Here is a 57094-nt window from a genome sequence, read left to right on the forward strand (position 1 = left end):
CTGACCGCCGGAGCCAGCATCGATGAGCAGCATGTCCTTCCCGCCGCACGCGCTACACGACTACGCGCTGCTCGCTGACGGGGAGCGCGGCGCCCTGATCGGACCGGACGGCGCCATCAACTGGTTGTGCTCCCCCACTTGGCACGACGATGCTGTCTTCGCCTCCCTCATCGGCGGACGAGGCGTCTACGCGGTGACTCCGCGCGACCGCTGGGTTCCCGGTGGCTATTACGAGGAGGGCACCCTGATCTGGCGCAGTCGCTGGGTCACCACCAGCGGTGTCATCGAATGCCGGGAGGCGCTCGTCTTCCCCGGCGAGAAGGACCGCCTGATCCTGCTGCGGCAACTGCTCGCCGTCGACGCGACCGCTCATGTCCGGGTCGTGCTCGACCCGAGCGGCCACTACGGACGCGCCCCGCTCGGCCGCACGCGCCGTGACGATGACGGGGTCTGGCATCTGACCACCGGACGGCACCGACTGCGCTGGCAGGGTGCCGCGTCGGCAAGGGCCCACGGCGACGGCTTGGTCACAGATCTCGTGCTCAAGCCCGGCGAACGCCACGACCTCGTGCTGGAGTGCTCCAGCACATCGCTGCCGCGCACCCTGCCGCGAGCCGAGCAGGCCTGGGCCGTCACCGAACGGGCCTGGCGGCAAACTGTTCCATCGCTGGACCACACGATCGCCGTCAGCGACTCCCGGCGTGCCTATGCCCTGTTGCGCGGGCTGACCACCCACGGCGGCGGCATGGTGGCCGCGGCCACCACCAGCCTCCCCGAACGCGCCGAGACGGGCCGCAACTACGACTACCGGTATGTGTGGATCCGCGACCAGAGCTACGCCGGCCAGGCCGCGGCCGCCGCGAATGCCCCTGAACTCCTCGATGCGGCGGTCAGGTTCGTCGGTGAGCGGCTGCTGGCCGACGGGCCGCACCTCGCCCCTGCCTATACCGCGGACGGCGCGCCGGTACCCGGCCAGCAAGAGCTCGACCTACCCGGCTATCCCGGCGGCTTCAGCCGCACCGGCAACCACGTGAAGGAACAGTTCCAGCTCGACTGCTTTGGCGAGTCGTTGCTCCTCTTCGCGGCAGCCGAACGCCACAACCGGTTGGACGCAGACGGCTGGAAGGCCGCCGAGACCGCCGTGCGGGCCATCGCCGCACGGTGGCGGGAGCCGGACGCGGGGATCTGGGAGCTGGGCAACAGGTACTGGACTCACAGCCGACTCACCTGCGTTGCCGGGCTGCGCGCCCTGGCCGCCGCGGCACCCAACCGGCAACACGCCGACGCTTGCACCCGACTCGCGGACACGCTGTTCAACGAGACCGCGGCGAGTAGCGTGCACGCTTCCGGGCACTGGCAGCGCAGCCCGGACGACCCGGCAGTCGACGCGGCGCTGCTGCTGCCCGCTCTGCGCGGTGCGCCGCGCGCCGACGACCCACGCACTCGTGCCACCCTCGCCGCCTGCCGCGAGCACCTGGCCGACGAACACTTCGTCTACCGCTTCCGCCACGATGACCGGCCCCTCCAGGAAGCGGAAGGCGCTTTCCTGCTCTGCGGCTTCCTCATGGCCATGGCGGAACACCAGCAGGGCAACACGGTCGACGCCCACCGCTGGTTCGAACGCAACCGCGGCGCCTGCGGCGCGTCGGGACTGTACGCGGAAGAGTTCGACATCGCCCAGCGTCAACTGCGCGGCAACCTCCCCCAGGCCTTCGTACACGCCCTGCTGTTGGAGAGCGCTGCCCGGCTTGCCCGGGACCCCGGTGCGGACGGCGTCCTCCGCTGAACAAAAGCAGCCCATGTGCTCGGCCCTGGCTGAACCGTTCGATGAGGTCGGGCCTGGTGGCGGGGTCCCAGTGTGCCGGGGTGGTCAATGCCCAGCACGTCACGCTTGAGGTTTTGGTCGCTGAGCTGTGTGAGGACCCGGGGGCCGGGGCCATCGGTCACCGGCAGGGATCGCGTGGTGGCCAGTGAGCGACTGCACAGTCCCGGAACCGGCTTCAGCCACGACCTGGCCGATCTGCTCTTGGAAGACCTGCGCCGCGTCCTGCCCCGTCTGGACAAGCAGGGGGAGCCGCACCGCGACGAGGACAACGCCGGCGACTTCGCCCACGGCGCGGAGACGAAGAACCCCCGCCGCCCCGGCCGCCACTGACCACAAGACCCACGAACCGCCGACCCGGCACGATCCGTAAACGGGCCGACCGGCCCCTGGAGCAAGCCCGTGTGCCGCCTTTTCGGCCTCAGCAGCGCCCCCCGACGCACGCACGCCACCTTCTGGCTCCTCGACGCCCCCGACAGCCTCAGCCGGCAAAGCCACCGCGACCCCGACGGCACCGGCCTCGGCCACTTCACCGCCGACGGCGCCCCGCACGTCGACAAGGCGCCCATCACGGCCTACCGCGACCGCGCCTTCGCCAAGGAGGCACGGCGGGTGGAATCGGTGACGTTCGTCGCCCACGTGCGTTTCGCCTCCACCGGCGACCTCGACATGCGCAACACTCATCCCTTCGAACAGGACGGCCGGATCTTCGCCCACAACGGGGCCATCGAGGGCCTCGACAAGCTCGACGACCACCTGGGCGAGGGCCGTTCGCTGGTGAAGGCGGCACAGACTCCGAGCGCTTCTTCGCCCTGATCACCCGGGAGACCCGACGGCACGGCGGCGACGTCACCACGGGCATCCGGCAGGCCGCCCGCTGGATCGCCGCAAACCTGCCCGTCTACGCCATCAACCTGATCCTCACCACTCCCGAGGAACTGTGGGCACTGCGCTACCCCGACACCCACGACCTGTATGTCCTCGAGCGGTCGGCGGCCGGTCGGCACGGCGGTCGGCATCTCGACCACAGCGGCAGCCACGGCCGCATGCGCATCCACGCCGCCAGCCTCGCCGACCACCCCGCCGTCGTCGTGGCCAGCGAACGCATGGACGACAACCCCCATTGGCGCGATATGCAGCCCGGCGAACTCCTTCACGTCGGCCGTGACCGACCGCATCACCCGCCAGATCGTTATTGCCGATCCTCCGGCGCACCAACTCGCCCTCGACGACCTGCATCCCGACGCGGCCGCCTCCCAGAAAGCCGCTTGACGGCTGTCCAGCCAGAGAGGTGGCCGACCTGCTCCACGGGTTACGGGTCGACATGGCGCTCTGAGTCGGTATCAGAACGCGGTCGGGGCCACCGCATCGAGACCGCGAGACGCGACGAGTTGCGCGCTTCCGTCGGCCAGGCCGTAGCACAGCCCCACGACGGCGGCCTGCCCGGCGGCGACCTTGTCGGCGAGCACACGGGAGCGGTCCAGCAGCAGGTCGACGGTGTGCTTTACGTGCTCGGCGAGGATCTCCTCCGGCTCGACCCGGCCGGCGGCCCGCGCCGCCAGCACACTGGGCGTCACCCGCTCCACGACGTCCCGGACGTATCCGGCCGGTGTCATGCCGTTCTCCAACGCGGCGCACGCCGCGCCTACCGCGCCGCACGAGTCATGGCCGAGCACCACCACCAGCGGGCAGCCCAGCACGTCCACCCCGTACTCGATGCTGCCCAGTACCTCCGCACCCATGACGTGGCCCGCAGTGCGCACCACGAAGAGGTCACCCAGCCCGCGATCGAAGATGATCTCGGCAGCGAGCCGAGAGTCCGAACATCCGAACAGCACGGCGAAGGGCTGCTGGGCCGGTGCGATCTCAGCGCGGCGGGCCGCATTCTGGTTGGGGTGTTCAGGAGTGCCCGCGATGAAGCGCTGGTTACCGGCCAGCAGCAGCTCGAAGGCATCGCGAGGCGTCGAAGTCTTGGTCTCGGTCATGTCCGCAGCTTACGAGCCTGCACCAGCCGTGGCACCACCAGGATGGCCCCGCACGGCGGCAGCTGCCGGGGCGGACACACCAGGGAGGGTCTCCATAGACCGCGCTGGCGAGGCCGCCGATGCTCCGCGCTCGGCTGCGACCAGGAACTGCTGGAGGCGAGCGTATAGCGCGCCGCCCGCCACGGGCCGAGCAGCACCCGGGTCGATCCGCGTGGTCGGCAACGCCGGGCATGGAGAGTCTGGACGAGCTGCTGGGGCTTCCACTCCCGAGGGCGGAGTGGGACGGCGCCGCGTGGGTGGGGCTGACGCTTTTCGTCATGGCGGATGCGCGCCTGCACGGCATTCCCGCCACGATGCCCGGCCTCCCTACCGTCGCGGAGACCAATCTGCGGACATACATCCGGAGCCGTGATAGGCGCGACGGGATCTGGTTCCTGTCCATCGGGGTGGCCTTCCCCCCGATGCCGGCGGACCGCGCCATCGGTGCGCCGTACAACCCCGCCACCCTCACGGTCTCTGCGGACCTCGCGCTGGCGGGCGTACACGCGCCGACTCTGAATGCTCTGGGAGACGCCCGTCGAACACGAGCCGTGGCCGCTGGACCACGCCACTGCCGACGTACGACAGAGCGTCAGCCTGTCTGACCCGCAGCAGACCTGTGCTGGGCCAAAGCGCCGCAGGCCGCACAGGGCGGGCACGAGCGGATGAGCCCGGTGCTCAGCGGGACTTGAAGGTGGCCGGGCTCGTGGAGCAGGGCGGCGACTTCCTGGCGGGGTCAGGTGAGGCGCACGACGGTGGACTTGGCGGATGCGGTGGGTTCGCGTAGCCCAATCTGGGCCAGGATCGGCCGCCACACTCCGAGGACGACTCGTCCGACGGTGTCGGCGAGCAGGCCCTGTAGCGCAAACTCCGGGACTCACACGTCGTACGGCGCTCTTCTCGAAGAAGACTCGGGCCTTGGCCAGCAGCAACACGTAAATGCCACCCCTGCACGGAGACGTCCCGTACGAAAGGGGCCCGGCCGTGTTCGGCCGGGCCCCTTTCGCGGGCAGCGCGCTCCGGCACGCCGGGCTTCGTCTACCAGCGGTACCAGCGGCCCTTGCGCCCGCCGCTGTCGGCGGACCGGACGACGAAGCCCAGCAGCCACACGATGAGTACGATCACCGCGATCCACCACAGGGCCTTCAGGGCGAAGCCCGCGCCGAAGAGGATCAGAGCCAGAAGAAGAACCAGAAGCAGGGGAACCATTGTTATCAACCTCCTGGCCTTCGCATGCCCTTACTTCACCCCGACAAGCACACAAAATGTGCGTTTCTTTCAAGAAATCCAGGGCACGCGCACACCGCAGTCACGGCTGGGGTGCCGCCGGCCTGACCGAACGTCGGCGGTGGCGTGTCGGCGAACCGCTGCTGCTGTCGCCTTCACAGACGCATCTGCATCGGACCGCCCAGGACGGGTACCGCGCGTCCAGGGGCGGTTACTCGACGCTGGCGTTACTGGTGGGCCTGGACAATGCACTGATCCCCGTTCCCGGGCAGTCGATGAGTCGCCTGGGTGGCCGCCACCACCGCGGCAGAGGTGGCGTACCTGCTCGGACGCCGCCGCGGCACACACTGATCGACCGCTACCGACCTTCACCGCCCGCACCTGGCTCAAGCACCGCCACCAGCAAGCACGGGAACGCCCACCGGCATCCCGATGAGACGTCCCCGTGGCCAGACCCACGGTGGAGCCTGCGCACGCCACTGCCCGACCGGGGCGCGCGCCGGCGGCACGGCATCGGCGCGCGGGAGGCCGAGCACCATCTCGCTGGCTCACTGCGCGCGTTTCCGCCCGGCTACAGCCGCGAAATGCCGGCGCGGTTGTTCAGCCGGTGGTGAGCATGCCCTCGCGCAGGCGCGCCAGGCAGCGGGAGAGCAGACGGGATACGTGCATCTGAGACACGCCCAGGCGTTCGCCGATCTGAGCCTGAGTGAGTTCCTCGACGAAACGCATGTGGATGATCAGCCGGTCCCGTTCGTCCAGTTCCGCGATCAGCGGCGCCAGCGCGTGGAAGTCCTCCACCAGTTCCAGGGCCCTGTCCTCGGCGCCGATGAAGTCCTGCAACACGGCTTCACCGTCCTGGCTGCTGCTGATCGCGGCGTCCAGGGAGGCGGAGTTGTAGCCGTTGGAAGCAAGGCGCGCCTCGACGACCTCTTCCTCAGGCAGGCTCATCAGCTCCGCCAGTTCCTTGACCGTCGGATCACGGTCCAGGCGGCTGCGCAGCTCCTCGGTCGCGCGGGCGAGTTGGACACGGGCCTCCTGAAGCCGGCGGGGCACGTGCACGGCCCAGGTGGTGTCACGGAAGAACCGCTTGATCTCGCCGACGATGTAAGGGATGGCGAAGGAGGTGAACTCCGTCTCACGGGACAGCTCGAAGCGGTCGATCGCCTTGATCAAGCCGATCATGCCGACCTGGACGATGTCCTCCATCTCTTCCGCCCCGCGGCTGCGGAACCGGCCGGCCGCGAAGCGGACCAGGGACATGTTCATCTCGATCAGCGTGTTGCGCGCGTACTGGTAGTCAGCCGTCCCTTCCTCCAGCACCGACAGCTGGTCGAAGAAGACCTTCGACAGTTCGCGGGCGTCCTTGGGTGCCACCTGGGAAGGATCGGCAACCTCCGGCATCCCAGCGGCCTGAGGGTCCGCCTTCGTCGTGATCGTGAGCGCCATGCCCTGTCCCTCCCACATTCGATGCCCTACTCGTCGCCAGCCCGATACCGCTGACGCCAACGCGCGGATGCCCCCGTGAGTTGCGTCTATGCCTCTATGCAATCAGATCGGGGGCGTCTGCCGGGATTGGGGTCGTCGTGGCACCGCGCCGGAAGTCGATGATTCCAGTCGAACGGGCGGCTCATCGCGTGCTCAGTCGGTGTGGGCCACCACGGCATCGATGAGCGTGGACCAGAGTTCACGGGGGCGGTCGTGGCCCATGTCAGGGACCAGCAGGAGTCGGGCACCGGGCACCAGCTCGGCGGTGCGCCTGCCGCCGCTGGGGTCGATCAGCGTGTCGTCCAAGCCGTGGATCACCAGTGTCGGTACCCGCAGTTCACGGAGCGCGTCCGCGCGGGAACCGCTGAGGATCATCGCGCCGAGCTGTCGTGCGATCCCGGCGGGGCGGTAGGCGCGGTCGTAGCTCGCGGCGGCCAGTTCACGCAGCGCCGCGGCGTCGCCGTACCGCTTGGACGCCCACACCAGCTCCTTCTCGGCCGCAGCGATGTACCCCGCTCATGTCGACGGGGTGGTCGTCGAATTTGGTGGACAGCCCGCAGTCACGATTGTCGTACCGGATCACGTAGCGTCCGCGGTCGGCCAGCGCCCGGCAGAAGTCCTCGTGCCAGGCGAGCATCTGCGCGCCAAAACCCATCACGAGCAGGACCGGGGGGTCGCCGGGGTCGCCGAAGGCCTCATACGCGAGGGACACTCCGGGGGACACACCCATGATCGGCATGTCCGCAGACTGTCATGGCCGGCCATGGCGTGCACCCGGAATTTGGGCGCGTGAGGTGGGGCGAGTGCCGGCCCGGGTAGCCGGCATCTGCCGAGGGCCGGCCCCTGACCTGGCTCTGCCCTCCCCCTTCCCAGCTGGGGAATGCAGGTGTTCTTCGTCGGCCCTGATCAAGGGCCGACGAAGAACCCGAGAGGCTGTGTACCCAACCCCTCAACACGCCGAGTGCCCCCACATCACCATCCACACATGCTTCCGCGTGCGTGCACGGGAATCTCGCACCGCCCTGACCTCGGGAGAACCAGCTTGCGCGATCGGTGTGCCGACGGGGCTGAGGTGCCCGCGCGCCAGTCGGCGGGCCGACGGGCGGACACCCCCGGCACCAACTCGAACAGCTACTTCTTGGTGCAGACCAGGTGGGGCTTGACCCAGACCCGCTTGGACTTGCCGTGAGCAGTAACCGTCCGGTAGTGGCCCTTGACCTTGTGGCACTTCTTGCCGACGGTCGGCGCAGCGTGGCTCGTCGTCGTGGTCGACGGCGCCGCGGTGGCGGTGCCTGTCGCTACGGCCCCTGCCCCCGTGGCCAGCATCGCCGCCGTGAGCCCGGCGGCGAGACTGCGTGCGATTCGGCTCCTCATGAGCGACTCCTTTCCGATCGGCGCGCCCGGCCCGGGCCCCTCGGACGGCAGGCCCCGGCCAGGAAGCGCACCTTCGAGGGTCACCTCAGGCGCCCGAATGTGCATCTACAGGACGAAGTGTCACCCGTTCGGTGTACGTGCTCGTGCGTTGTGGTTGCTCCAGTGCGATTCTTACGGGCGTTTCGCGGCCTGGTCACCCTCGCCGCCCTCGCGGTCGGAGGCCGGCCACACATAGGGCAGATCGTCCGGCACGCCGGGGAATGCGGACCCGTAGGTGTCCCTGTCCTTGCGCACGAGCGCGGACTGGTGGCTGCGGTGGAAGGCCCGGTCTCCCAGCCACGGTGGCAGTTCCCCGGCGGCGGCGAGAGCGGCCTGGTCGCGCACCCCGGTGTGCGGGTGGACGGCGCCGTACCCGGCTACCAGGGAGGCCGCACAGCTGTCCTGGTGGCCGAGCTCGCGCCAGACCCGGCAAACCTCCAGGCCGTAGCGCACCAACGCCTCCTCGTACCCGCTCCACATGCGCACCGCCGGGTGTCGGCGCCAGCCATAGCCGGGAACGGTCAAGCCGCGCAGTACCTGTAGCGCCTCCACTCGCTGTTTGCCCAGGCGGCGGAGGTCGAGGAGCTGAGCCGACCGCCGGAAGTCGGGATCGGGCAGAAAGGTCTGCATGGGCCTCCAATGGGCACGTACCGGGAGCCCGCCGGCCTGCCCGGTGTCCGATCGGGGATGTATGCGCGGTTCCGCGGTCTCGTGGGCGGACGGTGGCGTCGCCTGGCCGGTTCTGTGCGGTTCAGCCGGAGGCCACGCAGGGAAAACCGGCACCGGCCCATCCCGTTCGGGCGGGGTTGGGTGCCCGGGTGGTGGCCGGCGCCCCCGTTGACGTACCCGTACGGGTCGGCGCTGCGGCAGCACTGGCGGTCGCCGCCGGCTGCACGTACCACGAGGAACAGTTCCGCATGAACGACCCTTCCTGTCACCCGGGTTCCCACCGAGCACCGCCCCGGCGCCCCGGCCGTACGCGTCGGCCCGGCGGAACTGCCTCGATCATTCCCTGGGCGCCGAGCAATTGTGCTACTCCAGCGGGGGGAACGCGGGCGCCCACCCCTACGGCGGAGCAGGGGAAGCTCCGCCGTACATGACCGTCGTCCCAGCCCCTCGCGTCCGTCCCGCGAACCGTGTCTCTACGGCGCCGGCGCCTCCGCGGTGACGACCAGTGCGGCCTGGTCGTCCTCGACCGTGTGGCCGCTCATGAAGGCGCGGACGTCCTCCGCCAAGCTCCGCACGATGTCGGTCGCGGTCGGGTGGAGCGGCGCGGTGGCCAGAGCACCGGCGAGTCGGGCGTCTCCGTACTGGTCCGTGCCAGCGGCCCTGCACTCGGTGATGCCATCGGTGTAGAGCACCAGGCTTTCGGTGGGCCGGAGGATGAAGCGGCTGGCGCCGAGCCGGGGCGGGATCCCGATGCCGAGCAGGCCGCCGGGTGCCTCGACGCGGTGCACCGCGCGGTCGGCGTCCAGCAGAAGGGGCAGTGTGTGGCCGGCTCGCACGAGGTCGACGGCGAGTCCGTCGGCGACCGGTGTGAGATGGCCGTAGGTGAGCGTCACGAAGCCGTTGTTCTGCTGGGCGTTGCGGTCGTTCAGGGCCCTGTCCACGGCCTTGACGATGCCGACGGGGTCCTCGACCAGCGGGGCGACGGCACGAGCGGTGTGGCGGACCAGGGCCGTGGTGGTGGCGGCCCTGGCACCACGCCCGCAGACGTCTCCGAGGATGAAGGCCCAGCTGCCGTTGCCTCGGGGGAAGACGTCGTAGAAGTCACCACCGATCTCGAGCCCCTCGCCGGCCGGATGATAGAGGGCGGCCAACTGTGCGCCGGGGATGTCGGGCAGGTCCGGTAGCAGCAACCCGCTCTGCAGGTCGCGGGCTATGGCGGCGCGCTGCGCGTACTGGCGTGCGTTGCGCGCGGCCGAAGCCGCGCGGCGGGCCACTTCCTCCGCCAGGGCAATCCGGTGGCCGTCGAAGGACATATCGCCCGTGGAGTAAAGGCTCAGTACGCCGAAGGGCCGCTGACGGTCCATCAGAGGAACACAGACGTATCCCGTGACACCCAGCTCCTGCCAGGGTCCCGGTCCGGCAGGGGTGCGGCGGGCCACCTCGGTGAGGCCGGAGGCGAGGACCCGTGCGACGGCGTCGCTCTCGGCGTCCCGGCGGGGGCTGTGGGAGGCGAGCAGGGCGTGGGCCCCGTCCGTCGGGGCGGCGGCTGCCACCCGACGCACCTGGCCGGCTTTCACGACGTCCACTGCGGCGAGCGGGGCCAGTGCCGGGACGGACAGGGCGGCCAGCCGTTGGAGTGTCTGTTGCTCGTCCAGCGGGCCGGCCAGGGCGGTGCTGGCGGTCAGCAGGAAGGCGAGGTCGTCGCGGGCCGCCTTCGCCCGGGCGTCGGCCGCCTGCCGGGCCTGTTCGGCGTGGTGCCGCTCGATGGCCAGGGCGGCGGTGCCGGCGAAGAGCTGGGCCAGTGCGAGGTCGGTGTCCTGGGGGGCGCGCGCATCACGGTGGTACATCGCGAACGTGCCCAGCAACCGCCCGTCGCGAGCGAGGATCGGCGTGGACCAGCATGCGGCCAGCCCGGCCCGGACGGCCAGGTCACGAAAGTCGTCCCACAGGGGGTCGGTGGTGATGTCGGTGACGATCACCTTCCGCCGCCGGTGGGCGGCTGTGCCGCACGAGCCGACGCCTTCACCGGTGGCGATGCCGTCGATGGCCTCGTTGTAGAAGCCGGGCAGGCTGGGAGCGGCGCCGTGGTGCAGGCGGCGGCCGTCTTCGTCGGCCAGCAGCACCGAGACGATGACGTCGGGACACAGGTCCTCGATCACCCGGCACATACCCTCCAGTACCTCGGGCAGGGGCGCCTGGCGGGCGATCTGCTCCAGCAGCGCGCGCTGCTCGGCGGCCAGTCGCCGCGCTTGTTTGACCTGGGTGGTCTCCACTCCGATCATCCGTACGCCGATGACGTTGCCGCCGACGTCGCGGCGGGCCTCGTAGGTGAAGTCGAAGTACGCCTCACGGGACTGCCCGGCGGCGCCGATGACGACGCGGGTGTCTCGGCCGACGTACCGCTCGCCCGACCGGTACACCTGGTCGAGCAGCCTGATGAAACCCTGGGCCGCGAGCTCCGGCATCAGCTCGCCCAGAGGCACGCCGGTACGTGTGCGCTGCCCGCCCCCGATCGCCGAGAAGAAGGCCGGATTCGCGGCCTCCAGCACGTGAGCCGCCCCCACCATGGACGCGAACAACGCGGGAGACGTCCCGAACAACAGCGACAGGTCCTCGTCCGTGTCCCGAACCGTCGGCGACAGGTGCGGCCCGCTCGATGGCCGCCGCTCGCGCTCAGCCCTCATTCTGTTCCTCCCCTCACCCCGTACAGGGGGTGGGCGGTCGCTTCCCCCGGCACTGGTCCATGCCTCCCCTGAGACTGTGTGCACCGGCCGAACAGGCCGAACAGGGTCGCCATCACGCACAACGAGCCCTGCCTCAATGGATCGGCGAGCAGCCTCCACCACACGGCGAATCCGGGTGAAGCAGCCTGCGCGATGTGTCCGTCACGGCTCACCGCTCAGTCCAGCGTCAGGTGCAGACGCACGGTCAGGCCCGAGGGCAGGGCGCGCATCTCAACCAGATCGCACAACTGGTACATCATCCAGACGCCGCGGCCACCAGCCGCGGACAGCGGATCGGGCCGACGCCGACCGACGAGCGCGTCCGTGAGCAGTCCTCGGTCCCTCACCTCCGCGATCAGGGTGTCGGCGCTGCGCCACAGCCGCAGCGTACCCTGTCCTCCCCCGTGCCGTACCGAATTGCCGGTGGCCTCGTTGATGGCCAGCAACCAGTCGGTGCGCCGGCGTGGGGACAGGCCGGCAGCCTGTGCCCATTGCCCGACGGCGCCACGAACATCGGCGAGGTCCTGCTCCGTGAAGCCTAGGACGAGTGGATCCGCCGGCTCCTCCATGGGCCGGTCGCAGTCCCGGCACACCGCCTGCGGGTCTTCGTAGTGCGGGTTGTGCCGGTAGCCGTTCGCGGCTCCGACGACAGGGTGCGTGCGGCGTGCCTCCGCCAGCACCCGCTCCGGCAGGGCGGTGTCGTAGGGGCAAAGGATCGTGGTGGAACGGCCGTTGAACGCCAAGTTGATCAGCGCCTCGTGACGCGTCGCCTCTCGTGCCTCTGCCTCGGTGCGCCCGACCCAGATGAGTTCCCCCACGATGGACGGGCGCCGCTCCGGGTGTCGGTCGGCGAAGTCCTGGAGCATCGACAGGGCGCGCCCCGGGTTGCGCCCGGCCTGCCGCATGTCGACGAAGGTGACGTCCTCGTCTCCAGCGCCGACGGCCTCCCGAAGAAGCTCCAGGCGTGGACCGGGAACGGCGACGAGTACAGGGCGTCCGCCGCCCGCCTCCGCGTGCACGAAATCGCCGACGCTCCGCAGGTATTCCTCTTCCGTGGAGTAGAAGAGGGCCGGGTGGTGGAGGGACGGATCGACCCCGCTCGCCTCCGTCGTCGGTGCGTACGTCGTCACTGGCCGGCCTCCTGCAGGCCGGCCCCCAGCTCGGGGAAGAGTTCCAGCATCCGGTGGAACGCGGGCGGCACCCCGACGAGGCGCACCGGCGTCCCGGACGGGCGCCGCCGCGCGGCGTGAGCGATCTCGGCCAGTGAGGCGATGTCGAGGTGGTCGAGGCCGGACAGGTCCAGAGTGATGTCCTTCGACGGGGACGCGGCGACAGCGGCTGACGCCGAGGCGGCCACGCGGCGGCTCTCGTAGCCCGCCGACCCGGACAGACGGAAGCCGGGACGACCGGCCAGAGGCACGACCGCCAGCCCGGACCGGGCGCGAGAGGAAGGCGCGGCTCCTGTCCGTGTCAGGTGTGCGCCCGCCAGCCGCTCGAGGGCTCCGGGTGCCAGCAGGCGACGGTCGTAGAAGCACCAGGCCGTCAGCGGCAACTGCTCGAAGACCTCGTGGTGGATACGCAACTCGTACTCCAGCAGCCGCTGCGCCCCGGCTATGCGCCGGACTCCCCAGGACATCTCGCCGATAACCCGCAAGTTCCCGTACCCCTGACCTATGGCGGCCTCGACGGCGCGGCGCCACACAGTGAACATGGCGTCCGGGTCGAAGCGGGCTCCCCTCAGATAGGTCTCGTCGGCGGTGGTCACAACGAGCTGCCCCCGCCGGACCGCGGCGCCGGCATCGACGCCCCGCTCGGCGAGTGCGCGCATCACTCGGCGGGGGTCGGTGCTGTCCGCGAAGTACTGCACCTGCTCACCCCTGTCGAAGCCCGCACGCACGAAGGGCACAAGATGGGCGAGCCACTCTTCGTCGGTGGAGTACTCGACCGCGACATGACGGTCCGCCGCGGCGTCGCCGTCGACCGACCCGCATACGTCCTGCGTCAATCTGCCCCTCCCTTCCCGCGCGCTCCAGCTACCCACCACGGGTGCGCATCACCCTATCGCGCGCCGCGGAAGCCCCGGTAAAGCCCTCGCTCCCACGGCGAACGGTCCTTCGGCGGGACGGTGCGGTGACCGTCGGCCGCCCCCGAGCGTTGCCGATGACGCCGACGTCCCTCCCTCACAGGCCGTGGACGGTCGCGAGGTCGGAGAGACCCGAGATCACCAGCACTGGAGCGAGCAGGGGCGTGGCCACGAGTTCGACCCGGTCGGCCCGGGCGAACAGCACGTTGAGGCCGGCACTGTCCAAGTACTCGACACCGGTGAGGTCGAGTATCACCGGGCCCGTGGTGGAGTCCAGCGCCTCGCAGAGGGCGTCGGTGTTGGTCATGTCGATCTCACCGACGGCTGTCAGCAGGGCGGTGCCGTCGGACCGCCGGCCTGTGGTGAGGGTGAGCGGAGTGGTCATCACGCGATCCTCGTCTGCATCTGGACGGTGGTTCCGGCGGCGCCGGACGTGACGGTGACGTGCTGCATCATGGCTTTCATCAAGGTCATGCCGCGGCCGCGGTGGGCGTTGGCCTCGGGCTGCGGGGTCTTCCACTGTCCGGTGTCGGCGATGACCAGGCGCAGGTCGTCCACGAACGCCTCGGCGCGCAGCCGGACCGGCTCGCCCGGTGCATCGCGATGGCCGTGTTCGATGGCATTGGCGCAGGCCTCGCCGGCCGCGACGAGCACGCTCTGCGCGGTCTGCGGCGGGAGCTGGCACCGCTCGAGCCAGCTGCGCAGAGCCTGCCGGACCGGTGCCAGCTGGGAGGACTCCGCGGGGAAGGTCATCTCCAGTGGGGCCGGGTGCCTGTAGAGCAACAGAGCGACGTCGTCGTCGTATCCGTTTTCGGGCGCCAATCGGGACATGACCTGGGTGGCGAGGTCATCGACGGCCGCGTCCCTGCCGTCCTGGACGGCTTCACCCGCCTGGTGGATACCCGCGCTCAGCGGACGCCGGCGGCGCTCGACGAGCCCGTCGGTGTACAGCAGCAGCGTGGCACGCGCCGGGATCGTGCACTCCCCCTCGGGGCGTGCCCGGCCGGGCCGCACGGCCAGGGGCAGGGACCGTCCGTCCTCGAGCAAGCGGGTGGTCCCGTCGTGGTGGGCGAGGATGCCCGGCGGGTGCCCGGCGCTGGAATAGGTCAGCCGGCCGGTCTCGGGGTCGAGTACGCCGCAGAAGACGGTCGTGCACAGCGCGCCGGGGATGCCGGCGGCGAACCGGTCGAGGGCCATGAGGGTCTGCGCCGGGCTGGCGTCCTGCAGGAGCAGGGCGCGGCAGGCACTGCGCAGCTGCCCCATCACGGTCGCCGCTTCCAGGCCGCGGCCGACGCAGTCCCCCACCACGATGCCGATCCGATCGTCGGGCAGCGCCACCGTGTCGTACCAGTCGCCGCCGACCTCCAGCGGTTGGGTGGCCGGTTCGTAGCGAACGGCGAAGCCATCGGGCAAGTGGGAGGGCCCGAGGATGGCGCGTTGCAGGGCGATCGCCGTCTCGCGCTGCTGGTCGATCTGGTGGACGCGGACAAGGGCCTGGGCCAGATGTCCGGCCAGCAGCGACAGCAGCAGCTGGTCCTCGTCGGTGAAGGGCCTGCTGGTGCCCAGGTCCACCCACAGCACCATGGGCCCGTCCGGGTGCTCCACGACGACTCCGGCACTGGTGTGATCGGTGACCGGGGTCAGCAGCGGCCGCTCGCGCAGGGCACGGAGCGCCTCGCGGCGGTCGGCGGACAGGTGCGGCCAGCGCAGCGAGGAGTCCGTGGCGGTCAGTTGCGGCTCCTCGGAGCGGCCGAAGACCACGGCGAGCACCTGCCGGGCCCGCCACAGGTCCTTCAGCTCGCCCAAGGCGCCGACGACGGCGTCGTGCAGGCTGGGGGCTTGGGAGACCCGGACGCTGAGCCCCGCAAGAGCGCTCTCCCGCTGGATGGCGTAGTGCTCGGCGGTGACATCCCGGAAGGTGCCGACCACTACACGGCGCCCGGTGTCGGGGTCCTCGGCGTGGTTGAAGGAGACGTCCACCCAGAGCCGACGACCGTCACGGTGGGTGACGGGGATGGTGTAACGGCCGTGCCCCTCCTCCAGGAGGTCGCCGAAGGCCCGGGCGACCTGTTCATGGCCTTCGGGGTCGGTATCGGCCTGCGGCCACCAGGGGTGGATCGGTGCGTAGGGCAGTTCCTCGGGACCGAAGCCGAGCATCTCGGTGAACGCCGAGTTGATCTCCACCACCGCGCCGTTCTCGTCGCAGACGAAGAACGCCTCTTGCAGGGAATCGACCAGTGCGGTGCGCCAGCGGGCGTGGTGGGTGCGCAGGCGGGACAGTTCCACGTTGGCCCGCACCCGTGCCAGCAGCTCCGCCGCCGCGAAGGGCTTGACGAGGTAGTCGTCCGCGCCGGCCTGCAACCCTTCGATGGAGGCCTCCTGTCCGGCTCTGGCGGACAGCAGCAGCACGGGCACGGCAGCGGTGCGCTGGTCGGCACGCAGCTCCCGCACCAGGGACAGGCCGTCGAGACGGGGCATCATGACATCGCTGATCACGAGCTCCGGAGCGGCTGCCCTGACGGCCCGCAGGGCTTCGTGCCCGTCGGTGACCGCCTCGACCTCGTAACCGGCGCCCCGCAGGATCCGGATGAGGTATTCGCGCATGTCGGCGTTGTCGTCAGCGATCAGCACCCGGGCGGCTACCGCGGGACCCTGTGTATAGGCCGTGTCGCTCGTCACCGGCGTCACAGATGGTTCCGCGCCGGGGACGTCCGAGGGGAGCCAGCGCAGCGCCTCCACGAGGTACGGCTCCGCGGTGGCCGAGGGGGCGGCGGTGGAGGCGACGGGTACCAGCGCGTCAGCGGGCAGGTGCTCCGTGCCGAAGGGCAGGCGGATCACGAAGCGGGTGCCCTCGCCCAGGGTGCTGTCGGCGCTGATCGTGCCGCCGTGGAGGCCGACGAGTTCCCGGACCAGGGCGAGACCGATGCCGCTGCCCTCGTTGGACCGGGAGCGGGCGGTCTCGATGCGCTGGAAGCGCTCGAACAGTCTGGGCATCTCCTCGGCGGCCACGCCGATACCGGTATCGGCTACCGTGACCACCGCCTGGCCATTCTCGGCTCGGACCGAGACGCGGATGGCTCCCTCGAAGGTGAACTTCAGCGCGTTGCTGAGCAGGTTGAGAACCACCTTCTCCCACATGCCGCGGTCGATGTGCACCGGCTCGTCCAGCGCGGGGCAGTCGACCTCGAACGCGAGACCGGCCTTGTCCACCGCAGAGCGGAACACACTGGCCAACTCGGCGGTGACCGCCGACAGGTCGACAGGTTCGTACCGGGCCTGCATCCGTCCCGCCTCGATGCGGGAGAAGTCCAGGAGGCTGTTCACGAGTTTGCCGAGCCGCAGGCTGTTCCGGCGGATGGACTCCAGTTCAGCGCGCACCAGGGGATCGCCCCCGTCGAACTGCGCGAGCAACTCCTCCACCGGCCCCATGATCAGGGTCAGCGGGGTGCGGAACTCGTGGCTGATGTTGGAGAAGAAGGTGGTCTTCGCCCGGTCCAGTTCCGCCAGTTCCTCGGCCCTCCGCTGCTGGGCCTGGTAACTGCGCGCGCTGGAAATGCCGGCCGCGATGTGCCCGGCGACCAGTTCGACGAAGCCGCGGTAGCTCGCGTCCAGGGGCCGGTAGCGGTTCACCCCGGCCACCAGGAACCCGTAGGGGGCAGTGCCCTGCTGGAGCAACGGCACGGCCAGTGCCTGGGCGGGGGGCTCGGGCCACGGCCCGGCGGGCAACGCGGTGAACGGGGCCCCTTCGAGGTCCAACAGCACGGACTCGCCGCGGGCCAAGGCGGCGGACGGCCAGGGAGCGTCCTCGGCTTCGGCGGACAGGGAGGCCGGCGCCGCCGGGTGTTCCGCCGTCAGCCCGGTGCAGGCAGCCAGCCGCACGGTGCCGTCCGGCTGGAAGAGATAGGTCAGCGTGAAGGGCAGGTCACTGGGGTTGTGCGTGAGTTGCTGACCGGCAAAGGCCAGCATCTCCTCCTCGGTCCGCACGACACTCGGGTCCGAACCCAGGTCCCGCAGTGTCGCCATGCGCCGTTCACCGATGACGCGCTCGGTCTCCTCGCTCACCACGCACAGCATCCCGACGACCGCGCCGGAGTCGTCCCGCAGCGGGCTGTAGGAAAAGGTGTGGTACGACTCTTCGGGATAGCCCGAGCGCTCCAGGAACAGCAGCAGTGCCTCGTCCCACGTGGCCTCGCCCGTTGCCAGTACGGTGTCGATGCGCGGGCCGATGTCCTCCCAGATCTCCGCCCAGACCTCGCTCGCCGGGCGGCCCAGCGCCCACGGGTACTTCTGCCCCAGGGTGTCACGGCGGTAGGCGGCGTTGCAGAAGAACGTCAGGTCCGGCCCCCAGGCCATCCACATGGGGAACCGTGACGACAGCAGGATGCTGACCGCCGTCTGCAGACTCTGCGGCCAGCCCTCGGGCGTTCCCAGCGTGGTCGAGGACCAGTCCACCGCGGCGAGATCCGCGCCGACCACGGCGTCGGCGGCGAACACATCGGCCGCCGCGTGCGACGGCCGGTGTCCATCTCCAGAACCTGCCACAGCGAACCCCTTCAACGATCCCGGCCGACTCCGGCCCATCTGCCGATCACACGTGCGCTGACGCCTTCCGTACCCCCCGGGGCGAGGCGTCGTTCCTGCGCGGGACCAACGCCCGGCGCGATCTTCCGATGGGCAGGGTGACCATTCCGTCCTCAGCGAAACGATCGCTACGTAGGATAGGCCCACCGGCCGGGGCATCCGCACCCGGCATGGTCGAAGAACTACTCAGGCGGGGGGCCGCAGGCTATGGCTTCGAGCGGGTCGGCGCGTCTCCTCGCCGTGCCGCCGGACGATGGTGGGCGACCGGACCCCCTGCCCAGGCATCAGGTCGCGCACGTCTCGTCCGGCTGCGCTCCCGACAGCATCGCCTTTCTTGCCGCCAGGATCGTCCGCACTCCGATGGCCTGCGTGACGATCGTGGACGCCGGCCGGGGACGCCTCGCCGGATCCCACGACCTGGCTGAGGGCACCGAGGCGGGCTGCCTGCCGGGGCTGCCGGACCGTGCCGGTCAGCCGGGTGCCTGCAACATGGACACCGATGCCGGTGAGCGTCCGGGCACCGTGAATGGGTCGGACATCCGTCCGCACACGCCCGGCACCGACCGGCTCGACGACCTGCGGGACTTGGCGGCGCTGGTAGCGGAGAAACTCAAGCTGCTCCTGTCTGCCCAGCGCACGGTAGCCGCCGAACGGGCACGGCGGTCCGATGTCGAGCGTGCTTTTTTCGAAGTGCGGGAACCGGCCGCCGGTGGCCTCGTCGCCTCACACTGGCCGGCGGCGGGCGCGCCCGGCCTTCGCCCCGCGCGCGGACCGAACCGTGGAACCGGGCTCCGTGATCGGCGGACAGCTCATCGACCTTCCGTAAAAGACGGCCTCGTCAAGGCTCGTGCACCCCACGGCGCCATACTCGACCAGGAGCGGCTCGCCCGACACCTCGCGCGCCGGGCGCGTCCTCTTCCGGCCGCCTGGACAGCCTCCTGTCCATCCCTGTACAGCCTGCATCACCCCACCAGGAGAACCGGTGACTGAGCCAACTCTGACCGTCGCACAGCAGCTTCACGAGGCCGGCGCCGTCGTACTGGAGGTGACCGGCGAACTCGATCACCACACCGCGCCCCGGCTCACCTGGGCGCTGGAGGACCTCACGCTCGCGCCCAGGACGCTCCTGGTGATCGACCTCTCCGGCGTCTCCTACTGCGATTCGACGGGCATCACCGTGCTCGTGACCGCCTTCCACCGTGCCGAGGCCGCCGGTGGCTCCCTCGGCCTGGCCGGGCTCAGTCCGGACCTCGGCCGCGTCTTCCGGACCGTGGGCCTGGACCAGGTGTTCACCTGTTACCCCACCGTAGGCGACGCCCTCGCCACGCTCCCCCGCTGACCGCTCCTCCCACCGCACGCATGACTGAGAGGACCAGCACGAAGACGCGGCGCGGGACGGGGCTGTTCCTGTGGTGTAAGACCTGCTGCCCGCCATGCCCCTGGCCTCTTGAGCCATCGAGGTGTGGCGAAGCGCGCAGGACGTGCGGTTCGACCTGTCGGCTTTCGGGCTGAGCGAGACAGCTCGGTGCACGGCCGCATGCGGGGGGCCGTGAGCGGTGCGCCATCGGCAGACGCCGCGGCGCAGGGGGCCGCCGATTTCTTTTTTCGACAGCCTGGTCGACGGGCCGACCGACGCGCCTGCCCCGCTAGGGCTCCGCGGCCTGCCCGCACCTGAGGACGCGGAGCACGAGGCGGTGGCGGTCGCGCGCCAACTGCGCCCTGGTTTCCAGCGCAAACAGACGTCCGCGACTTCCTGGTCAGCGTCGGCTCCCCGGCCGACACCATGACGACCAGCCACCCCGTTCGCCCCGCAGCCGCGGCCCGACGCCCCCATCCCCGGCCCGGAGGCCGACACGAGCGCCGCCGGGGTCGCCGCCGGTCGTGTCCGGCGGCCTGGTGCCGTCCGGCCCTACGCTGGGCCTGGCCTCGCGGCGCGGTCGCGGCTACGCGGCCGTGGCCGGTGCCACACCGCGCCCCAGTTGCTGGGGCACTTCTCCACCAGGGGATGCGGGAGGTGTCCCCCTGCTGGTCGTGGGTCTCACGCAGGTGGACTTCGCGACTCCAGTGCGTCGGGCGCCTTCGTCAGCATCCACCGCCGCTGTTCGGACGCGGGCCGCCGGTTCGCTCCGACCGGTGTCCAGTCCGGGTGAGGCGCACCTCCGGACTCACGCGCCCGGCGACCCTGCTGCCCCCGCACGCCGACCGGACCGGGAACATCCGGCAGACGGACCGGCCCGGTGATCGGGACACGGTCCGTCTGCTGTTGTCCGGTGTGCCGCAGGCTCAAGTGACCGCGCCTGCTGCCGTGCTGGACGGTGTCGGCGGCGACCTCGTCGGCGGCCGTACGCCGACCGCTTAGCCGCGTGACGGCGCGCGCCCGGCGTCCCGGCCGTGCCGGGTGGTGAACGCCGGCAGCGCGGCAGTGCGCCGGGACATCCATCCCGAAGGTTTGAGCCTGACCTGCGCGGAGCCGGGGCATCTAGCGGTTGCCGAAGGAGCGGCGTGAAGCGGGGTACCCGCCTGCGCGGGACAGCGTCAGCTTGTGGTGAGCATGCCTTCCCGCAGGCGGGCCAGGCAGCGGGACAGTAGGCGGGAGACGTGCATCTGGGAGACGCCGAGCCGTTCACCGATCTGGGCCTGCGTACGTTCTTCGACGAACCGCATGTGGATGATCTGCCGGTCGCGCTCGTCGAGGGCGGCGATCATCGGGGCCAGCGTGTGGAAGTCCTCCACCAGGGCGAGGGCCGCGTCGTCGAAGCCGATGAAGTCGGCCAGGGCGGTTTCGCTGTCGTCACTGGTGCTCAGGGCGGCGTCGAGGGAAGCGGCGTTGTAACCGTTGGAGGCGATGCGGGCTTCGACGACCTCCTCCTCGCTCAGGCTCATCAGCTCGGCGAGTTCCTTGACGCTGGGGGTGCGGCCCATGCGGCTGCGGAGTTCCTCGGTGGCCTGGGCGAGCTGGACGCGGGCTTCCTGGAGTCGGCGGGGCACGTGCACGGCCCAGGTGGTGTCACGGAAGAACCGCTTGATCTCACCGACGACGTAGGGGATGGCGAAGGAGGTGAACTCGACCTCGCGGGAGATTTCGAACCGGTCGATCGCCTTGATCAGGCCGATCATGCCGACCTGGACGATGTCCTCCATCTCCTCCGGCCCCCGGCTGCGGAACCGGCCGGCGGCGAACCGGACCAGGGACATGTTCATCTCGATCAGCGTGTTGCGCGCGTAGCTGTGCTCGGGCGTGCCCTCCTCCAGCGTGGCCAGCCGCTCGAAGAACAGCTTCGACAGCTCCCGGGCGTCCTTCGGAGCCATCTTGGCAGCGTCACCGATCTCCGGCAGCGCCGTCTGCGTACGCTCCTGGGTGCTGGTGGCCGTGATCGTCATCGGTGGTGCCCCTCCCGGCTCATGTCCGGGCTCATAGCCAACCCGGTGAAGCCGCGTCTACCCACGCCCTCACCCGCCATGTACGCGAGTTATCGATCCGTTACAGAAGCCGTCGGACGGGTGGTCGACTGCCCCGCCGCGTGGTTCGGGGCCGGCGGGGCGACGGGCGCGGCGGATCGACAGCCTGGCGGCCCTTGGGAGTCCCGCGGGCCGGCGGCCGGCTGCGCTCCGCCAGGCCCAGACCACGTCCCCGCGGCCCGCGCGCGGTTCGTCAGCTGCTCGTGCTCTGCAGTCGTGGCTGGTCGGAGCGGATCGCCTCGTCCTGGACCAACAAGGACAGGAGCGAGGCCACCGTGAGCCCGATTCCGGCCTCAGCGGGATGGCGCAGGATCTTGCCGGGGTCGATCCGATAGACGTTGCCACGCCCCTCGCGGGTATGGGAGAGGTAGCCGTCCTGCTCCAGATCGAAAATGATCTTGTGAACGGCCCGTTCGGTGAGTCGACAGTGGGCGGCGATGTCACGGATGCGCGCGTTCTGATTGTCCGCGATGGCTGCGAGCACGCGGGCGTGATTCGTCAGGAACGTCCATCCGGTATGAGGCTCGGGCACTTCATCCATGCCCAGAGTTTAACGAGTCGCCATTCATGCACGCACAAACATGCACTACATTTCATGCATTGATTGTCTTACGTGTGGGTCGCGGGAGAGCGGGCCCTGACACGCAGGTGAGGAGTGAGCTCATGCATGACCCCGGCTGCCGGGCTGTCGCCCTGTACTCATCGCGCGGTGCCCGCACAGGTGTGGAGATCCTCGGCGAACTCGACCTCGACTCCGGCCGCGGCATCCGCGGCAAGCTGCGCGAAGCACTCACCCGGTCAGCGCGCGGACTCGACCTGGACCTGAGCGGGCTCGAATTTTGTGACTGCGCCGGCCTGAGCGTCCTGATGGACCTGCGGCAGCAGGCGGCTCTGCAGGGCAAGACGGTGGTCGTCCGCGCTGTCAGCCCCATGGTCGACAGGCTGCTGGCCATCGTCGGAGCCCGGGAACTCTTCGCACCGGCCGCCGAGCCGAACCACCCGGCGTCAGCCGGCTTCGCCGCCGCCCCTGCGGTCGAGGCGTCCCCAAGCGCCGCACTGTCACGCAGCCGTACACACATGACATGGATGCCCCAGCCGTCGTGCGGGGCCGCCATCGACTGACGTGATGCCAGTGCCTTCCTGTCGGGCGTGGCGGCGCGGCTCAGCTCGGCCAGGCTCGCGAGACGGGCGGCGTCAGCACGGGGGACGGCGCGAGCCGTAACGGGCGCAGCGCACACACATGGTGGCCGCCGGACGGATTTCCAGCCGTTCGGGAGATATCGCTCCGCCGCAGCCTTCGCAGCTCCCGTACTGCCCACGCTCCACTCGTTCGAGCGCCCGGTCCAGTTCCTCCAGGTGCTCGCGTGCACGCGCCATCAGAGCGGCCACGTGGGCCCGCTCGAAGGCCGTGCTCCCTCCCTCGGGGTCGTGCTCGTCATCGATTGCGACCAACGCGTTCGCCGCCACGATCCCATCGAATTCGCGGCCGAGCGCGGCCACCCGCGCGAGGGTTTCCGCGCGATCGGCCGCGAGCCGCGCGCGGGGCGTCGCACCGCTGACAGCGTCAGGCATGGCATACGAGGATGGGTCGTCCATCTTCCGGAAACGCGGATCGCCGGTCCGGCAATTCCCCGGACCCACCCGGACGACGCTCGGCCGCCTACCTGCTCCGGCAGGGCGCACCCCGGCAAGCGGGCAGCAGCGACACCACGGCGGCTCAGGCGATCACCAAGGCGTCGGGCCGCGGGGCGAGCACGTTGACCAGGACAGTGGCCAGCTTGGTGCGCCCTTCCCCGGCCGGGGCCGGCCTCCGCAACAGCCCCGCAGGCAGGAGGTGCAGGGTTCCACTGCTGGGCCCGCGGGGCCGGTGCACCATACACTTACCCGGCGATGCGCACGGTAAGCCAGGCACCGTGCGCGGCCCCGCCGAGCGCCCTGCCTGCCGCACCACGTCACCGTTCAGCGGACGCCGTACCGGCGGCGGGGCGACGCGACGCCGGTACGGCGGTCAGTCGACGCGTCCCAGCCGGGGTCCGCCCCGGTCACGCAGTCGTCTGAGGAAGGCCAGGACGCCCGCGGAGCCGCCGGCCCAGGTGGCACTCGGCTGGGCGAGTCCGGTGTCCGGGAACACGGGCCGGGACCAGGTGCCGCCGCTGCGGCTCAGGATGAGCAGCGCGGTGGTCTCGGCCGCGTCCCGGAACTCCTCGGACCCGGACGCCTCCGCGACGTCCACCATCAGCTCACCCACGCCGGCCAGCCCGCAGCACTGCGTGACCAGCGGCATTCCCGGTGCCAGTGCGGCGCAGGCGCGCGCGGCCCGCTGTGCGAGCGCGAGGTACCCGGGATCGCCGAGGCGTTCCGCGGCCCGGACGAGTACGGTCCCGATGCCGGCCAGGCCCCGGCACCACGAAGCGTAGCGACGAGTCGCTCCCGGCCCGGTGGCCGCTGCGATGATGTCCGGCGTCAAGGCGGCCAGACGCGCGATGGCCTGCGCCGAGCGGCTGATCGCGTCCACGTCCCCGGTCACTCCGCCGTATTCGAGGAAGAACCAGGCGACACCCGCCTCGCCGTGGGCGATGCCCTCGCGGAGCGCGGCGCTGCCGACCGAGTCCGAACCGGCCGGAGTCAGCCGGGCGGTGCCCGACGCAAGCATCCGATCGCATTCAGCGGCGACGCCGAGGTGCCGGTCCGCGGCGTGTCGGTGACCGGAGCGCAGGGCGTGTCGGGCCAACAGCAACTGGCCGAGACCGATCCCTGCGGTGCCCGCGATCAGGTCCGCCTCCGGCGGTCCGCCGTCCGGTGCGCGGCCCGGCAGGGCCTCGAACCCGGACCGCACGTCGTCGTCCGTCCCCGTCCCCGCCGCCGACTGTGCCCGCGCGAGAAAGAGTTCGACTCCCGTGCGTCCCGTGTAGAAGCCGGGCGGGAGGTTCCTGGACTGTTCCGCTGTCCATCGCGCCAGCGCGGTGACGGCCGGACGCACGCGGGGCCGGTGGGTGTGGTGGAGGAGTTCCAGTCCGAGTCCCGAACTGCCGCCGTAGACGTCGATCGAGGTGGGGACGTTCAGCCGGGCGGCCCGTGCCGGGTCCAGGATCGCATGCGCTTCGTCGACGCAGAACGCGGTCGTGTGCTCGATGATCTCGTCCAGCAGGTCGTCATCGATCCGCGGCCGGGCAGGTCGGCGCGTGGCCCCGGCCGGGCTGCCGGTGCGCAGGCAGTCGGCAGCGGCGGCCCGTACGACCGGGTCGAAGCTCAGGAGGCCGGAGATCGACAACCGGATCTCCCGGTGGGCCCGACCGGGCAGTGCCCATGCGAGACAGGCCAGCGTCCGGTCCCGGTTGACCGCATGGTCGCTGTCGACGATCACCGGGTCCATGCCGGTGGCGGCGAAGTAGAGGGTCGCGCCGAGTGCATAGTGGTCGTCGGCGGGGGCGGCGGGGCCTGTCGCGTGCAGAACCGGCTCGCTGTATCCGGGGGTCGCCCCTCCCGGTCCGGCACCGTCCAGCTCGCTGATCCCGAAGTCGATCACGTGACAGCGCCCGGAGTCGTCGAGCACGACATTGTCGGGCTTGAGGTCGCGCACGACCACGTCCCGGTCGTGGATCGCGTCCAGGACGCTAAGGAGCCGGGAGGCGAGGACGGAGAGGGCGCGCTCCGGCCGGGTGCCGTCATTTCGGTAGGGACCGTTACGCAGGACCTCCCCGCGCAGGTCCCGGTCGCCGCAACCGCTCATCACCAGGTATTCGTCCGACTGGTGAGCGAAGTAGTCCAGTGCGCGGGGGACGCCCGCCACGCCGTCGAGGGCGGTGAGGACCGCACGCTCGTTGCGCAGCCGGTGCCGGGCGTCCATGCCGGCTTCGTCCTCGCCCACGAAGGCCCTCGCCTGTTTGACCACCACCGGCCGGCCCAGAGTGCGGTCGAGGGCGCGGTAGACGTTTCCCTGGGGTGCGCGCGCGATGCCTGCGGTGACCGCGTAGCGTCCGCCGCCGAGGTGGGGCTCGGACGGCTTGCCGCCGGGCCCGGAGCCGCTCGCGAAAGGGTCCTCGGCCCAAGGCGGGCACCGGTAGCGGCCGACGGCGAGGCCGTCGAACATCCGGCCGTCCGGGCCGGTCATGACGGATTCGAGCCGTCCGCTCCGGCCGGTCCGGTAGTCACCCGTGAAGGGGCCGTAGCGGTAGTAGACCGGTGCCCCCGGATCTACCCGCCGGTCGCTCAGGACCCGCGGGCCCTCCCGGTCGCGCAGTACGGCGACGAGCTCCCGGGCGATGTCGACCACCGTGCCGGCCGCGGGGTAGACGGTGATGGCCTTGCCGACGTTGCCGGCGCCCACCACCCCGGAGTTGAGACGGCGCAAGACCTCGGGGTCGCGGGCGAACTTCGCGTGGCAGACATGCCGGGACAGGACCGCCAGGACGAGCCCGGTCACGGTGTCGAGGTCGCCGGGGCGCGCCGAGACATGCAGTTTCCAGCCGTGCTCCATCGCCGGCATCCGCGGATCGTTCAGGTACGACCACGTTTCGTCGGACCAACCGCTGCGGCCGGCGATGGGGACGGCCACCGCTACGCGTTCAGGTCACAGGAAAAGCGGGTGGTGGCGGTCACCCAGGGGTCGGCGAGACACGCCGTGGGCTCGCGGTCACCGCGGTCGTCGTGCTCGAACACGATCGTCTCGTCGTCGATCTCCAGCGGACCCGCATCGCGGATTCCGTCGGTTTCCAGAAGATCCGGCACGGCTACGGGCATGTGACGCCTCCATGGTGTGTCGTGCGCTGAGGGGCAGGCAACGGCCGACGCGGGTCGGTGGATCCCGCCTGGCCAAGGACTCGCTGCACAAAGGTAAGGAGGGGCGCGCTCACTGACAAGGGGTCAGATCTCACAGCGGGGCCGGGTGGCCCGCGGGCATCGGGACAGGCCGGGCCATGCGGAAGGGGAACATCGGACTCCCCCTTCTCGGAGCAGCGCGCCCAGGCCACGAGCCCGGCGCCCGCGCCACTCCATGAACCGGAGAGCCGCCAACCCGCTCCGTCGTCGGCGGGAGCGGGGACGACGTGGCCGCCGGCCATGCGCCGCCTTCGCCCGGCACCGAACCGGACCGGTCACGCTCGCTGATGAGGCCAGGACGCGGAACGCTCGCGTCCGCGGCCCGCAACGCCCATTGCGGAACCTCCGGTCAGTCGTGGTTCCAGTGCTGGGCGCGGTGCCCCCTGGGCCGCGACGCCCCCGGCAGTGGGGCCGCTCCGGTCAGTGGTCGGCCGCGGCGACCACGCCCGATCGGATCGCGCTGACCGCGCCGGACCAGCGTTCGCCCGTGTTCCCCGAACCGCTGCGCCGCACGGTCTCCCGGCCGGAAGGTGCCCGTCAGGCCCGCCGTCCGCGGCCGGTCGGCGTCCGCCCCCACGCGGCCAGCGCTCTGAGGAGCGCGTTCCGTCCTCGGTCCGGCACCGTCCACAGAGTCTGGCCCCGCACGCCCCACTGCTCCAGCAGAGCGTTGGCCGCGAGGAAGCCGCTCGTGGCCGCCCGCTCCATGAGGGCCACTGGCAGCCCGGTGCGGACCAGGTCGCCGGCCACGACCACGCGTGGGTTCGGGGTCCGGACGGTAGGCCGGTCACGATAGCCGCCCACCGGGAACATCGGGCAGTCCTCATGCCATTCGTGACGGGCATCGAGGACGGTCGCCGGGCCGGTCTCGGGGTAGACGCGGTGCAGTTGGGCGAGGAGGCGCTTCTGTTCGACGTCCCGGGCAGCCGCGGGCGGTACGGCGTAGGCGTGCAGTTCGACGACGGAGCCTCCGGTACGCCCGCTCCAGCGGGCCGCCTCGTCCTCGTAGCGTTCCAGCACACTGATGTTGTCCAGAGTGCCGAAGCCGCTGGTACCGAGGAAGGCAGGTCGGTCGGGTGCGACCGGCCGGTCCAGCCACAGTCGGCTGACCAGGAAGGGCGGGGCGGTGGGCAGCCGCCCGATCCGCTCGCGCCAGGGCGCGTCCCCCAGTTGCCCGCACGAATCGACCAGTGAGCGCAGTCCCGCACTGTCCAGGGCGAGGACGACCCCGTCGAAGTGGCGCTCGTCCCGCTCGCAGGCGACCGCGAGGCCGCCGTCCGCTACGGGGGCGATGTGCTGGACGGACGTGCCGGTGCGGACCTCGGCGCGGTGCCGGGTCAGGTAGTCGGCGAGCGGCTCCCACAGGGCGGCGGGGAAGGAGGCACGGGGAACATCGAACAGCAGCCCTTCGGCGGAACCCAGGAAGTAGATGTGGAACATGAGCGCCATCTCGGCCGCCGACAGTTCCCGCGGGTCGGCGAAGAAGCTGCGGGAGAACACCTCGAAGGCAAGGTGCCGGGCGCTGTCCGGGAAGCGCACGGCGTCCAGGAAGTCATGGGCACTGGTGGCGTCCAGCCGGTCGTACACCTCCGGCACGCGCACGTCGAGGAGCGGCAGGGCCGCCAGGGGGTTCATGGCGCGCAGGTCCGTCGGCCGGAAGGAGGGGCTGAGCGCCACGAAGCCCACCGCGCTGAGCGGCGGGGTGCGCGGGACGTGCCGGAAACTGTCGCGCAGTCCGCCGGCGTGGAGCAGCGGGTAGTCCGCGAGGGGGGTGAGCCGCTCCAGGGCGGGGTCTGTCCGGCGCAGCAACCCGCGCAGGTTGTAGTACTGACGGAAGAACGCGTGGAACCCGCGGCTCATGATCGCTGGAGAGCCGTCGCGCAGCCTGGTCGGCCATCCACCGACCCGGCCGCCCAGGTAGGGCCGCCTCTCGTACACGGTGACGGCCACCCCGCGCTCGGCGAGCACGGTGGCGGCAGCCAGGCCGGCGATGCCCGCTCCGACGACCGCCACCGACGGTGGTTTTTCCCCGACCCGGGGGGCGCCGGGCGCTGCCGGCAGCATCCGGGCCTGCCGGTCGCGGCCCCGGCGTGCGAGGCCCTGGCGCGCGGCCCTCATCCCTCCTCCCCCGGTTCATGCGGCCGCCGCGCCACGAAGGTGTGGGCGATGCCTGTCTGCCAGCCCGGCAACGGCAGTACGCGCACGTGGTCGAATCCGGCCGTGTCGAGCCTGTGCGCGAAGCGCCCGGCGGTGTCGAACTCCACGACACTGCGCCACAGATACCGGTAGAGCAACCCGTCTCCCAGCAAGGTCGCCACAGGCTGCACGACACCCCGGCACACCAGCGTCCACACGGCACGGTCCACCTGCCGACCGCTGAGCGTGTACTCATGCACGCAGAGCCGGCCCCCCGGGCGCAACAGGTCACGCACGACGGCGAGTACGGCGTCGGCGTCGGTGACGTTGCGCAGGACATAGGCCGCGAACACGGCGTCGAAGGGACCGTTCACCCCGGCCTCGGTCAGGCGTTCGGCGGGCGCGTGCACAAAGGTCACCCCGTCCGCCCACGGCTTGGCCGCGGCCCGCCCGAGCATGCCGGCCGAGGCGTCGACGGCCGTGACCTCGGCGGCGGGAAGGAGGGACCGCAGCGCTGCGGTGGACGCCCCGGTGCCGCAGCCGAGGTCCAGCAGGCGCAACCCGTGCCCCCGTCCGGGCAGGCCGATCCGACGCACCGAGCGGCGCAGGTGGGCGTGGTAGCCGGGGTTGGCAGCCACGAGGGTGTCGTAGCTGCGGGAGGCGTGGTCGAAGGCGGCGGCGAGGTCCTCGTCGCGCAGCAGCGTCATGGATTCCTCCGTCGGGGGGGCGGGGAGCACGGGGCCGCCCCGGGCGTCGGCGAGGTGGCGGCAGGGGGCCTCGTCACTGCGGTCCCGGCAGGTCGAAGGGGCGGCGGGGCAGGCGGGGCAGCTCCAGGGCGGAGCGCAGCATCGGGCCCACGGGGGCGCGCATGCCGATGGCAAGGTCCTGGTGCAGGCGGGTCTCTCCGTCGAGGAAGCGCAGCAGTCGCGCCATGGGCACGCGGGCGAACAGGCGGCTGAACAGTTCCGGTCCGTCGGCCCGGCCGCTGTCCAGGGCGCGCAGCAGGACGGCGTCCATGACCCGGGAGCGCGCCGGGTGAGCCGTGGGGGGCATCGGGTGGCGACCGCGGCGCAGCGCCTCGGCGACGGCCCTGGTCTGGCGTTGCACCCCGGCGAAGGTGTATCCGGTGGCGGGCCGGGTCGCTCCGCCGGCGGCACCGATGCGGAAGACCCGGGCACCTGTCTGCCGGGGGATCGGCGCGTCGGTCATCGGGATGAGACCGGTTTCGGTGCCCAGGACGAGCCGGTCTCCGAGCCGCAGGACCTCGTCGGCATAGTGCCGTACGGCTGCCTCGTAGCGGTTGGCGGTGAGGGGGCGTTCGGAAAACTCGGTGTACTCCACCAGCGCCTCGCATGGACCCGTCGGCAGGACGTAGCCGAAGGACAGGCCGTGCTCTGGTTGCGGAGTGCGGAAGTCCATCAGCTCCACCGTGCCTGGGTCGAAGACGGGCCGGGCGGTACGCACGAACCAGCCATGGAAGTGCTGGAGCAGGGTGGTGCGGGCGGCCGGCAGGCTGCCCGGGGGGCGAGAGTCGAACACCCAGCGGGCACTCAGCACGTGCTCGCGTCCGCCGGGGTCCCTCAGGTGGACGTGAGCGCCACCGCGAACGTCCTCCACCGTCTCGACGGTCGCTTCGAGTCGCCGCACGTTGGGGCTGCGAGCCAGGTCACGACAGACGAGGCGCTCGAAGTCGTCGGAGCGGATCATGCGGTATCGCAACGGAGCGATGTCCCCCTCGACCGGGGTACCGGTACGCGGGCGCGTTCTGAGCCGCCGCCACTCGGCCCGCACCGCGGCATCGAACCGGCCGGGGGCGGCCGTCCAGTAGCACCAGGTCCGCGGCGGTGGCCGCAGCGGGCCGGGCGGGGCGTCCACCAGGACGACGGACGGTGTGCGCAGGCCGGGAACGCTCCCGGCGAGCCGGTGGGCCAGCGACAGCCCGGCGGCGCCCGCTCCCACGACGGCCACGTCCGTCTCCGGCACGATGTCTCCCTTCTCCGCCTTCTTGCGGTCCGTCCTGGGGCGACTGGCGACGACTGTGATCCATGGTGGACGGACCGCGACCGGCGGTCCGGGGAGCGGAGCGGTCCCACACCCGAATGCGTGAGCGTTCTCCCGGATTGTGCACCCCGGCGGACGCAGGTCGCCCCCCGTGGCGAGCGACTGAGCGCGAGTCAGGGCACGGTGGACGAGGGCCGTTGCCGGTGTTCCCACGCTCAGGCCGGGTGTTCGCGCATCCGACCGCGCCGGACGCGCCGAAGCAGACGGGTGACGAGGCTGACAGACACCGACACGACGGAGGGAAGCCGGATGCGTCCCACTCAGGCACACCGCGTGGCGAGCGCGTCGTTCTTCGCCGGTTCCGCCGAGGTGCGCGAGGCTGACGCAGATGTGCCCGGCGCTGTCGGCCGTTTACTCGACGAAGTGCTGGCGGAGCGCCTGCGCCGTGCCCGGTCGGCCGATCCCCTCTTCGCGGGGGAACTGGCCGAACGGGTGGCACGCTTCACTCTCAAGGGTGGCAAGCGCACACGTGCGCAGCTTGTGTGGTGGGCCGTGCGGGCGTGCGCCGGCCGCGATCCGGTGGCCGCGGCGGCCGCCCTGCGCATCGCAGGCGCCCTGGAACTGCTCCAGACGTGCGCGCTCGTCCACGACGACGTGATGGACCGGGCCGCCTTACGGCGTGGCGGCCCCGCGCTGCACGCGGACCTGGCCGAGAAGTACGCCGGGCGGGTGGGGGACGAGCGGGCCGGGCGGTTCGGGCAGTCGGCGGCGGTCCTCGCCGGGGATCTTGCACTTGCCTGGGCCGACGACCTGGTCGCGGCGACGCCGCTGACGCCCTGGGCAGCGATGGTGGTGCGACGGTTGTGGAGCGATATGCGCACGGAGATGGTCGCGGGCCAGTACCTGGACGTGCGGGGCCAGATCACGGCGGCGTGGTCGCTGCCCCGTGTCCGGCGCGCCGCCTGCCTGAAAAGCGCCCTGTACTCGGTGGGACGGCCCCTCGCCCTGGGGGCGGCCGCCGCGGGCGCCGACGACGTGACCGCGCGCCGGCTGGGTGACGCCGGCCGCTGTGTCGGCATGGCGTTCCAGCTGCGGGACGACGTGGACGACGTCTTCGGCGATCCGCGGGAGACCGGCAAGGCGAGCGGTGGCGACATCAGGGAGGGCAAGCCCACCTATCTTCTCGCGATCGCCCGCGCGCGGGCCGAGGCTGCCGGTGACGGGACCGCGCTGGCCGTCCTGGAGCGGTGGCTCGGCAACGCGGCACTCACCGAACGTGGCCTTGCGCAGGTGCGGGACGTGCTCGTCGAGACAGGCGCGCGCGACGCCGTGGAGAGCAGGATCCACCGGCTCACCGCGCGCGGGCTGCGGCACCTGGACCGTGCGGTGCTGGACGCGGAGGGCGCCGGGCCGCTGCGCGCTCTGCTGCTCGCGTCGGCCGGGGCGCGGCCGGACGGGGACACCGCACGCCCACGGCCAGCGCACAGCCCGTACGCGCACCCCGTCAGCAGCGGGACGGGGGGTGGCCGGTGACCCGCACCTTGCCCGGTCCCACGGACCACGTGGTCGTCGTCGGCGCCGGACTGGCCGGGCTGGCGGCGGCACTGCACCTGCTGGGCGCCGGGCGGCGGGTCACCGTCGTCGAGCGCGAGGAACTGCCGGGAGGCAGGGCCGGGCGCCTCGACCTGGCCGGTTACCGCATGGACACCGGGCCCACCGTGCTGACCATGCCCGAGCTGGCCGACGAGGCCTTCGCCGCCGTCGGTGAAAGCCTGCGCGAACGGGTCGACCTCCTCCCCCTGCACCCCGCCTACCGAGCCTGTTTCGCTGACGGCAGCACCCTCGACGTGCACACGGGCGCGGACGCGATGGCCGCCGAGGTGGAACGCTTCGCCGGGCCGGCCGAGGCGGCGGGTTACCGCCGGCTCCGCGACTGGCTCCAGCGCCTGTACCGGGCTCAGATGCGCCGATTCATCGACGCCAACTTCGACTCGCCCCTGAACCTGCTCAACGCCGACCTCGCCCGGCTGGCGGCGCTGGGCGGCTTCGGCCGGCTGGACGCCCGGATCGGCCGCTTCCTGAGCGACGAACGCCTGCGCCGGGTGTTCTCCTTCCAGGCCCTGTACGCGGGTGTACCCCCGGCGCGGGCGTTGGCCGCCTACGCGGTCATCGCCTACATGGACACCGTCGCAGGCGTGTACTTCCCCCGCGGCGGCATGCACGCGTTGCCACGGGCGATGGCGGAGGCGGCCACCGGAGCGGGCGCCGAGCTGTACTTCGGGCAGCGGGTGACCCGGCTGGAGCGGTCGGGCGAGCGGGTCACCGCCGTCGTCACCGACACCGCCCGCATCCCGTGCGACGCGGTCGTGCTCACCCCGGACCTGCCCGTCGTCTACCGCCTGCTCGGCCGCCGGCCGCGCAGACCGCTCAGGCTGCGACACTCGCCCTCCGCGGTCGTGCTGCACGTCGGCACAAACCGCACCTGGCCCCACCTCGCCCACCACACGATCTCGTTCGGTGCGGCATGGCACTCCACATTCGACGAACTCACCCGTGCCGGCGCTCTGATGAGCGATCCGTCACTGCTGATCACCCGGCCCACCGCCACGGACCCCGGCCTCGCTCCGCCGGGCCGCCACCTGCACTACGTTCTCGCCCCCTGCCCCAACACGGACATCGGCCCGGACACGGCGACCTGGTCCGATCTAGGACCGCGCTACCGGGACACGCTGCTACGGGAGTTGGAGCGCCGCGGACTGCACGGGCTCGAGGCCGCCATCGAGGCCCAATGCCTGGTCACGCCGGCCGACTGGCACGCCCTGGGGCACGCGGCCGGCACCCCCTTCTCCGCCGCCCACACCTTCTTGCAGACCGGGCCGTTCCGGCCGCGCAACCTGGTGCACGGCACGCGGAACGCGGTCCTGGCCGGCTGCGGCACCACACCCGGAGTCGGGGTGCCCACCGTACTGCTGTCCGGGAAGCTGGCCGCGGCCCGCGTCACGGGTCTCCCACTGCGTCGACGCACTCGCACGCGCCCCCCGGCGGCCCCCGCCCATGGTGGCCGGACGGGCGCCCCGGCCCCCACGGGTTGCCCGGTGCCGCCAAGGACCCCGGCCGCCCGCACGAGCGAAGGCGGGACGGGATGACCGATCGAGAACTGGCCGCGGCCGGCATCAGCGACCCGGGACTTCGCGCTGCCTACCGCCACTGCCGTGCCCTCAACGCCCGGCACGGCAGGACGTACTTCCTCGCCACGCGGCTGCTGCCCGTCGAACGCCGGCCCGCCGTGCACGCCCTGTACGGCTTCGCCCGCTGGGCCGACGACATCGTCGACTGCCTCGTTCCCGGATCCGATGCGCGGGCGGCGGCACTGGCGCGGCTCCAGGCGGAACTGGAAGAGGGGCTGCGACGGGGCGGCAGCGGCGAACCCGTGGTGCACGCACTCGCCGACACCGCCCGCCGCTACGCCATCGACCACGCCCATTTCCGGGACTTCATGGCCGCGATGCGCTCCGACCTGGTCGTGACGGCCTATCCCACCTACGCCGATCTGCGCGCGTACATGCACGGCTCCGCGGCGGTGATCGGGCTCGAGATGCTGCCGGTGCTGGGCACGGTGGTGCCGCGGGAGGAAGCCGCGCCGTACGCCGCGGCGCTCGGCGTCGCCTTCCAGCTCAGCAACTTCCTGCGGGACGTCGGAGAGGACCTGGACCGCGGGCGCGTCTACCTGCCCGTCGACCTGCTCGCCGCTCACGGCGTCGACCGGGAACTGCTGACCTGGAGCCGCGCGACGGGGCGTCCGGACCGCCGGATCACCGCCGCGCTCAGGGAGTTCGAGGCATTGACCCGCGGCGTGTACCGGTCAGCGGCCCCCGGCATCCAGCTTCTCGACCCGGTGGCGCGGCCCTGCATCCGTACCGCCGCCGCCCTGTACGGGGGCATCCTCGACGCCGTCGCCCGCGACGGCTACACCGTGCTGCACCGGCGGTCGGTGGTCGGACGGCGGCGCAGGGCGGTGGTTGCCGCAGACGGACTGGCACGGGTGGTGGCGGCCCGGCTGCGTGCCCGGAGTGGTCCCGTGTGCCGGCCGGCCGACGACACCCGCTCCCTGCCCGCGGGGGCGCTCGCGCCGACGGCGGCCGTCCGCTCCGCCGAGGAGATCGCGTGAACCGCCGTCGCCTGCCGCTGTCCCTGCGCCGCGCCGCCGTGCCCTGGGAACGCCAGCGACCCACCTGGCGCGAGGCACGGCCCGCGGTGATCGCCGGGGCGTTGAAGCGGGCGCAGGCCCGGCCATCCGGGAACTGGTACGTCGTCGGCGCCTCACGAGCTCTGCGCGGGGACGGCAAGCTCGCCATGAGCGTGGCAGGGCACGAGGTCGTGATCTGGCGAGGGCCGGACGGGCGCCCCATCGGCGGGCCCGGGATCTGCCCGCATCTTGGTGCTCCACTGCGGGACAGCCCGGTGCACTGCGGCAAGCTGGTGTGCCACTGGCACGGGCTGGTCCTCAACGGCGACCCGTACGCGGGCTGGTCTCCGCTGCCGGTGTACGACGACGGGGTATTGGTGTGGACCCGCCTGGACGCCGTGGGCGGCGAGGAGCCGTGGGACGCACCGCTCGTTCCGCGCCGGCCCGAGCCCGCGCGCGCCATGGCGGCCGTCTACACGGGGTGGGGTGTCTGCGAGCCCGAAGACGTGGTGGCCAACCGGCTCGACCCGTGGCACGGGGCATGGTTCCACCCCTACTCGTTCGTCGACCTGACAGTGGTGGATGCGCCCGGGGAGCAACTCGGCGCGGACGACGGCCCGGACGCCCTGACCGTCGACGTGTCCTTCAAGGCGGCTGGCCGGCTGGTCGTGCCGGTCCGCGCGGTCTTCACGGCACCCGGCCCGCGCACGGTCGTCATGAACATCACGCGGGGGGAGGGCGCCGGCTCCGTCGTGGAGAGCCATGCCACGCCGCTGGGCCCGGATGAAACCGGTCGGCCCCGCACCGCTGTCACCGAGGCGGTGGTCGCGGCCTCGGTCCGTCCGGGCTTCGCAGCCGTTCGCCGGTTCGCGCCACTGCTGCGTCCCCTGATGCGCGCCGCGGCCGGGCGGTTGTGGCGTGACGACCTGGCGTACGCCGAGCGCCGCTGGCATCTGCGTTCCACGGGTCGTTTCCCCGGCTGAACGGCACAGGGGCCGACGTCCAGGGGCGCGATCGACGCCGCGAGTCCGCGGGCGGCGTGACGGTGAACGGCCGTCCCGCCGAGCGGTGAGCGTCGTAGCAGGCGGCCGTTGCCGCTTCAGCCGTCCCGGTCTCTCGGCCGCCGGCCCACGCCGGCCTTGTGGCGGCGGGCCGGGGCGGCCAGGTCCCGCGCGATGCCCAGAAACGCCGACCGGTCCCGCTGAACTCCTGGCCATCGGGCCGACCGCGCGGCCGATCGCGGAAGCGCGACCGGTCGGCGCCAGTGCCTGACGGGCGCGATCAGGGCAGCGGCGTTCCGCCCGTGGCGTTGACGATCTCTCCGGTGATGTAGCTCGCCTGGGGAGAGGCGAGAAAGACGTAGGCCGGCGCCATCTCGGCCGGCTGGGCCGGTCGGCCCAACGGTGACTGCTTGCCGAACTCAGCGGTGTCCGGCATCGTCGCGGGAATCAGGGGTGTCCACACGGGGCCGGGAGCGACTGCGTTGACGCGGATGCCGCGTTCGGCCACCATCTGGGCCAGCCCGTGCGTGAAGGAGATGATCGCCGACTTCGTCATCGCGTAGTCCAAGAGGTGTGGGCTGGGCTGGAAGCCTTGGACAGACGTGGTGTTGATGACCGACCCGCCTCGCGGCATGTGCCCCAAAGCCCTACGGGTCAGCCAGAACATCCCGTACAGGTTGGTCTTCATCACACGGTCGAACTGCTCGGTGGTGATGGATTCGATCCCGTCGGGCTGCGCCATCTGGTAGGCAGCGTTGTTCACGAGGATGTCGACGCGCCCCATCTCGCTCACCGCCCGGTCCACCAGGGCATGGCACTGGCCCTCGTCCCTGATGTCGCAGGCGACGGCCACGGCCTTGCGGCCTGCGTCGCGGACGAGCCGGGCGGTCTCTTCCGCCTCGTCCGCCTCCTCGGCCAGGTGGGTGAAGACGACGTCCGAGCCCTCCCTCGCGAAGGCCAGGCACACGGCTCGTCCGATCCCCGAATCACCGCCGGTGACCAGTGCCGCCCGGTCCAGGAGAACTCCGTGGCCTTGGTAGGACTCCTCCCCGTGGTCCGGCCGCGGGTCCATCGCCTCGGTCGAGCCGGGATGGTTCTGCCCCTGGTCGGGGAGCGGTGCCTGGGGGTGGCGGGAGACCGGGTCGGGAAGGTCGGGAAAGTCGGGCGCTGGCACGGTGTTCTCCTGTCGGGTCGAGCGGACGGGGCGGTGTATCAGGTCGCCGGGTGCGGTGCTTCCTTGAGCCGGCGGGTGAGGTGGGCTGAGCTCGCCGCGAGCGTTTTCGTGGTGACGGCCGAAGAAAGGGAGAACCGACGTTGTTCAAGCCCTGGAAGATGTCGGAGCCGGCCCGTCTCTCCACGGCCGGCCCACTCGTCGCCCTCGCTCATCTCGGTCTCCGCACCGGGCTTCACGCTGTGGTCAGCGATCTGGCTGGCCTTGCCCGTCACCCCCGTGTTCAACGAGGGCGGCCATGGTCGCTACAGCCCGCAGCGGCGCGTGGTTACCGGGACTCATGATGAGCGGCTACCCGCGCAGCCAGGGCGTTATCGCCTGGGACTCGATTCATCCCCCGCCCGGTCGGTCGGTCGAACGTCACTTCATTCGGGCCCTCGGTGGACGCGGGTCGCGTTCACGCCACGGCGCGCGGTGTGACTGCTGAGCCGATCGGCGGTGACGCTCCGCGCCGATCCGGCGAGGGCGACCCGTCTGCCGGTCAAGTGGCCAGGAGCTTCGGGGGTCGCCGCTGATGAGCGAGGTGGCCCTCGACGTGACGGCGGGAGGCGGCCGTCGCTCGATGGCCGGGACGTGCGGGCCAAGTCAGAGGGACCGAGACCGGCTCGGCGTCGCGCACCCGCAGATGGCACGCGCCGGGACGCGGGGGATCGTGCACCGCTCCTCAGGTGGTCCCCCGACCGCCGCACCGGTGGTGGTCGTCGTCAGCGACTGGTGAAGCCTGGGACCGCCACCGTACGGGCGTCACTCCTGATGTGGGCGCGATATTTGACGACAGAACCTAGTGGTCGCGGCCGCCCCGCACAGTGCCACCGTCTCATCACCCGGGCCCCGACACCCGCTTCGGACACGCCGAGCGGATCACCGTCCCGATCGAGTTCGCCATGCAGCGGGACAACGAGCGCGACCCGCGCGGGAGCACCCTCTCGCTGTTCCTGGTCCACGGGGGGAACCCGTTCGTAGGCGCGTTTCGCGGCAGTGCGGAGGCCTTTGAGTGGCTCACAGAAAGCGTCGGATGGGAGTGATCGCGGCTTCCTTGACGCGTTGCAGCGCTGCCCGGCGTCTCCATCGATCGAGGTCGATCTCCGTGCTGCGCTCCAGGTCCGCGTCGTAGTCGCGGTCGAGCGACGCGGTGAACTCCTCGTCCAGGACGGCGAGCATGACCTCTTCGTCGTGGTCCATGGAGCGGCGGTTGAAATTGGTCGAGCCGATGAGGCAGGCGACCGAGTCCACGGTGATGATCTTGGCGTGCATCATGGTCGGTTGGTACTGGCGGATGTGTACACCGGCCCGCAGCAGGCGCGTGTAGTGGTGCTGGCCGGCGAGCTGACAGGCGCGCTGGTCGGTGTGCGGGCCCGGCAGCAGGATTTCGACCCGCACACCGCGACGGGCGGTCTCGCACAGCAGATCGATGAAGTAGGTGTCGGGCGCGAAGTATGCGGTGGCCAGCCGGAAGCGTTCCTCGGCGGAGGTGAGCATGACGCGGATGAGGGTCTGCATGTCCTGCCAGCCGATACTCGCGGAGCCCCGGACGACCTGCACCACCGCCGAGCCGACCTGCGGGTGCTCCGTGAAGCGGTCACGGTCGTCGAAGAGTTCGTCGTGGCACTCCGCCCAATTCTGCGCGAACGCCGCCGCGATGCCGTCCACGGCCGGACCGCGAACCTGGACATGGGTGTCGCGCCACTCGTCGGCGTTGCGGGCGTTGCCGCACCATTCCTCCGCGATGCCCACGCCGCCGGTGAAGGCGGTCTGCTCGTCGATGACGAGGGCCTTTCGGTGACAGCGGTGGTTCTGCTTGAACGGTGACAGCAACATGGGCTTGCGGAACCAGGCCACCTGCACTCCCGCGGCACTCATGAGGTCCAGCAGCCTCCGCTCGATCCTCTTCGCGCCGAACCCGTCGAGCAGCAGCCGCACCCGCACCCCAGCGCGGGCGCGGTCCGCCAGAGCGGCGGCGAAGTCATGCGCAACCTGCCCCCGCCAATACACGAAGGTCATCATGTCGATGGTGTGCCGAGCCGCGCGGATCGCACCGATCATGGCGGGGAAGATCTCATCACCGTTGCGCAGCGGCACGAGGTCGTTGCCTTCGGTGGCGGCTACGCCGATCAGTCGCTCCAGGCGGCGGCGCAAGCGCTGCTTTCGCGCCGCCGCGTCATATGTGGTCTCGCGGACAGCAGGTGCCGGTACACCGTCGAGTATCACGCCGCATTCCCCCAGTGGGACAGAGAGCCGATGCCGCGGGCTGTCTGACCAGCCCGAACGAGCGGATTCCCGGTCGGCACCGGCTTACTCCAGCCGGTTGCCGGGAGCCGGCCGGGCAACCGGGCTGTCGGCGGCCCGTCTGCCTCCGCACGCGATGCGTTGCCGAAGCTCTCAGCGTGTGCACGGTCTTCAGGTGTTGGAGCCGCCGTGGGTCCGGCGCTGTCCCGAACAGCTGCCGTGCCAGTCCAGCACCAGGGCGGTGGCATCGTCCGGGAGATGGTCGCCGCAGGCTTCCTGCACCGCCGTGGTGAGTGCTCGGACCAACTCGCGGGGGTGTGCGTCGCGGGTGTCGAGGACGAGGGAGGGCAGGTCGACCTCGGCGGCGCCGCGTTCCTGCATGCCGTCGGTGAGCAGCACCAGCCGGTCCCCCCGGTTCAGGTGGAGCCGCTGCACCTCGTACGTGACCGGGGCGAGTGCCCCGAACGGGAGGTTCGCCTTGAGAACCAGTTCTTCCACGCCGTCTCCGCGCAGCAGCAGCGGCCGGGGATGGCCGGCGTTGACCAGTTCGCAGGCGCCCGTCTCCAGCTCCACGCGCAGCAACTGGCCGGTGGTCATGCCGCGGGCGTTGTCGGTGATCGCCTGGTGGGCGGCGTACGCCTGGTCGAGCAGGCCGTGACCGGCGCGGCGGGCCCCGCGCAGAGCGTTGACGGTGAGTGTGGCCAGCAGCGCGGAGGCGGTGTCGTGTCCCATCGCGTCCGTGACCGACACGTGCAGGATGTTCTGGTCGAGGGCGTAGTCGTAGCTGTCTCCGCCGACGTCGTCGGCCGGCGCCAGGCCGCACGCCAGCGTGAACTGGGCCGCCTCGCAGCAGGGCGCCGTCGGCAGCAGCTGGTGCTGGATCTCCGCCGCCAGACTCATGGTGGTGGTGCGTCTGCCACAGTGGTAGAGATCGGTGAAACGGCGGTCGGTCACCACGATGTACGCCAGCGCGTGCGCTGCCTGCACCACCGCGTCGAGGACCGAGTCGTCCGCGTGCGGCACCACCATGTCCAGCACTCCGATGCAGTCACCGCGGTTGGTCACCGGTGTCACCAGCCGCCGGCCGCCCTCCCCGTCGTCCTCCTGGTGCAGACGCTGAGTACGCAGCACCCGTTCGTAGACGCTGCCTGCGAGCTCCACCCTCTCCACCTGGGCGCACGCCTCCCCCACCCGGCCGGCTCTGGGCAGCCGAACGGCTTCCTTTCCGAGGATGTCGACGAACAGGAACGAAACCTCTGTCGCCGAGAGCCGCTTCTCCAGATTCCGGGCCACCACGTCCACCGATTCCACCGGGGCGGCATCCTCAGCCGCCCTCAACACGTCGTCCAATCCCAAGCCTTCTTCACCGGCCACAGCCACCTCCCTGCTCTGCTCGGCTTCTGGTTCCCCCGCATCGCGTCTGGATTCGCCGGGCTCCTGTGACTTCCCACCAGGGCAGGTACGAGGTAGTACGGCCGTTGGCACGAGATCGCCCTGAATCCGATCGGCCGCGGTGAAGTGGGCGGAAGCGGACTGAGGCGTCCGCGTCATGACCTACGGCACCTGCCTGGAGGCGCAGCGTTCGCGCGCCGCGCCTTCCGCGCCGACTGGGGCGCGCAGCGCCCCATGGCCGCCGCTGGACCTCGGCGACACAGGCCCGGTTGAAGCTGTTCCGCGGCTACGGCTCTGAACGCCGCTCCCCGGCGCGGAGCGTCAGCTCGCGCCGCGGTCGAGCCCCGCGGTCGGAGCGTCCTGGGTGGAAGCGGCCCACAGGGACCGGACTTTGCCGAGGTGGCGCCGCATGCATGCCTGTGCTCCGCCACTGTCGCCGGCCAGCATCAGGTCGAGCAGTTCGAGGTGCTCCTCGGCCGACTCCACCAGGCGGCCGCTGGCGTCCAGAGCGGTCAGCCCGTACAGCCGCGAGCGCTTGCGGAGGTCGCCGACCACCTGGACCAGGTGCGCGTTGCCGGCGAGGCCGAGCAGGCCGAGGTGGAAGCGGCGGTCGGCCTCCAGGTAGGCGATCAGGTCGTGTCGCCGGGCGCCCTGGACTATCTCCTCGGCGAGCGGGCGCAGCGCCTCCAACTGCTCGGCGCGCGCGAGGTCCGTGACGCGCCCGATCGTGGGGACCTCGATCATCTCGCGGATCTCGGCGTACTCGTCGAGCTCGCGCTCGCTCGCCTCGGTGATCCGGAAGCCTTTGTTACGCACCGCCTCGACCAGGCCCTCCCTGGTCAGGTCGAGCATGGCCTCGCGCACCGGGGTGGCCGACACCCCGAGTTCGGCGGCCAGGGTGGGCGCGGAATAGACGACGCCGGGCCGCAGCTCGCCCGCGATGAGGGCGGCACGCAGCGCGTTGGCCACTTGGTCGCGCAGGTTCTCCCGAACGGGGATGACGCTGCGGGACGACAAATGACCCATGACCGTTCCTCCAGACCTACGCGGGCGTCACTATACAATGTCACGTTGTTCACTACGGGTCTGCTCGCCCTGTCCGCATGCTGAGCCCGGACAAGCATCCGCCAACTGACGGCGCCGCCAGCCTTGTGGGCGCTGCGCATCGCTCAGTAAAATGTCACACACTACAGAAGGGGTTCCTCGATGACCGCCACCACTGCGTCCGACCCCGACACCGCCTGGAACGCCGATCGCCCATGGCGCGGCATCATGGTCGCCACCGCGCTGCCCCTGGGCGACGACCTCGCCATCGACTACGACGCCTACGCCGAGCACGTCCGCTGGCTCCTCGACAACGGCTGCGACGGGGTCGTGCCCAACGGCTCCCTCGGCGAGTACCAGACCCTCACCGACGACGAGCGTGCCCGTGTGGTCCGCACCGCCGTCGAGGCCGCGGGGGACGGCGCGCGCGTGATGCCGGGCGTCTCCGCCTACGGCAGCACGGAGTCACGCCGCTTGGCCGAGGAGGCCGCCGAACAGGGCTGCGCGAGCGTCCTGTTGCTCCCGCCGAACGCCTACCGAGCCGACGAGCGGGCGGTGCGCGCCCACTACGCGGACGTCGCGCGGGCCGGGCTGCCCGTCGTGGCCTACAACAATCCCATCGACACCAAGGTCGATCTCGCCCCCGCGCTTCTCGCCCGACTCCACGGCGAAGGCAGCATCGTGGCCGTGAAGGAATTCAGCGGCGATGTGCGCAGGGCCTATGAGATCGCCGAAGTCGCGCCGGACCTCGACTTGTTGGCCGGCGCGGACGACGTCCTGCTCGAACTCGCCCTGGCGGGCGCGGTCGGCTGGATCGCCGGTTACCCGAACGCCTTCCCCGCCGCCTGTGCCGAGTTGTACCACTCCGCCGTCGACCGCCCCGACACCGCGCTCCCGCTCTACAAGTCCCTGCACCCGCTGCTGCGCTGGGACTCCAGGACCGAGTTCGTGCAGGCCATCAAGGTGTCCATGGACGTCGTCGGCCGCCGCGGCGGCCCCACTCGCCCACCGCGCATGCCGCTGTCCGCCGAGACGGAGAACTCGGTCCGCACGGCGACCGAGAAGGCCGTCGCCCGCGGCTTCCGCTGACCGGAACGGCTTCAAACGAAAGGGACGTTCATTGCGTACCCGTCACGTCTTCCACGCCGTCGACTCGCACACCGAAGGCATGCCCACCCGCGTGATCACCGGTGGTGTCGGGGTGATCCCCGGGGCCACCATGGCGGAGCGAAGGCTGCACTTCATCGAGCACATGGACCACCTGCGCACGCTCCTGATGTACGAGCCGCGCGGTCACGCCGCCATGAGCGGCGCGATCCTCCAGCCGCCGACCCGCCCCGACGCGGACTTCGGAGTGCTGTACATCGAGGTCTCCGGGGTGCTGCCGATGTGCGGACACGGCACCATCGGCGTGGCCACCGTCCTCGTGGAGACCGGCATGGTCCCCGTCGCCGAGACCACGACCGTCCGCCTCGACACCCCGGCCGGCCTCGTCACCGTGGAGGTCCACGTCGAGGACGGTGCGGCGAAGTCGGCTACGCTCACCAACGTCCCCGCCTACTGCGTCGGCCTCGACCGGAAAGTGGACGTACCGGGGTACGGGACGGTGACGTACGACCTCGCCTTCGGCGGGAACTTCTACGCCTTCGTCGAACTGAGCGCGCTGGGGCTGCCGTTCGATCGCGCGCGCAAGGACGACCTGCTCGCGGCCGGGCTGGCCATCATGGACGCGATCGACGCGTCACCGGACCGCCCCGTTCACCCGGAGCAGCCCGAGATCGCCGGGGTCAAGCACGTCTACTTCGCGGCCCCCGGCTCCGACGCGTACCGCTCCCGCCATGCCATGGCCATCAAACCGGGCTGGTTCGACCGCTCACCGTGCGGCACCGGTACGTCGGCACGCATGGCCCAGCTGCACGCCCGCGGCGCGCTGCCGCTGCACCGTGACTTCGTCAACGAGTCTTTCATCGGTACCGAGTTCGCCGGCCGTCTCGTCGCGGAGACCGAGGTCGGCGGGCTGCCCGCCGTCGTCCCCCGCGTCACCGGGCGCGCCTGGATCACGGGCACCGCCCAGTACTTCCTCGACCCGGACGATCCCTTCCCCGGTGGCTTCCTGCTGTGACCAGGGCCCTCGACTCGAACGCACGCCCGTGCCGCCCAGCCCCGCCGGTTCGCGGCCGGCGCGGCTGACCGATCGGCGGCGCCGGGTGCGGTCGCCGCTGCCGTGGAGGCCGCCGCCGTCGAACTGGCGGCCCGCGCCGTGGTCAGCGGGCCTACGGCGAGGCGCTTCCTGGCTCAGGCCGTGTCGTCCGGGACTCGGTCCGGGCCTCCGGCGAGTTCGCCCAGCCGGATGGGCTGGGCGATCGGCCGGTGGTGCGGGCCGGCCACCGGCAGGCCCTCGACCGGCCGGTCGAGGGGCTCGCCACGCAGCCGTGCGCTGAGCTCGGCGACCGTGGGGCCGCACACGCGGGCCTGGCACGGGCCGAGACCGGCGCGCGTCTCCAGCTTGGCGACCCTCGCGGCGGCACTGGCCACATGGGTGACGGCCCGGCAGAGCGACGCGTAGTCGGTCTCCTCGCAGCGGCAGACGACCGTCTCCGGCCGCAGCCATCCGGGCCAGGCCGCACCGATGGGGTGCGCTCGGGCCAGCCGCTCGGCGAAGGCCCTGCCCTGGTCCCGGCCGCGGCGCAGGCGGCGCAGGGCGGGGGACGCCGGATCGCCGCCGCCGGCCACCCACCCGGCGAGCGCCCCCTGAACCCGTGCGGCCGGGGCACCCGCGATGCCGGTGATCTCGCCGCAGGCGTACACGCCGGGACAGCTGGTGCGCTGGTCATCGTCGACGGCGACGAACTCGCCGGCCGGCGAACCGCGCAGCGCGCACCCGGCGGCCACCGGAAGCTCCAACTGCGGGCTGAAGCCGTGGGTGACGCACACCGCGTCGACCGCGATGGTGCGCTCAGTGCCCGGCACCACCGACCAGTCGCGCCGCAGTCGCGCGGTGACGACCTCCTCCACCCGGCCGTCCCCGCGCGCCTCGACCACGGCCCGGCCGGTTCGACAGGGCACCCGATGCCGTAGCAGTGCCGCCGTGTACTCCACGAGCTCGGCGGCCTTCCCGGCCTGCGCGGCCAGCTCCCAGGGGCGCCGTGACCAGCCTCGCGCCATGGTGGCCGTCGCGTTGGCCTCGAACACGGCCAGCACTCGGGAGCCGGCTTCCAGCAGCGACGCGGCCACCGGGAGCAGGAACGGTCCGGTGCCGGCGACCACCACCCGGTCCCCCACCACCACTCGTTCGCCCTTGGCCAGCGCCTGTGCCGCGCCGGCGGTGAACACACCGGGCAGGTCCCAGCCGGGGAACGGGAGCACCCGGTCGTGGGCGCCGACGGCGAGCACCAGCGCGTCGGGGTCGAGTTGGAGACGACGCCGGTCAGCGCCATCGGCCGGGCCGCGCAGCACGTGGACCCTCGGTGGTCCGGGTTCGTGCGGGGCCGGGCGTTCCAGCGCCCACACCGTGCTATCCGGCCACCAGGTGCAGCGTGGGTGCGCCAGCACCCGCCGACGGCGCCGGTCGAAGGCTCGCCAGCCATGCTGGAGCCGCTCCGGGCGGGCGGCGGCGTAGGCGGCCGGCAGCATGCGGTGGTACTGGCCGCCGGGCTGTTCCGCCGAGTCGATCAGTGTCACCTCGGCACCGGCGATCAGTGCGGTCTCCGCCGCGGCGAGACCTGCGGGGCCCGCGCCGACGACGATGACGTGAGGGGGCGTCACCTCTCCCCCGTTCCGGACTCTCGCACGGTCCCGGCCCCCGGTGCGCCGGGCTGCCGGGACTGAAGGGTCACCACGTCACCGTCACGTGCCCGGCGGCGGCAGGCGCGCACGTCGCGCTCGGCGCCCACGGTCACCAGACAGTCGAAGCAGACGCCGATTCCGCAGAACACCCCACGGGGGGCGCCGGAGACGCCGCGGCGCCAGCCAAGACGGCCGGCCGCGAGCATCACTCCCGCGATGCTCTGGCCGTCGATGCCCGGTACGGCCTCGCCGTCGACGGTGATCAGCAGCGGCCTCTCCCGCCGCCCGACCGCGTCGGCCTCGGCACGGACACGTCTCGGGCTCATGCCGTCTCCTCACTCGCGGGATGCGCTGTCGCGCCCAGTACGGCCGGGCGGTCCACGCGGAACGCGGTCACGTCGATCTCCGTCGGCAGATCCAGGATCAGGTTCCGCAACAGCCGGGCGGTGCCCACCGACAGACCGATGCCGGCGCCCTCGTGGCCCCCGGCGTGCCAAAGGCCGGGGAGGCGCGGGTCGGCGCCGATGATCGGCAGGTGGTCGGGTACGTAGGGCCGGAATCCTCCGTACGCGCGCATCACCGGGACGCCGGCCAGACCGGGGAAGAGCCGCAACGCCTTGGCGGCGATGCGGGACAGGACTTCGGGGCGCAGCCTGTCGTCGAAGCCGACCCGCCGGCGTGAGGAGCCGATGAGGACGCTGCCGCCACGGGTGGACTCCACCACCGCCGACGTCTGGAGTTCCCCGGTGCCGCTGCCGACCGCGCCCACGTAGTCGGCGTCATAGACCTTGTGGAAGACCGTCGGCGGCAGCGGCGTGGTCACCAGTACATCGCCGCGGCGGGGGCGGACGTCCACTGGTGCGCCGAGGCGGGCGGCCAGCTCGCCGGCCCACGGTCCCGCGGCGTTGACGAACATGTCCGCCTCGATGAGGCCGGCCGGAGTGCACACCCCGGTGAGCCGCCCCGCGCGTATGACGGCGCCGACCACCTCGCATCCCGTTCGCAGTTCCGCGCCGCTCCGCAACGCGTCCGTGAGCAGGGCCGCGGCCGCCGCGGCGGGCTGCACCTGGGCATCGTCGGGGTAATGCAGTGCCGCGGTGTGGTCGCGGGTGACCGACGGCTCGGCCGTGGCGAGCACGTCGGCGTCGAGGACCTCCGCGCGCACACCCGCGGCGCGCTGGGCGTCGGCGAACCGGGACAGCTCGACGGCCCCGGCATCCGTGGTCGCGACGACGATGCCCCCTTTGGGCTCCCACTCCACCGCGCGCACCGCGTGGGCGGACCTCTCGGCGATGCCGGCGAGCACCTGCGGCCACAGCCTCCGCGACAGCTGGGCGAGTTCCAGCTCCGGGCCGGGTCCCTTGTCGGAGACCAGTACGTTGCCCTCGCCGTGCGCGGTGGTGGCCTGGCCGGGGTCGCCGCGGTCGACGACGGTGACCTGGACGCCGGCCAGGGCCAGCTCCCGGGCGCAGGCGGCGCCCACGATCCCGGCGCCCAGCACCGCTACCCGCGTTCCGTTCACGGAACCCCCACTGTTCGCTATACCGAACGAACGGGAGGCTACGAGGCCCTGTCCGATGTGTCAACGGTCATGTCCGGCCGGACTGCCTGTCGGCGCCGCTCCGCGCTCGCCCCCGCTGCCGGACAGGGGGCGTCGAGCGCCGGGGCGGACAGATGCAGCCGCTGATCGGCTCGGTACTGCAACAGCAGCACCGAGCGCACCTCGCCGTCGAGCGCCGTGTAACTGTGCGTTAGCGCCGCGTCGAACCCCACGTAGTCGCCCGGACCCAACTCCACCTCGCGCCCGTCCACCCGCACGCCGAGCCTGCCGGCCTGCACGATGGTGTGCTCGGTGCCGACGTGCCCGAGGGATTCCTGTCGGCCACCGCCCCGCACCCGCTGGTCGTAGACCTCGAAGACGGCGTCGCCCGACTCGATCCGCCGCAGTGAGCGCAGATCGACCGCCTCGCCCCGCAGCACCTCCACCTCCTCGGCACGCGCCAGGACCAGTCCGTCGGAGGGCCGGGCGTCCAGCAGGTCGGAGATCGGCACCTCCAGCACGCGCGACAGGCTGAACACGGTCTCGATGGTGGGGTTGCCCGTGCCGGACTCCAACTGCGACAGCGTCGCCTTGCCGATCTTCGAACGCCGGGACAGCTCGGAGATCGACAACCCTCGCCGGGTCCTCGCACGCCTCAGGTTGGCGGCCAGCATGCCCCGGATCGAGCCCTCGGAGGCACTCACACTCTTCCCTCTTCTCCCCCACCTCCGTTCGCTATACCGTACGGAGTGGCGCTGGTTCGTTCGTTGTCCCGAACAGCTTCGGACATCGCGGCGCAGCACTGCAAGAAACCCGGCCGTGGCTCTCGCAGGGGGCGCGATGGAACTCGAACTCCGACACCTGCGGATTCTGTGCACGATCGCCGACACGCTGAGCCTGGGCCGGACGGCCACGGTCCTCGGGTGCTCGCAGCCGGCGGTCAGCAGCCAACTGAAGCGCATCGAGCGGCTGTTGGGCGCGGACCTGTTCGTCCGGGGCAGTTCGGGAGTGACACCGACGCGCTTCGGGGCCGAAGTCGTGGTGCGGGCGCGCGAGGTGGTGGCGCTGGCCGACGCGATCGGGCGGCGGTCCACCGCGGAACGGCTCAGGACCGACCGGGTGCTGCGGCTGGCCGCGACGAACACGCCCATTCTGCCGGGCCTTTTGCAACGGGCGCGCGCCGCCCTGCCGTCGCTGAGCACGCAGGTGAGCAGCGTCTACTCCTCGGCCGGGATCGTGGCTCTGGTCGAGGAAGGCCGACTGGATGTCGGCGTCGCGGTCGACTATCCGGGAAGCGAGTTGCGGCATTCGAAGGCCGTGGCGCGACGCGGAATCGTCACCGAGCCCAGTTTCGTCGCCCTGCCCGCCGGTCATCCGGCGAGCGCGCGGTGGGACGTGTCGCTGCGCGAGCTGGCAGATGACGCCTGGTTCCTGACGCCCGACGACGGTGCGGGCTGGCCCGGCGTCTGCTACGACGCGTTCCGGACCGCCGGCTTCACCCCCGCCACGGTGCACGAATTCCTCGGGGACCGGGACCAGTTGCAGCGGATGATCGCGGACGGGCTGGGTGTCTCCGTCGTCCAGGCGACGTGCCAGCCGAATCCGGGCGTGGTCGTCAAGCCGCTGGCCGGCACGCCCCTGTGGTGCCGCTACGTTTTGGTGTGGCATCGCGAGCGCGTGTCCGACGTGATGGCCGAGACGCTTTTCGGCGCCGCCCTGGCCGCCTACGAGGAACTCATCGGCCGTGCACCGCACTTCCAGGCGTGGGCCGCCGCCCGTCACTACCGCATCCCGCGTACGTAGGCCGCGGGATGCGAACGGCCGGCGCGCTGCCGAGACCGCGGCGCGTCGACCGGGGTCGACCGGGCCGCGGCCTCGGCTCAGTGCGTGTCGGTGACGGGCTCAATACGAGGTGGTGACGGTGACCCCCTCGAAGTCGGTCACCGCGTACAGGCTGATGTACCGGTACCCCGCCTCGGTGTTGGTGACGGTGATGCTCTCCGTGTTGCCGGAGTTGGTGGACCTCTTGGTGTAGGCGGTCGGGCCGGCCCATGTCACCGGGTCGTAGTAGAGGTCGGCGTTGCCGCTGCCGCCGCTGGTGGTGACCTTCAGGGTGGTGGTGCCGGCCGGCAGGTAGATCCAGAAGTAGTCGGTGTCCCCCGCCACCCCGGACTGGCCGGAGCGGTAGCAGTTTTGGCCCAGTGCCTGGGTGTTGGGATCGGTGCACGCCGTGGCCGAACCGCTGCCACTGTCACCGGCCAGGGTGTCGAGCCAGGCGTCGAAGTCGGCGTCGTAGCCGGTGCCGATGCTGTTGTAGACGGTGTAGGCACCCTGGTAGTCCCCGGTCCGCATCTTGGCCAGCATGGCCTGTATCCGGTCGGGGTGCTTCTCGGTCATGTACCGGACGGCCAGATAGCCCCACGGGTAGGTGCGCGTCTCGTCGTCGATGGCGTAGGTGTTCTGGAACAACTGGCTGAGCTTGTAGGTGTGTTTGGCGGCCTCGGCGATCGCGTCGTCGTCGGTGATGCCGCGGTAGGTGTAGGAGACGTACTCCGCCTGCCCTTCTATCCACCACACGTCCGGCACGGTGACCTGGGTGCCGAAGTCGCCCTTCATGTCGTAGATGGACTGCAGGACGTGGGCGAACTCGTGGTTGAGGTTCCACGCGTTGGCCGGGAAGCCGTTGTCGGTCGGCCACTGGTAGAGGATGGAGTAGGCGATGTTGTTAGGGTCGGTGGGCGTGCCGGTCATCGTCTCGCCGCCGTTGTCGGTGTCGTTCCCGAAGATCGCCCACGAGTAGGTCGCGTAGTCGGACTTGCTCCCGAAGACGACCATCTTCACGTCGAAGTACTCACCGGGTATCGGCGTGGTGGTCTTGACCTGGTCCTGGTAGAACTTCACCTCGTTCGTCAGGCTCGCGCAGACGGCGGTCTGTTCCGTCGCGGTGAGCGCCTGCGCCATGACGGTGAAGTCGGCACAGGGGTAGTCGATCGGCAGTGCGGCCGCGGTGAGTTGTTTCGCCAGATCGCAGACCCCGTAGTAGGAGCACTGGCCCGGATCGCCGGTGCTGGCCCGGTAGGCGACGTGCACCCACAGGTTGTCCGTGGCGCCGGTGATGGACGAGCCGTCCAGCAGACCCTTGATGAGCGGGCGGATCTTGCTCTGCAGGGCCGGGATCTGGATGAAGTTGGCGAGGTCGTTCCCCGCGTTGGAGTCGAGGACGTCGTTGCCGCCGCCGAGCAGGTCGCGGTGGTCGAGGGTGAAGTGGTAAAGGGTGTCGGCGATGCCGGGGTCGGCAGTGATCGCGCTGACGAAGTCCGGGAGCCACGGGCCGCGCCACAGCGGGGTGTAGATCGCGTTCAGTGCCCGGTCCATTTCGGGGACGGCGTCCCAGGTAGCGCTGTCGTAGGCGTCGAGGTACCGGGAGTAGACCTTCAGGTAGTCGGCCTGCGCCTGCGCGCTGTCGGAGAGGATGAACGCCTGTTCCAGCACGCCGCCGTTGCCCGCGCTGACGTCGTTGGCGTGGCCGCTGGCGAACAGCGTGTCCAGCCCCTTCTCGGTGGCGCCGCGCAGCGAGGAGTCGTAGGTGCCGACGTCCTGGGGGTCGCCGTACTGCACGTAGTAGCCGGCGCGCATGAAGTACATCAGTTCGTACAGGCCGCCGGAGTCGTCACCGGTGTAGGAGCCGGCCGCGCTCGTGACGCCGTTCGCCACCGCGAGCATCTGCGACTCGTTGAACACCGCGTGCGCGTCCGAACCGGTCAGGCTGAACAGCGGGTTGAGGCAGGAGTTCCAGTCCACTGTCTTGATGTACGACACCAGGTCGCTGCCGGACCGGCCCGCGAAGTCCGCCGTGGTGCACGCGGCACCGGTCGCGTTGAGCGCCGTGTGCCCGGACAGGTGCGGCTTGGACGGCTTGGCCGAACCCAGGGCGGCCGGCTCCCCGCGGAGCTTCGGGGGCAGCGGTTTCGCCTGCGTGGTGGGGGCTTGGGACTGGCCGGTCTGGGGTCCGGTCGGTGTGGCCTTTCCGTGCTGTCTGGCCGCCTGCACAACCGCGGAGGGTGCCGCGGCAGGCGACGGGACCGGTCCGGTGGCACCTGGGACCGCCGCGGCCTGGGCGGTCATCAGGCCCGCGACGAGCCCTCCGGCCGCCAGCCCGGCGGCCAGGATTCTGGGCAGGAGTGGTCGAGACTGCATCACGTCTCCAGTGGGGGGAGCGGAGGGGAGGCCGCCCGAGGAGGCGGGCAGCGGTATGTAACATTGCACTGACGTGAAGTCACGGGCAATACTCAAGGGCCCAGCACTGTCCCCGGCCGACCCATAACACCGGTGCGCGGGAGTGCCGGTGCGACAGGCCGCCCGCGCCCGACCGGAGCGAGAAGCCGACGACCAGGACGCGCTCGGCGCATCACACGCAACGGGGCCGTGTACGGCGGTTTCCTGGTGTCGGCCGGCAACGGCGGGGCCCCTCTCGGGGCCCTCTTCCGGCACGACGGCGGGTTCGCCACGGCCTGCGGGCACGGGAGCACGACGGCCCGGGCGCCTGGGCGGTCGCCTCGGCCCGGACTCCGGCGCCCGCCGACGGCCTGAACGACGCGGCGATCGACGTACCGTCCGGGCGCGTGACGGCGGGCATCAGGACCGGCAACGACCACCGTCGGCCGGACGTTCCGCGACGCGCTCAACGCCGCCCGCGCCACCGGGCATCCGCCCGGTCCGGGGCCTCTTCCGTTCCCCAGCGGTAGGGATTCGGCGGCGGGCACGTTCCCCGCGGCGACCGGAGCTGAATTGGCCGAACGCGGGCACTCGGAAGGCGTACGGCCGCTCGCCGAAGGAGGAGAAAGTGGAAGACGGGTCCTCGTTGAAGGCTGTGGGGTGGGCACGGACACTGCCCGTGAGCAGCGGGGTGAAGGCGGCCAGGGACTGGACACGGACGCATCTGGAGACGCTCGGCTGGACCCGGACGCAGCCGGAGCTGGTGGACTCGGTACTGCTGACCGTCTCCGAACTCGTCACCAACGCCCACCTCCACGCCCACAGCACGGCGCAGCTGATCCTCACCTGGGACGAGGGCTGCCTCCATGTGACCGTGCACGACGCCGATTCCAGGCTCCCCGAGCAACGGCGTCCCGACGCCGACTCTCCCGGAGGGCGCGGCCTGTTCCTGGTCGACGCCCTCGCGCATGAATGGAAGGTCCACCGCTGCCCTCGCGGCAAGGACGTCATCGCCTGCTTCCGGCCGCCGCGGTCCGCCGTCGAAGCGTGACCGCGGCGCCGGTGCACCCGGCCGCCACGTCGGGTGCACCGGACCGTCGTGTTACCTGCCTGTGACACCGAACGGACGATTCGAGGACCGGTGCCTGACAGGCTCGGGGCCGGCGCCGCTGTACCGCGCCGCTCGACCTTTCCACGTTCCTGGGGGGAATGTACTCATGACCACGCGTACGCGCACCGTCGCTGCCGCCATCGCCGTGGCCGCGACCGTCACCGGCACCGCGCTCCTGGGCGCCGTCGGAACCGCCTCGGCCGCCACCGGTGCCTCGCACGGCACCCTGACCGTCAGCAACGGCACCAAGTACGTGCTGATCGGCGGTCGCAAGGTGAACTTCGGGGTGCCGGTCCGGGACCTCGCCTGGTCGCCGGACGGAGCCAAGGCCGCCTTCGTCGACGGCTCGGGCAACCTGGACATCGCCCATCCCGACGGCAGCGGGCGCGTCGTCGTCGCCAAGAACCCCGGCAATCAGAACTGGTCCCACCCGACCTGGCAGGTGACCGCGAAGGACTCCCGGTACAACATCCCTGCCAAGGACAACCTCATCTTCGCGGCGCGCTCGGGCGGTGTGTCCCGGCTGAAGTACGTCTCCGCCAAGGCCGTCCACGGCACGCCCAAGACGCTGTCCCTCTTCGGCGACCCCGGCCCGGGCGGGCAGCTGCCGCAGACCGGCAACGTGTGGCCGAACGCCGCCGGCCACTACGGCACTTCGGTGTACGCCAACGACCACACCGGTTCCGTCTACATCCGTGACGACTATCTGCGCCAGCAGGGCACCAAGCTCGCCAAGGGCTCCGAGCCGGCGCTGTCCCCGAAGAACGAAGAGGAGATCGTCTTCGTACGCTCGGTCGCCGGTCACGACCACGTCCTCGTCGACGACCTGGCGCACGGCAGCCACGTCAAGGACCTCACCCCGCATGCCACGACCGACTACACCGAGCCGGCCTGGTCCCCCGACGGCAAGACCCTCGCGGTGCGCACCCCGTCGGGCACGGTGACCCTGCGGGCCGACGGCACCGGCCGCCCGGCCAAGGCCACTTCGACCACCGGCCTGGCGGCGTACCGCCCCTGACAGCGGACGACGAGAGGGCCGGGCAGGTCCGGGGCGCGTGGCGGGTCAGCGCGCGGTCCGGGCCAGCTCGGCCCGCAGTTCGTCCAAGTGCTCGTCGGCGGTGTCGTGCGGCAGGAACTCGACGACGTCGAGGAAGCGGAACAGCACCCGGCTGGCGGTGACGGCGTACTCGTACTCCGCGAACCCGACCACCGCGCCCATGCCGCCCCGCACGGCTCCCCGCACCACATGGGCGGTCATGTCGTCCGGCTCGGCCGCCGACATGCCGCGCCGGGCGTTGGGGCGGGCCAGGTAGGGACAGACCATCGAGGCGTACAGCATGCACGCGCGATGTCCCGGTCCTTCGAGGGTCGGCGCGAGATTGCGGTACGGCCGCCCGGCGGCCAGCGCCTCGCCGATCGCCGCGCTCTCCGCGGCGCCCACCACCCGCCACACCGGGCCCTGCGGCATGGCCCGGTCGCAGACCGAGCACCGGCGCTCGCGGGCGCAGGCGGCGCTGCGGTCGTAGTCGGTCAGTGCGAACTGGGGCTCGTCCGCCTCCCAGGGCGTGATCGCCGGCACGGGGTAGCCGCGCGCGTCACGGGGCCTGGCCTCGACCGACGCCGGCATGGGAACGCTCTCGAATCGCACAAGGTCATGCCTACCAGGTCGACGGCGCAGGGCCAAGAGCCGCCGAGAGCCGGAGCATCGCCCGGACATCCGCTCTCGGGAACACCGGCCAGGGCCGCTTGCCGCCGCCGAACGGTTGACACATGGGCATCAGTCCGTCCTCCTGGTGGTAGGCCTGACCGGTGTCCGGCAGCGACACGAGCGCGGCTTCCCGGTCACTCAGGCCACGATCAGGAGTGAGAATGCCCCCAAGCCCGGCGTCCTGGTCCTCACACGGTTCCCGGCGCCCTCCTCTGCGGGAACGCTGGCGCCGAACACTGAATGATCACACCGCGCCCGCCCAGCGTTCGCTCATGGCCGCCTGGCTCGGCTTCGGCTGCACCTTCGGCGCGGCACGGCTGATCACGCACGGCATCCGGGGCGGCTGGCTGCCTTGGGGCAACATCTCCAGCGGCAAGACACATCTGCACCACTACAACTTCGGCATCGTCACGCTCGCGGGTGTCGGACTGGTGGCGGTCCGCGGCGACGAGACCTTTGCCGGCCGCCCCGGAATCGGTGCCCTGTACGGTGCGGGTTCAGCGTTGATCGCCGACGAGTTCGCCCTGCTCCTCGACCTCAAGGACGTGTACTGGGCCAGGCAGGGGCGCATCAGCGTGGACGTCTCCCTGGGCATCCTCAGCGCGCTGGGTCTCTATCTGACCGCGGTCCCGTTCTGGCACGAGATCACCAAGGTCACCCGTGACCATCTCCAGGGGCGCTCCGGCTGAGTGCCGGGTGATACCGGCACTGGTGGGGCCTCCCGCGCCCGGCCGCATGCGGCCGGGCGCGGGAACGGTCGGTCAGGAAGGGACGGAGGCGTGATCGTGATCCGCGCTCCGGCCGGGCCCCGGCCAGCGGCGCAGGAGCTCGATCAGCGAAGGTCCGCCGCGGAAGCACCACAGGGCGATGACGGGGTCGCAGATGGCGCAGCCCATGGACGAGGTGTGGGCGAAGGGCAGGATGGGGCGGCCCTTGAGCAGGTGGACCACGTCCCAGGCGGTGTGCAGCAGCCAACCGATGCCGATGAAGGTCCAGGACTCCAGGCCTCGGTAGGCGATATAGGCCATGAGCGCGGTGAACGGCAGCTCCCACGGGCCGACCCCGCCTCCGCTCAGATAGGCGGCTCCGGCACCGGCCAGCATGATCGCGTTGAAGCGACGCCGGTGGGGTTCCTTGATCAAGGACATCAGCAGGCAGTAGGCGACGCCGACGATGATCGGCGATACGTACATCATGAGGGAATGACCTCCTTCGACTGGGCCCGGCCCTGATCGGCGCTGTCGGCCCGCCGCAGTGCGAGCAGCCCCCCGGCTCCCGGTACGAGGGCAAGGAACTTGGCGGCGGTCGGCGCTCCCTCCAGTCGCCAGGTCGCGAGTACGACGAACAGGTAGGCACAGCCGTGGGTGGGGCCCAACAGCGTGGAGAGGGCCTTGAGGTGGACGGTGAACAGGTTGGCCAACAGGGCGTTCAGGGAGACCAGTTCGGTGTGAGCCGCGATGCGCAGGTGGCGCGGAGGGCACAGGCGCACGGTCACACTCCCGTGGTGGAGCCGGGACGAGCGATCATCAGTACGGTGACGGTGACCCACAGCACGTTGAAGATGCCGGTGAACATGGCGAGTCGGCCCGCTGCCAGGGGGGTGCGCGCCGGCCGTGGCGCGGCGGGACTCGCCGTCTCGGTCAGGGCGCGGTCCTGAGCGGGCAGGATGAGCAGGACCAGGACACCGGCGGCCACCGCGGTCAGCAGGATCGAGGTGATCAGCCATGGGCTGCCGAGCACGCCGAGGCCGCCGGCCGTGGCGAAGCCGAAAAGCGGGACCGCGATGCCGATGCCGGCGTAGACCCGGCAGATGCGGTGCAGTGTCCGCAGGGTCGTCCGGGCGTCGCCGTCGCCGGAGTCGCCCAGAGCGCGGCGCAGCGCCGCGGGGAACATGCTCGCGGCGACGGTGACCGGGCCGATGGTGACGATGGCGGCCAGGACGTGCAGTGACAGGAGGAACTTGGTCACGCCTGGTACTCCCGGCCGGGCCGGCGCTCGCCGATGGCTTGCGAGAACGGAAGGCGGTCGGCCCTGGAGGGGATGCCTTGGTGGGGACGCGGGTCGGCTACGGCCTCGTGCAGGCTGCGGGCGCCTTTGACGCACATGCTGATGTTCTTCTTCCTGACTGGACAAGGGGTTGGCGAGCGGCTGGCCCGTGAAGGGCACCGGGCGGGGGAAGCCATCGAACTGGACGACCCGGACGTGCACGGATGTTCCTTCGGGGCCGGTTCCCTCGGACGCTCCGAAGTCAACCGGCTGCCACGGTGATCGCCCAGTGGCACTAGTGACATGTTTCAACGGGAAAATGCCAGCGCCTTCCATGGGGCCCGGAACCGCGGTGACATGAGGCGGTCCGGGCACCGGCCCGGACTCGTCTCGCCGGGGGGAGGTACGTTCTGGCCATGCACACCGTCGCCGTTCTCGCGTTGGACCAGGTGATCCCGTTCGACCTGTCCACCCCGATCGAGGTCTTCTCCCGGACCCGCCTGCCCGACGGCGGCCCCGGTTACCAGGTCCGCGTGTGCGCCGAGGACCCCGAGATCGACGCCGGAGCCTTCGTCGTACGTGCTCCCTGGGGCCTGGAGGGCCTGCGGGACGCGGAAACGATCTTCGTGCCCGGTGTCACCGATCCCACCGCTCCGCTCTCCCCCGCCGTACGTGACGCGCTGCGCTCGGCCGCCGCCGTCGGCACCCGGATCGCCTCCATCTGCGCGGGCACCTTCCCGCTGGCCGCCACCGGGCTCCTCGACGGGCTGCGCGCCACGACCCACTGGTGTGCGGCCGAGCTGCTGGCCGCCATGTACCCGGCCGTCGACGTCGACCCGGAGGTCCTCTACGTCGACAACGGCCAGTTCCTGACCTCGGCCGGCGCGGCCGCGGGCATGGACCTGTGCCTGCACATGATCCGCCGTGACTACGGCTCGGCCGTAGCCGCCGACGCCGCCCGACTGTCGGTGATGCCGCTCGAACGGGAGGGCGGGCAGGCGCAGTTCATCGCCTACGACCACGCGCCCACGCCGCACGGCTCCGAACTGGAGGCGCTGCTCGGCTGGTTGCGGGAGAATCTGGCCCGCGATCTGACTCTTGCCGACATCGCCGAGCGGGCGGGCACCAGCACCCGGACACTGATCCGGCATTTCAACGACCAGATCGGCACCACCCCGCTCCAGTGGCTCCACCGAGCCCGCATCCGCCAGGCACAGCACCTCCTCGAAA

49 protein-coding genes and 3 pseudogenes (1 of these 52 only partly in view) are annotated in these 57094 nt (G+C 71.3%); 19 read left to right on the forward strand and 33 right to left on the reverse strand.

Annotation, left to right across the window (positions count from 1 at the left end; translation table 11 throughout):
- Positions 1-22 precede the first annotated feature (22 nt).
- From ACE4Q9_RS00570 to ACE4Q9_RS00580, 3 genes and pseudogenes are all read left to right on the forward strand, one after another.
- Positions 23-1786, forward strand: a complete 1764-nt coding sequence (locus ACE4Q9_RS00570) for a glycoside hydrolase family 15 protein (RefSeq protein WP_397982186.1) — start codon at positions 23-25, stop codon at positions 1784-1786.
- A 210-nt stretch (positions 1787-1996) separates the two neighbouring features.
- Positions 1997-2155, forward strand: a pseudogene (locus tag ACE4Q9_RS00575) (glutamate decarboxylase); the annotation flags it as partial.
- 69 nt (positions 2156-2224) lie between these two features.
- Positions 2225-3094 (forward strand): annotated as a pseudogene (locus ACE4Q9_RS00580) (class II glutamine amidotransferase).
- A gap of 71 nt (positions 3095-3165) precedes the next feature.
- Here ACE4Q9_RS00580 and ACE4Q9_RS00585 read toward each other — a convergent pair.
- Positions 3166-3807 (reverse strand): carbonic anhydrase, encoded by a 642-nt coding sequence (locus ACE4Q9_RS00585; protein WP_397982187.1) that lies wholly within the window; start codon positions 3805-3807, stop codon positions 3166-3168.
- A 317-nt stretch (positions 3808-4124) separates the two neighbouring features.
- Here ACE4Q9_RS00585 and ACE4Q9_RS00590 point away from each other — a divergent pair, with 317 nt between their 5' ends.
- A complete protein-coding gene (locus tag ACE4Q9_RS00590; RefSeq protein ID WP_397987078.1) occupies positions 4125-4451 on the forward strand; it encodes a DUF2071 domain-containing protein in 327 nt (108 codons plus the stop codon).
- 433 nt (positions 4452-4884) lie between these two features.
- Here ACE4Q9_RS00590 and ACE4Q9_RS00595 read toward each other — a convergent pair whose 3' ends face one another.
- From ACE4Q9_RS00595 to ACE4Q9_RS00640, 10 genes and pseudogenes are all read right to left on the reverse strand, one after another.
- Positions 4885-5055 (reverse strand): hypothetical protein, encoded by a 171-nt coding sequence (locus ACE4Q9_RS00595; RefSeq protein ID WP_037661814.1) that lies wholly within the window; start codon positions 5053-5055, stop codon positions 4885-4887.
- 618 nt (positions 5056-5673) lie between these two features.
- Positions 5674-6519: an RNA polymerase sigma factor SigF gene (locus ACE4Q9_RS00600; RefSeq protein WP_397982188.1), complete on the reverse strand. Its 846-nt coding sequence runs from the start codon at positions 6517-6519 to the stop codon at positions 5674-5676.
- Positions 6520-6711: 192 nt separating this feature from the next.
- Positions 6712-7297 (reverse strand): annotated as a pseudogene (locus ACE4Q9_RS00605) (alpha/beta fold hydrolase).
- Positions 7298-7689: 392 nt separating this feature from the next.
- Positions 7690-7932 (reverse strand): hypothetical protein, encoded by a 243-nt coding sequence (locus ACE4Q9_RS00610; RefSeq protein WP_397982189.1) that lies wholly within the window; start codon positions 7930-7932, stop codon positions 7690-7692.
- 171 nt (positions 7933-8103) lie between these two features.
- Entirely contained in the window at positions 8104-8601 is a 498-nt protein-coding gene (locus tag ACE4Q9_RS00615; protein ID WP_397982190.1) for an MSMEG_6728 family protein, read from the reverse strand.
- Between the two features lie 512 nt (positions 8602-9113).
- Positions 9114-11324 (reverse strand): SpoIIE family protein phosphatase, encoded by a 2211-nt coding sequence (locus tag ACE4Q9_RS00620; protein WP_397982191.1) that lies wholly within the window; start codon positions 11322-11324, stop codon positions 9114-9116.
- Between the two features lie 215 nt (positions 11325-11539).
- Positions 11540-12493 carry an anti-sigma factor RsbA family regulatory protein gene (locus ACE4Q9_RS00625; RefSeq protein ID WP_397982192.1) on the reverse strand — a complete coding sequence of 318 codons (954 nt, stop codon included), beginning with the start codon at positions 12491-12493 and terminating at the stop codon, positions 11540-11542.
- Positions 12490-13368 (reverse strand): MEDS domain-containing protein, encoded by an 879-nt coding sequence (locus tag ACE4Q9_RS00630; protein WP_397982193.1) that lies wholly within the window; start codon positions 13366-13368, stop codon positions 12490-12492. Before ACE4Q9_RS00630 ends, ACE4Q9_RS00625 begins: the two co-directional genes overlap by 4 nt.
- A gap of 175 nt (positions 13369-13543) precedes the next feature.
- Positions 13544-13831: an STAS domain-containing protein gene (locus ACE4Q9_RS00635; protein ID WP_397982194.1), complete on the reverse strand. Its 288-nt coding sequence runs from the start codon at positions 13829-13831 to the stop codon at positions 13544-13546.
- On the reverse strand, positions 13831-17988 hold the full coding sequence (locus ACE4Q9_RS00640; RefSeq protein WP_397982195.1) for a SpoIIE family protein phosphatase: 4158 nt from the start codon (positions 17986-17988) through the stop codon (positions 13831-13833). The genes ACE4Q9_RS00635 and ACE4Q9_RS00640 overlap by 1 nt, the downstream gene beginning before the upstream one ends.
- 408 nt (positions 17989-18396) lie before the next feature.
- Here ACE4Q9_RS00640 and ACE4Q9_RS00645 point away from each other — a divergent pair, with 408 nt between their 5' ends.
- From ACE4Q9_RS00645 to ACE4Q9_RS00655, 3 genes are all read left to right on the forward strand, one after another.
- Positions 18397-19017 carry a hypothetical protein gene (locus ACE4Q9_RS00645; protein WP_397982196.1) on the forward strand — a complete coding sequence of 207 codons (621 nt, stop codon included), beginning with the start codon at positions 18397-18399 and terminating at the stop codon, positions 19015-19017.
- Positions 19010-19366 carry an STAS domain-containing protein gene (locus ACE4Q9_RS00650; protein ID WP_397982197.1) on the forward strand — a complete coding sequence of 119 codons (357 nt, stop codon included), beginning with the start codon at positions 19010-19012 and terminating at the stop codon, positions 19364-19366. The genes ACE4Q9_RS00645 and ACE4Q9_RS00650 overlap by 8 nt, the downstream gene beginning before the upstream one ends.
- Positions 19367-20173: 807 nt before the next feature.
- The gene (locus ACE4Q9_RS00655) at positions 20174-20386 is read left to right on the forward strand and encodes a hypothetical protein (protein ID WP_397982198.1); all 213 of its coding nucleotides are present in this window, start codon (positions 20174-20176) and stop codon (positions 20384-20386) included.
- 176 nt (positions 20387-20562) lie between these two features.
- On the opposite strand, the gene ACE4Q9_RS00660 is transcribed toward ACE4Q9_RS00655, so the two are convergent.
- On the reverse strand, positions 20563-21408 hold the full coding sequence (locus tag ACE4Q9_RS00660) for an RNA polymerase sigma factor SigF (RefSeq protein ID WP_397982199.1): 846 nt from the start codon (positions 21406-21408) through the stop codon (positions 20563-20565).
- Positions 21409-21679: 271 nt separating this feature from the next.
- A complete protein-coding gene (locus ACE4Q9_RS00665) occupies positions 21680-22027 on the reverse strand; it encodes a helix-turn-helix transcriptional regulator (protein ID WP_397982200.1) in 348 nt (115 codons plus the stop codon).
- Between the two features lie 122 nt (positions 22028-22149).
- Here ACE4Q9_RS00665 and ACE4Q9_RS00670 point away from each other — a divergent pair, with 122 nt between their 5' ends.
- Entirely contained in the window at positions 22150-22608 is a 459-nt protein-coding gene (locus tag ACE4Q9_RS00670; protein ID WP_397982201.1) for an STAS domain-containing protein, read from the forward strand.
- A gap of 72 nt (positions 22609-22680) precedes the next feature.
- Here the strand turns inward: ACE4Q9_RS00670 and ACE4Q9_RS00675 are convergent, their stop codons facing one another.
- The 6 genes from ACE4Q9_RS00675 to ACE4Q9_RS00700 all read right to left on the reverse strand — a co-directional run bounded on the left by ACE4Q9_RS00675 (position 22681) and on the right by ACE4Q9_RS00700 (position 30420).
- On the reverse strand, positions 22681-23058 hold the full coding sequence (locus ACE4Q9_RS00675) for a TraR/DksA family transcriptional regulator (RefSeq protein ID WP_397982202.1): 378 nt from the start codon (positions 23056-23058) through the stop codon (positions 22681-22683).
- Between the two features lie 436 nt (positions 23059-23494).
- Complete coding sequence (gene lanL, locus ACE4Q9_RS00680) at positions 23495-26041, reverse strand: class IV lanthionine synthetase LanL (RefSeq protein ID WP_397982203.1); 2547 nt, start codon at positions 26039-26041, stop codon at positions 23495-23497.
- A gap of 2 nt (positions 26042-26043) precedes the next feature.
- Positions 26044-26226 carry an SflA family class IV lanthipeptide gene (locus ACE4Q9_RS00685; protein WP_397982204.1) on the reverse strand — a complete coding sequence of 61 codons (183 nt, stop codon included), beginning with the start codon at positions 26224-26226 and terminating at the stop codon, positions 26044-26046.
- Positions 26227-26841: 615 nt separating this feature from the next.
- Positions 26842-28419, reverse strand: a complete 1578-nt coding sequence (locus tag ACE4Q9_RS00690) for an FAD-dependent oxidoreductase (RefSeq protein WP_397982205.1) — start codon at positions 28417-28419, stop codon at positions 26842-26844.
- Positions 28416-29144, reverse strand: a complete 729-nt coding sequence (locus ACE4Q9_RS00695; protein ID WP_397982206.1) for a class I SAM-dependent methyltransferase — start codon at positions 29142-29144, stop codon at positions 28416-28418. The genes ACE4Q9_RS00690 and ACE4Q9_RS00695 overlap by 4 nt, the downstream gene beginning before the upstream one ends.
- A 73-nt stretch (positions 29145-29217) precedes the next feature.
- Positions 29218-30420, reverse strand: coding sequence for a lycopene cyclase family protein (locus ACE4Q9_RS00700; RefSeq protein WP_397982207.1), 1203 nt, complete (start codon positions 30418-30420; stop codon positions 29218-29220).
- Positions 30421-30747: 327 nt separating this feature from the next.
- Here ACE4Q9_RS00700 and ACE4Q9_RS00705 point away from each other — a divergent pair, with 327 nt between their 5' ends.
- The 4 genes from ACE4Q9_RS00705 to ACE4Q9_RS00720 are packed head-to-tail and all read left to right on the forward strand — an operon-like array spanning position 30748 to position 35607.
- Positions 30748-31971, forward strand: a complete 1224-nt coding sequence (locus tag ACE4Q9_RS00705; protein WP_397982208.1) for a polyprenyl synthetase family protein — start codon at positions 30748-30750, stop codon at positions 31969-31971.
- Positions 31968-33584: a phytoene desaturase family protein gene (gene crtI, locus ACE4Q9_RS00710; RefSeq protein WP_397982209.1), complete on the forward strand. Its 1617-nt coding sequence runs from the start codon at positions 31968-31970 to the stop codon at positions 33582-33584. Before ACE4Q9_RS00705 ends, crtI begins: the two co-directional genes overlap by 4 nt.
- Positions 33581-34606, forward strand: coding sequence for a phytoene/squalene synthase family protein (locus ACE4Q9_RS00715; RefSeq protein ID WP_397982210.1), 1026 nt, complete (start codon positions 33581-33583; stop codon positions 34604-34606). Before crtI ends, ACE4Q9_RS00715 begins: the two co-directional genes overlap by 4 nt.
- Complete coding sequence (locus tag ACE4Q9_RS00720) at positions 34603-35607, forward strand: DUF5914 domain-containing protein (RefSeq protein ID WP_397982211.1); 1005 nt, start codon at positions 34603-34605, stop codon at positions 35605-35607. The genes ACE4Q9_RS00715 and ACE4Q9_RS00720 overlap by 4 nt, the downstream gene beginning before the upstream one ends.
- Positions 35608-35905: 298 nt before the next feature.
- On the opposite strand, the gene ACE4Q9_RS00725 is transcribed toward ACE4Q9_RS00720, so the two are convergent.
- The 4 genes from ACE4Q9_RS00725 to ACE4Q9_RS00740 form a co-directional block, all read right to left on the reverse strand.
- On the reverse strand, positions 35906-36799 hold the full coding sequence (locus tag ACE4Q9_RS00725) for an SDR family oxidoreductase (protein ID WP_397982212.1): 894 nt from the start codon (positions 36797-36799) through the stop codon (positions 35906-35908).
- Positions 36800-37855: 1056 nt separating this feature from the next.
- Positions 37856-39064, reverse strand: coding sequence for a phosphatidylserine/phosphatidylglycerophosphate/cardiolipin synthase family protein (locus ACE4Q9_RS00730; RefSeq protein WP_397982213.1), 1209 nt, complete (start codon positions 39062-39064; stop codon positions 37856-37858).
- Between the two features lie 189 nt (positions 39065-39253).
- Positions 39254-40393, reverse strand: a complete 1140-nt coding sequence (locus ACE4Q9_RS00735) for a PP2C family protein-serine/threonine phosphatase (RefSeq protein WP_397982214.1) — start codon at positions 40391-40393, stop codon at positions 39254-39256.
- A 402-nt stretch (positions 40394-40795) separates the two neighbouring features.
- Positions 40796-41500 (reverse strand): GntR family transcriptional regulator, encoded by a 705-nt coding sequence (locus ACE4Q9_RS00740; RefSeq protein WP_397982215.1) that lies wholly within the window; start codon positions 41498-41500, stop codon positions 40796-40798.
- 180 nt (positions 41501-41680) lie between these two features.
- On the opposite strand from ACE4Q9_RS00740, the gene ACE4Q9_RS00745 reads away from it, so the two are divergent.
- Together ACE4Q9_RS00745 and ACE4Q9_RS00750 are read left to right on the forward strand one after the other, a co-directional pair.
- Complete coding sequence (locus tag ACE4Q9_RS00745) at positions 41681-42607, forward strand: dihydrodipicolinate synthase family protein (protein ID WP_397982216.1); 927 nt, start codon at positions 41681-41683, stop codon at positions 42605-42607.
- Between the two features lie 31 nt (positions 42608-42638).
- Positions 42639-43640 carry a proline racemase family protein gene (locus ACE4Q9_RS00750; protein WP_397982217.1) on the forward strand — a complete coding sequence of 334 codons (1002 nt, stop codon included), beginning with the start codon at positions 42639-42641 and terminating at the stop codon, positions 43638-43640.
- A gap of 173 nt (positions 43641-43813) precedes the next feature.
- Here ACE4Q9_RS00750 and ACE4Q9_RS00755 read toward each other — a convergent pair whose 3' ends face one another.
- From ACE4Q9_RS00755 to ACE4Q9_RS00770, 4 genes are read right to left on the reverse strand one after another with little or no spacing between them, the layout of a single operon-like run.
- Positions 43814-45283, reverse strand: a complete 1470-nt coding sequence (locus ACE4Q9_RS00755; RefSeq protein WP_397982218.1) for an FAD-dependent oxidoreductase — start codon at positions 45281-45283, stop codon at positions 43814-43816.
- A complete protein-coding gene (locus tag ACE4Q9_RS00760; RefSeq protein WP_397982219.1) occupies positions 45280-45630 on the reverse strand; it encodes a (2Fe-2S)-binding protein in 351 nt (116 codons plus the stop codon). The genes ACE4Q9_RS00755 and ACE4Q9_RS00760 overlap by 4 nt, the downstream gene beginning before the upstream one ends.
- Positions 45627-46826 (reverse strand): NAD(P)/FAD-dependent oxidoreductase, encoded by a 1200-nt coding sequence (locus ACE4Q9_RS00765; RefSeq protein WP_397982220.1) that lies wholly within the window; start codon positions 46824-46826, stop codon positions 45627-45629. Before ACE4Q9_RS00765 ends, ACE4Q9_RS00760 begins: the two co-directional genes overlap by 4 nt.
- Positions 46827-46864: 38 nt before the next feature.
- The gene (locus ACE4Q9_RS00770) at positions 46865-47548 is read right to left on the reverse strand and encodes a helix-turn-helix domain-containing protein (RefSeq protein ID WP_397982221.1); all 684 of its coding nucleotides are present in this window, start codon (positions 47546-47548) and stop codon (positions 46865-46867) included.
- A gap of 136 nt (positions 47549-47684) precedes the next feature.
- Between ACE4Q9_RS00770 and ACE4Q9_RS00775 the strand changes: the two genes are divergently transcribed.
- A complete protein-coding gene (locus tag ACE4Q9_RS00775) occupies positions 47685-48647 on the forward strand; it encodes a LysR family transcriptional regulator (protein WP_397982222.1) in 963 nt (320 codons plus the stop codon).
- Positions 48648-48746: 99 nt separating this feature from the next.
- Here the strand turns inward: ACE4Q9_RS00775 and ACE4Q9_RS00780 are convergent, their stop codons facing one another.
- Positions 48747-51041, reverse strand: coding sequence for a collagenase (locus tag ACE4Q9_RS00780; RefSeq protein WP_397982223.1), 2295 nt, complete (start codon positions 51039-51041; stop codon positions 48747-48749).
- 646 nt (positions 51042-51687) lie between these two features.
- Here ACE4Q9_RS00780 and ACE4Q9_RS00785 point away from each other — a divergent pair.
- Together ACE4Q9_RS00785 and ACE4Q9_RS00790 are read left to right on the forward strand one after the other, a co-directional pair.
- A complete protein-coding gene (locus tag ACE4Q9_RS00785; RefSeq protein WP_397982224.1) occupies positions 51688-52110 on the forward strand; it encodes an ATP-binding protein in 423 nt (140 codons plus the stop codon).
- A 166-nt stretch (positions 52111-52276) separates the two neighbouring features.
- A complete protein-coding gene (locus ACE4Q9_RS00790; protein ID WP_397982225.1) occupies positions 52277-53188 on the forward strand; it encodes a hypothetical protein in 912 nt (303 codons plus the stop codon).
- Positions 53189-53233: 45 nt separating this feature from the next.
- On the opposite strand, the gene ACE4Q9_RS00795 is transcribed toward ACE4Q9_RS00790, so the two are convergent.
- Entirely contained in the window at positions 53234-53797 is a 564-nt protein-coding gene (locus tag ACE4Q9_RS00795) for a hypothetical protein (protein WP_397982226.1), read from the reverse strand.
- 353 nt (positions 53798-54150) lie between these two features.
- Between ACE4Q9_RS00795 and ACE4Q9_RS00800 the strand changes: the two genes are divergently transcribed.
- A complete protein-coding gene (locus tag ACE4Q9_RS00800; protein ID WP_397982227.1) occupies positions 54151-54567 on the forward strand; it encodes a hypothetical protein in 417 nt (138 codons plus the stop codon).
- A gap of 72 nt (positions 54568-54639) precedes the next feature.
- On the opposite strand, the gene ACE4Q9_RS00805 is transcribed toward ACE4Q9_RS00800, so the two are convergent.
- The 4 genes from ACE4Q9_RS00805 to ACE4Q9_RS00820 are packed head-to-tail and all read right to left on the reverse strand — an operon-like array spanning position 54640 to position 55983.
- A complete protein-coding gene (locus ACE4Q9_RS00805) occupies positions 54640-55074 on the reverse strand; it encodes a DUF6010 family protein (protein WP_397982228.1) in 435 nt (144 codons plus the stop codon).
- Positions 55071-55367 carry a DUF3817 domain-containing protein gene (locus tag ACE4Q9_RS00810; protein ID WP_397982229.1) on the reverse strand — a complete coding sequence of 99 codons (297 nt, stop codon included), beginning with the start codon at positions 55365-55367 and terminating at the stop codon, positions 55071-55073. Before ACE4Q9_RS00810 ends, ACE4Q9_RS00805 begins: the two co-directional genes overlap by 4 nt.
- A gap of 2 nt (positions 55368-55369) precedes the next feature.
- Positions 55370-55846 carry a DUF2269 family protein gene (locus ACE4Q9_RS00815; RefSeq protein WP_397982230.1) on the reverse strand — a complete coding sequence of 159 codons (477 nt, stop codon included), beginning with the start codon at positions 55844-55846 and terminating at the stop codon, positions 55370-55372.
- On the reverse strand, positions 55843-55983 hold the full coding sequence (locus ACE4Q9_RS00820) for a hypothetical protein (protein WP_397982231.1): 141 nt from the start codon (positions 55981-55983) through the stop codon (positions 55843-55845). The genes ACE4Q9_RS00815 and ACE4Q9_RS00820 overlap by 4 nt, the downstream gene beginning before the upstream one ends.
- A gap of 297 nt (positions 55984-56280) precedes the next feature.
- Between ACE4Q9_RS00820 and ACE4Q9_RS00825 the strand changes: the two genes are divergently transcribed.
- On the forward strand, positions 56281-57094 hold the 5' portion of the coding sequence (locus tag ACE4Q9_RS00825) for a GlxA family transcriptional regulator (RefSeq protein ID WP_397982232.1). It continues 125 nt past the right edge of the window; 814 of the gene's 939 nt are visible here — the first part of the coding sequence; its start codon is at positions 56281-56283; the stop codon falls past the right edge of the window.

It is taken from the genome of Streptomyces sp. AM6-12 (assembly GCF_044327085.1).
Taxonomy (GTDB): Bacteria; Actinomycetota; Actinomycetes; order Streptomycetales; family Streptomycetaceae; genus Streptomyces.

Coding starts and splice junctions, on each gene's coding strand:
- ACE4Q9_RS00570 (WP_397982186.1), top strand. CDS start 23: ATGAGCAGCATGTCCTTCCCGCCGCACGCGCTACACGACTACGCGCTG.
- ACE4Q9_RS00585 (WP_397982187.1), bottom strand. CDS start 3,807: ATGACCGAGACCAAGACTTCGACGCCTCGCGATGCCTTCGAGCTGCTG.
- ACE4Q9_RS00590 (WP_397987078.1), top strand. CDS start 4,125: ATGGCGGATGCGCGCCTGCACGGCATTCCCGCCACGATGCCCGGCCTC.
- ACE4Q9_RS00595 (WP_037661814.1), bottom strand. CDS start 5,055: ATGGTTCCCCTGCTTCTGGTTCTTCTTCTGGCTCTGATCCTCTTCGGC.
- ACE4Q9_RS00600 (WP_397982188.1), bottom strand. CDS start 6,519: ATGGCGCTCACGATCACGACGAAGGCGGACCCTCAGGCCGCTGGGATG.
- ACE4Q9_RS00610 (WP_397982189.1), bottom strand. CDS start 7,932: ATGAGGAGCCGAATCGCACGCAGTCTCGCCGCCGGGCTCACGGCGGCG.
- ACE4Q9_RS00615 (WP_397982190.1), bottom strand. CDS start 8,601: ATGCAGACCTTTCTGCCCGATCCCGACTTCCGGCGGTCGGCTCAGCTC.
- ACE4Q9_RS00620 (WP_397982191.1), bottom strand. CDS start 11,324: ATGAGGGCTGAGCGCGAGCGGCGGCCATCGAGCGGGCCGCACCTGTCG.
- ACE4Q9_RS00635 (WP_397982194.1), bottom strand. CDS start 13,831: ATGACCACTCCGCTCACCCTCACCACAGGCCGGCGGTCCGACGGCACC.
- ACE4Q9_RS00660 (WP_397982199.1), bottom strand. CDS start 21,408: ATGACGATCACGGCCACCAGCACCCAGGAGCGTACGCAGACGGCGCTG.
- ACE4Q9_RS00665 (WP_397982200.1), bottom strand. CDS start 22,027: ATGGATGAAGTGCCCGAGCCTCATACCGGATGGACGTTCCTGACGAAT.
- ACE4Q9_RS00670 (WP_397982201.1), top strand. CDS start 22,150: ATGCATGACCCCGGCTGCCGGGCTGTCGCCCTGTACTCATCGCGCGGT.
- ACE4Q9_RS00675 (WP_397982202.1), bottom strand. CDS start 23,058: ATGCCTGACGCTGTCAGCGGTGCGACGCCCCGCGCGCGGCTCGCGGCC.
- ACE4Q9_RS00685 (WP_397982204.1), bottom strand. CDS start 26,226: ATGCCCGTAGCCGTGCCGGATCTTCTGGAAACCGACGGAATCCGCGAT.
- ACE4Q9_RS00690 (WP_397982205.1), bottom strand. CDS start 28,419: ATGAGGGCCGCGCGCCAGGGCCTCGCACGCCGGGGCCGCGACCGGCAG.
- ACE4Q9_RS00695 (WP_397982206.1), bottom strand. CDS start 29,144: ATGACGCTGCTGCGCGACGAGGACCTCGCCGCCGCCTTCGACCACGCC.
- ACE4Q9_RS00705 (WP_397982208.1), top strand. CDS start 30,748: ATGCGTCCCACTCAGGCACACCGCGTGGCGAGCGCGTCGTTCTTCGCC.
- ACE4Q9_RS00715 (WP_397982210.1), top strand. CDS start 33,581: ATGACCGATCGAGAACTGGCCGCGGCCGGCATCAGCGACCCGGGACTT.
- ACE4Q9_RS00740 (WP_397982215.1), bottom strand. CDS start 41,500: ATGGGTCATTTGTCGTCCCGCAGCGTCATCCCCGTTCGGGAGAACCTG.
- ACE4Q9_RS00745 (WP_397982216.1), top strand. CDS start 41,681: ATGACCGCCACCACTGCGTCCGACCCCGACACCGCCTGGAACGCCGAT.
- ACE4Q9_RS00760 (WP_397982219.1), bottom strand. CDS start 45,630: ATGAGCCCGAGACGTGTCCGTGCCGAGGCCGACGCGGTCGGGCGGCGG.
- ACE4Q9_RS00775 (WP_397982222.1), top strand. CDS start 47,685: ATGGAACTCGAACTCCGACACCTGCGGATTCTGTGCACGATCGCCGAC.
- ACE4Q9_RS00780 (WP_397982223.1), bottom strand. CDS start 51,041: ATGCAGTCTCGACCACTCCTGCCCAGAATCCTGGCCGCCGGGCTGGCG.
- ACE4Q9_RS00790 (WP_397982225.1), top strand. CDS start 52,277: ATGACCACGCGTACGCGCACCGTCGCTGCCGCCATCGCCGTGGCCGCG.
- ACE4Q9_RS00795 (WP_397982226.1), bottom strand. CDS start 53,797: ATGCCGGCGTCGGTCGAGGCCAGGCCCCGTGACGCGCGCGGCTACCCC.
- ACE4Q9_RS00800 (WP_397982227.1), top strand. CDS start 54,151: ATGGCCGCCTGGCTCGGCTTCGGCTGCACCTTCGGCGCGGCACGGCTG.
- ACE4Q9_RS00805 (WP_397982228.1), bottom strand. CDS start 55,074: ATGATGTACGTATCGCCGATCATCGTCGGCGTCGCCTACTGCCTGCTG.
- ACE4Q9_RS00820 (WP_397982231.1), bottom strand. CDS start 55,983: ATGTGCGTCAAAGGCGCCCGCAGCCTGCACGAGGCCGTAGCCGACCCG.